This is a genomic window from Aquirufa lenticrescens, from assembly GCF_019916085.1.
In the GTDB taxonomy this organism is placed as follows: Bacteria; Bacteroidota; Bacteroidia; order Cytophagales; family Spirosomataceae; genus Aquirufa; species Aquirufa lenticrescens.
The window spans coordinates 1,790,857-1,848,527 of record NZ_CP049834.1; the positions used below are offsets into that span (position 1 = coordinate 1,790,857).

The 57,671-nt window shown below is 42.3% G+C and carries 44 protein-coding genes (1 of these 44 running past the window's edge); 27 read left to right on the plus strand and 17 right to left on the minus strand.

Translation table 11 applies throughout. From position 1 onward, the window contains the following. Positions 1–339 carry the end of a patatin-like phospholipase family protein gene (locus G9X62_RS08030; RefSeq protein WP_223130213.1) on the plus strand. It extends 522 nt beyond the left edge of the window, so 339 of the gene's 861 nt are visible here — the last part of the coding sequence; the start codon falls outside the window, past its left edge; the stop codon is at positions 337–339. A gap of 29 nt (positions 340–368) precedes the next feature. Here the strand turns inward: G9X62_RS08030 and frr are convergent, their stop codons facing one another. From frr to G9X62_RS08045, 3 genes are read right to left on the minus strand one after another with little or no spacing between them, the layout of a single operon-like run. Next, entirely contained in the window at positions 369–929 is a 561-nt protein-coding gene (frr, locus tag G9X62_RS08035; protein WP_223130214.1) for a ribosome recycling factor, read from the minus strand. An 8-nt stretch (positions 930–937) separates the two neighbouring features. After that, on the minus strand, positions 938–1,648 hold the full coding sequence (gene pyrH, locus G9X62_RS08040) for a UMP kinase (RefSeq protein ID WP_223130215.1): 711 nt from the start codon (positions 1,646–1,648) through the stop codon (positions 938–940). A 54-nt stretch (positions 1,649–1,702) separates the two neighbouring features. Further along, entirely contained in the window at positions 1,703–2,398 is a 696-nt protein-coding gene (locus G9X62_RS08045; RefSeq protein WP_223130216.1) for a fatty acid desaturase, read from the minus strand. A gap of 45 nt (positions 2,399–2,443) precedes the next feature. On the opposite strand from G9X62_RS08045, the gene G9X62_RS08050 reads away from it, so the two are divergent. Further along, positions 2,444–4,219 (plus strand): family 43 glycosylhydrolase, encoded by a 1,776-nt coding sequence (locus G9X62_RS08050; RefSeq protein WP_223130217.1) that lies wholly within the window; start codon positions 2,444–2,446, stop codon positions 4,217–4,219. Here G9X62_RS08050 and G9X62_RS08055 read toward each other — a convergent pair. Then, positions 4,208–5,083 (minus strand): DMT family transporter, encoded by an 876-nt coding sequence (locus G9X62_RS08055; protein ID WP_223130218.1) that lies wholly within the window; start codon positions 5,081–5,083, stop codon positions 4,208–4,210. The two genes, G9X62_RS08050 and G9X62_RS08055, sit on opposite strands and share 12 nt — an antisense overlap. Then, a complete protein-coding gene (gene dusB / locus G9X62_RS08060; protein ID WP_223130219.1) occupies positions 5,083–6,078 on the minus strand; it encodes a tRNA dihydrouridine synthase DusB in 996 nt (331 codons plus the stop codon). The genes G9X62_RS08055 and dusB overlap by 1 nt, the downstream gene beginning before the upstream one ends. Positions 6,079–6,111: 33 nt before the next feature. Between dusB and G9X62_RS08065 the strand changes: the two genes are divergently transcribed. Genes G9X62_RS08065 through G9X62_RS08075 form a run of 3 tightly spaced genes read left to right on the plus strand, consistent with a single transcriptional unit; the run spans position 6,112 to position 8,681 of the window. Next, complete coding sequence (locus tag G9X62_RS08065) at positions 6,112–7,062, plus strand: CPBP family intramembrane glutamic endopeptidase (RefSeq protein WP_223130220.1); 951 nt, start codon at positions 6,112–6,114, stop codon at positions 7,060–7,062. Next, on the plus strand, positions 7,063–7,905 hold the full coding sequence (locus G9X62_RS08070; RefSeq protein ID WP_261345506.1) for a phosphatidate cytidylyltransferase: 843 nt from the start codon (positions 7,063–7,065) through the stop codon (positions 7,903–7,905). A 53-nt stretch (positions 7,906–7,958) separates the two neighbouring features. After that, complete coding sequence (locus G9X62_RS08075) at positions 7,959–8,681, plus strand: carboxypeptidase-like regulatory domain-containing protein (protein ID WP_223130221.1); 723 nt, start codon at positions 7,959–7,961, stop codon at positions 8,679–8,681. On the opposite strand, the gene pgeF is transcribed toward G9X62_RS08075, so the two are convergent. From pgeF to G9X62_RS08090, 3 genes are read right to left on the minus strand one after another with little or no spacing between them, the layout of a single operon-like run. Next, positions 8,658–9,401: a peptidoglycan editing factor PgeF gene (pgeF, locus tag G9X62_RS08080; RefSeq protein WP_223130222.1), complete on the minus strand. Its 744-nt coding sequence runs from the start codon at positions 9,399–9,401 to the stop codon at positions 8,658–8,660. The genes G9X62_RS08075 and pgeF overlap by 24 nt on opposite strands. Further along, complete coding sequence (locus G9X62_RS08085; protein WP_223130223.1) at positions 9,391–10,014, minus strand: gluconate 2-dehydrogenase subunit 3 family protein; 624 nt, start codon at positions 10,012–10,014, stop codon at positions 9,391–9,393. Before G9X62_RS08085 ends, pgeF begins: the two co-directional genes overlap by 11 nt. Position 10,015: 1 nt before the next feature. After that, the gene (locus tag G9X62_RS08090; protein ID WP_223130224.1) at positions 10,016–11,773 is read right to left on the minus strand and encodes a GMC family oxidoreductase; all 1,758 of its coding nucleotides are present in this window, start codon (positions 11,771–11,773) and stop codon (positions 10,016–10,018) included. A 58-nt stretch (positions 11,774–11,831) separates the two neighbouring features. Between G9X62_RS08090 and mutS the strand changes: the two genes are divergently transcribed. Continuing rightward, entirely contained in the window at positions 11,832–14,477 is a 2,646-nt protein-coding gene (gene mutS / locus G9X62_RS08095; protein WP_261345570.1) for a DNA mismatch repair protein MutS, read from the plus strand. A gap of 133 nt (positions 14,478–14,610) precedes the next feature. Here mutS and G9X62_RS08100 read toward each other — a convergent pair whose 3' ends face one another. From G9X62_RS08100 to G9X62_RS08110, 3 genes are read right to left on the minus strand one after another with little or no spacing between them, the layout of a single operon-like run. Continuing rightward, positions 14,611–15,492 carry an NAD kinase gene (locus G9X62_RS08100; RefSeq protein ID WP_223130225.1) on the minus strand — a complete coding sequence of 294 codons (882 nt, stop codon included), beginning with the start codon at positions 15,490–15,492 and terminating at the stop codon, positions 14,611–14,613. Next, positions 15,492–16,130, minus strand: coding sequence for a CBS domain-containing protein (locus G9X62_RS08105; RefSeq protein WP_223130226.1), 639 nt, complete (start codon positions 16,128–16,130; stop codon positions 15,492–15,494). Before G9X62_RS08105 ends, G9X62_RS08100 begins: the two co-directional genes overlap by 1 nt. 7 nt (positions 16,131–16,137) lie before the next feature. Continuing rightward, positions 16,138–16,899: an alpha/beta fold hydrolase gene (locus tag G9X62_RS08110; protein WP_223130227.1), complete on the minus strand. Its 762-nt coding sequence runs from the start codon at positions 16,897–16,899 to the stop codon at positions 16,138–16,140. Between the two features lie 90 nt (positions 16,900–16,989). On the opposite strand from G9X62_RS08110, the gene G9X62_RS08115 reads away from it, so the two are divergent. From G9X62_RS08115 to G9X62_RS08175, 13 genes are all read left to right on the plus strand, one after another. Continuing rightward, positions 16,990–18,153: a protoporphyrinogen/coproporphyrinogen oxidase gene (locus G9X62_RS08115; protein ID WP_223130228.1), complete on the plus strand. Its 1,164-nt coding sequence runs from the start codon at positions 16,990–16,992 to the stop codon at positions 18,151–18,153. A 59-nt stretch (positions 18,154–18,212) separates the two neighbouring features. After that, on the plus strand, positions 18,213–19,526 hold the full coding sequence (locus tag G9X62_RS08120) for a vanadium-dependent haloperoxidase (protein ID WP_223130229.1): 1,314 nt from the start codon (positions 18,213–18,215) through the stop codon (positions 19,524–19,526). After that, positions 19,526–19,915 (plus strand): group III truncated hemoglobin, encoded by a 390-nt coding sequence (locus G9X62_RS08125; protein WP_223130230.1) that lies wholly within the window; start codon positions 19,526–19,528, stop codon positions 19,913–19,915. Before G9X62_RS08120 ends, G9X62_RS08125 begins: the two co-directional genes overlap by 1 nt. Position 19,916: 1 nt before the next feature. Further along, the gene (locus G9X62_RS08130) at positions 19,917–20,972 is read left to right on the plus strand and encodes a GHMP family kinase ATP-binding protein (protein ID WP_223130231.1); all 1,056 of its coding nucleotides are present in this window, start codon (positions 19,917–19,919) and stop codon (positions 20,970–20,972) included. After that, entirely contained in the window at positions 20,969–21,838 is an 870-nt protein-coding gene (locus G9X62_RS08135; protein ID WP_223130232.1) for a sugar phosphate nucleotidyltransferase, read from the plus strand. The genes G9X62_RS08130 and G9X62_RS08135 overlap by 4 nt, the downstream gene beginning before the upstream one ends. 39 nt (positions 21,839–21,877) lie before the next feature. Next, positions 21,878–23,179: a gluconate:H+ symporter gene (locus G9X62_RS08140; RefSeq protein ID WP_223130233.1), complete on the plus strand. Its 1,302-nt coding sequence runs from the start codon at positions 21,878–21,880 to the stop codon at positions 23,177–23,179. A 236-nt stretch (positions 23,180–23,415) separates the two neighbouring features. Continuing rightward, positions 23,416–26,595, plus strand: a complete 3,180-nt coding sequence (locus tag G9X62_RS08145) for a SusC/RagA family TonB-linked outer membrane protein (RefSeq protein ID WP_223130234.1) — start codon at positions 23,416–23,418, stop codon at positions 26,593–26,595. Positions 26,596–26,635: 40 nt separating this feature from the next. After that, positions 26,636–28,267: a RagB/SusD family nutrient uptake outer membrane protein gene (locus G9X62_RS08150; protein WP_223130235.1), complete on the plus strand. Its 1,632-nt coding sequence runs from the start codon at positions 26,636–26,638 to the stop codon at positions 28,265–28,267. Positions 28,268–28,406: 139 nt separating this feature from the next. After that, positions 28,407–31,613 carry a SusC/RagA family TonB-linked outer membrane protein gene (locus tag G9X62_RS08155; protein WP_223130236.1) on the plus strand — a complete coding sequence of 1,069 codons (3,207 nt, stop codon included), beginning with the start codon at positions 28,407–28,409 and terminating at the stop codon, positions 31,611–31,613. Positions 31,614–31,634: 21 nt separating this feature from the next. Beyond that, a complete protein-coding gene (locus G9X62_RS08160; RefSeq protein ID WP_223130237.1) occupies positions 31,635–33,065 on the plus strand; it encodes a SusD/RagB family nutrient-binding outer membrane lipoprotein in 1,431 nt (476 codons plus the stop codon). A gap of 237 nt (positions 33,066–33,302) precedes the next feature. After that, entirely contained in the window at positions 33,303–36,455 is a 3,153-nt protein-coding gene (locus tag G9X62_RS08165) for a SusC/RagA family TonB-linked outer membrane protein (RefSeq protein ID WP_223130238.1), read from the plus strand. A gap of 9 nt (positions 36,456–36,464) precedes the next feature. Next, positions 36,465–37,946 (plus strand): RagB/SusD family nutrient uptake outer membrane protein, encoded by a 1,482-nt coding sequence (locus G9X62_RS08170; protein WP_223130239.1) that lies wholly within the window; start codon positions 36,465–36,467, stop codon positions 37,944–37,946. A 62-nt stretch (positions 37,947–38,008) separates the two neighbouring features. After that, a complete protein-coding gene (locus G9X62_RS08175) occupies positions 38,009–40,411 on the plus strand; it encodes a S9 family peptidase (protein WP_223130240.1) in 2,403 nt (800 codons plus the stop codon). Positions 40,412–40,568: 157 nt separating this feature from the next. Here the strand turns inward: G9X62_RS08175 and G9X62_RS08180 are convergent, their stop codons facing one another. Then, positions 40,569–42,599 (minus strand): M13 family metallopeptidase, encoded by a 2,031-nt coding sequence (locus G9X62_RS08180; protein WP_261345507.1) that lies wholly within the window; start codon positions 42,597–42,599, stop codon positions 40,569–40,571. 57 nt (positions 42,600–42,656) lie between these two features. On the opposite strand from G9X62_RS08180, the gene G9X62_RS08185 reads away from it, so the two are divergent. Beyond that, positions 42,657–44,690 (plus strand): S9 family peptidase, encoded by a 2,034-nt coding sequence (locus G9X62_RS08185; RefSeq protein ID WP_223130241.1) that lies wholly within the window; start codon positions 42,657–42,659, stop codon positions 44,688–44,690. A gap of 89 nt (positions 44,691–44,779) precedes the next feature. Here the strand turns inward: G9X62_RS08185 and G9X62_RS08190 are convergent, their stop codons facing one another. Further along, positions 44,780–45,850, minus strand: coding sequence for a Gfo/Idh/MocA family protein (locus G9X62_RS08190; protein WP_223130242.1), 1,071 nt, complete (start codon positions 45,848–45,850; stop codon positions 44,780–44,782). 32 nt (positions 45,851–45,882) lie between these two features. On the opposite strand from G9X62_RS08190, the gene G9X62_RS08195 reads away from it, so the two are divergent. Then, a complete protein-coding gene (locus tag G9X62_RS08195) occupies positions 45,883–47,796 on the plus strand; it encodes an alpha/beta hydrolase fold domain-containing protein (RefSeq protein ID WP_223130243.1) in 1,914 nt (637 codons plus the stop codon). A 57-nt stretch (positions 47,797–47,853) separates the two neighbouring features. Continuing rightward, positions 47,854–48,744, plus strand: a complete 891-nt coding sequence (locus G9X62_RS08200; protein WP_223130244.1) for a sugar phosphate isomerase/epimerase family protein — start codon at positions 47,854–47,856, stop codon at positions 48,742–48,744. Between the two features lie 76 nt (positions 48,745–48,820). Here the strand turns inward: G9X62_RS08200 and G9X62_RS08205 are convergent, their stop codons facing one another. The 4 genes from G9X62_RS08205 to G9X62_RS08220 all read right to left on the minus strand — a co-directional run bounded on the left by G9X62_RS08205 (position 48,821) and on the right by G9X62_RS08220 (position 53,783). Then, positions 48,821–50,737, minus strand: coding sequence for an alpha-amylase family glycosyl hydrolase (locus G9X62_RS08205; protein WP_223130245.1), 1,917 nt, complete (start codon positions 50,735–50,737; stop codon positions 48,821–48,823). A gap of 6 nt (positions 50,738–50,743) precedes the next feature. Next, the gene (locus tag G9X62_RS08210) at positions 50,744–51,685 is read right to left on the minus strand and encodes a carbohydrate kinase family protein (RefSeq protein ID WP_223130246.1); all 942 of its coding nucleotides are present in this window, start codon (positions 51,683–51,685) and stop codon (positions 50,744–50,746) included. Continuing rightward, positions 51,682–52,992 (minus strand): MFS transporter, encoded by a 1,311-nt coding sequence (locus G9X62_RS08215; protein ID WP_223130247.1) that lies wholly within the window; start codon positions 52,990–52,992, stop codon positions 51,682–51,684. Before G9X62_RS08215 ends, G9X62_RS08210 begins: the two co-directional genes overlap by 4 nt. Before the next feature lie 74 nt (positions 52,993–53,066). Beyond that, positions 53,067–53,783, minus strand: a complete 717-nt coding sequence (locus G9X62_RS08220) for an SDR family oxidoreductase (RefSeq protein ID WP_223130248.1) — start codon at positions 53,781–53,783, stop codon at positions 53,067–53,069. A 40-nt stretch (positions 53,784–53,823) separates the two neighbouring features. On the opposite strand from G9X62_RS08220, the gene G9X62_RS08225 reads away from it, so the two are divergent. The 5 genes from G9X62_RS08225 (at position 53,824) to G9X62_RS08245 (ending at position 57,610) form a co-directional block, all read left to right on the plus strand. Then, complete coding sequence (locus G9X62_RS08225) at positions 53,824–54,663, plus strand: diacylglycerol/lipid kinase family protein (protein WP_223130249.1); 840 nt, start codon at positions 53,824–53,826, stop codon at positions 54,661–54,663. Continuing rightward, positions 54,660–56,078, plus strand: coding sequence for an amidohydrolase (locus tag G9X62_RS08230; RefSeq protein WP_223130250.1), 1,419 nt, complete (start codon positions 54,660–54,662; stop codon positions 56,076–56,078). Before G9X62_RS08225 ends, G9X62_RS08230 begins: the two co-directional genes overlap by 4 nt. A gap of 69 nt (positions 56,079–56,147) precedes the next feature. Next, positions 56,148–56,483, plus strand: coding sequence for an ArsR/SmtB family transcription factor (locus G9X62_RS08235; protein ID WP_130923603.1), 336 nt, complete (start codon positions 56,148–56,150; stop codon positions 56,481–56,483). Between the two features lies 1 nt (position 56,484). Then, complete coding sequence (locus G9X62_RS08240; protein ID WP_223130251.1) at positions 56,485–57,003, plus strand: ArsI/CadI family heavy metal resistance metalloenzyme; 519 nt, start codon at positions 56,485–56,487, stop codon at positions 57,001–57,003. Between the two features lies 1 nt (position 57,004). Then, positions 57,005–57,610, plus strand: a complete 606-nt coding sequence (locus G9X62_RS08245; protein WP_223130252.1) for a low molecular weight phosphatase family protein — start codon at positions 57,005–57,007, stop codon at positions 57,608–57,610. Positions 57,611–57,671: the final 61 nt, after the last annotated feature.

The following is a 57,671-nucleotide window of genomic DNA, read 5'->3' on the forward strand; positions in this document are numbered from 1 at the left end:
GAAAAGCGCAAATCCTACCTAGACGGAGGTTTACGTGACGTGGCGCCATTGCAAAAGGCTATCAATGATGGTGCCAAAGAAGTAGTAGTGATCGCCTGTCATACGGAAATGATCGAAGGCGGGGATTTTGACTCAGGGGATCTGTTAGCCTTAGTCGATCGGGTGATGGATATTGCAGTCAATGAGATTTTGAATGCGGATTTAAAAATGTCTCGCCCCGAAGTAAAGTTGACAATTATCAGACCTAAGCAACCTCTCAGTATCGATATTCAGCGTTTTACGAAAATGGATATTCGTCGGATGCTGGAAACGGGTTATGCCCGTGGAATGAGTGAATAAAAAAAGCCTCGAATTTCGAGGCTTTCAAATTATACCGACATGATGTCTTTTTCCTTTTCGACGAAGACCTGGTCGATCTTGGCGATGTAGGCATCTGTTTTCTTTTGGATTTTGTCTTCAGCATCTTTGATGGCATCTTCAGACACACCATCTCCTTTTAGTTTCTTGATGCTATTATTTCCGTCTTGACGTGCATTGCGGATATTAATCTTAGCCACTTCGATTTCTTGTTTCACACGCTTGACTAAATCACGGCGACGCTCTTCTGTCAATGGAGGAATCGATAAGCGAATAATTTCACCATCATTCATTGGATTCAAACCTAGACTTGAATTACGAATAGACTTCTCGATTTCTGCGAAAATTCCTTTCTCAAATGGTTTAATCGCAATCGTGCGCGCATCGGGCGTGGTCACAGAAGCAGCCCCCGAGATAGGCGTTTGCATACCATAATAATCGATGGTTAAGCCATCTAACATCGAAGTATGTGCTTTCCCTGCTCTAATTTTAGACAATTCAATGTTTAAGTGCTTGATCGCACCGTCCATGGTTTCGACAGCTGCGTCAATATAGAATTCGATTTCTTCCATTTTATCAATTAACTAATTAATGTTCCAACATCCTCACCCGATACTAAGGCGGCTAAATTCCCTTCTTTATTCATGTCGAATACGATGATGGGAACGTTATTTTCTTGGCATAAAGTGAATGCCGTGGTATCCATAATTTTCAAGCCTTTCGAAATCGCTTCAGTGAAACTCAAGTTTGTATAGCGAGTTGCTGAGGCATCTTTTTCTGGGTCAGCGGTATAAACACCATCTACACGGGTTCCTTTTAAAACGACATCTGCTTCGATTTCAATCGCACGTAAAGAGGCTGTCGAATCAGTGGTGAAATACGGGTTACCAGTTCCTGCTCCAAAGATAACAATACGCCCTTTTTCTAAGTGACGCATCGCACGACGGCGAATGAATGGTTCGCAAACCGCTTCTACTTTAATGGCTGTCATCATCCGCGTGTACAAACCTTGTTTTTCCAAAGAAGCTTGTACCGCCATCCCGTTAATTACGGTCGCTAACATGCCCATATAATCGCCTTGAACGCGGTCAATGCCAGCTTTTGCTGCACTTGCACCACGGAAGATGTTTCCTCCACCAATAACGATCGCTACTTCAACGCCTAAATCATGCACTTTTTTAATTTCAGCGGCATATTGACCAAGAATGGTTGGGTCAATGACCTCTCCATCTGTCGAAAGAGATTCGCCTGAAAGTTTTAATAAAATGCGTTTGTATTTAGGTTCTTTCATGAGGAGCTCGTTTATGTCGATTTTGTGCGATGCAAATTTAGGAAAAATATAGGTCTAGGCAAGGCTTTCGTCCTTGGCTTTGGGTAATTTATACCAAGGCAAATAGGGATGCGCATGGTGTTCATAATGATAGCCAAAAAAGTAGCAAGAAATAAACGCCCAAATATGGTTTTTTCCCTGACTTCTCGACTGTTGCTTATTATCCGCTGCGTGTTCACCCCGATGCGGCAGGTAGGTCCCGAAAATAAATAATTGCAGGGTACTCAAAATGGCAGGTACTTCCCAAAATAAAATCAAGTTCCACATCGGAAACCAGATTTTCAGAATATTATACGTGATCGCCATCGCCAATACTTGTTTCCAGGTGACATATTGCCAAATGAATTGGAACCACCAAAACAAGAAAGGCCCTTGGTGTACGTCTGGATCGGAATCCGTATTAACGTGGGCATGATGCAAATGGTGTTTGGCACGTAAAGTGCTGTAATCGTTAAAGGCAAAAAGGATGGTACAGAAACGTCCGATGGCGTGATTTATACGAGGGTTCTCCGTATAAACAACACCGTGAATGGCATCGTGTGAGGTGATGAATAAACCCGTGTAAAGGTGGGTCTGGATTAATACCGCGACATAGATCCAAGGATTTGACCAGCTGAAATCAGCGTCTATCCAATAGGCTAAATTCGCGCACCACAGCGTTATCAATACCGCAGCCCAAATAATTCCCTGAAATTTACTTACTTTGTTCATCGAAAATCAGCCAGATATGTCTGGTACCTATATGACCTCAAAACTATGAAAATTGTTCCAGCATTGTTGCTTTTTATTTTGTCTTTTGCTTTTTCAGCCGGCGCGCAAACCGCTTTATCATCAGCACAATCCACCTATTGCAATCCGATGAACTTGGATTATGGATTTACACCCATTCCTAATTTTTCGGAACAAGGACGTCACAGGGCTACTGCTGATCCGGTGATTTCGTATTTCAAAGACAAGTATTATTTGTTTTCAACGAACCAATGGGGCTATTGGTGGAGTAAGGATATGTTGAAATGGAACTTTGTATCCCGCCGATTTCTGCAACCTTACCACAAAGTGTATGATGAATTGTGTGCACCTGCGACGCTTACTTTAGGCGACAGTTTGTTAGTGATTGGTTCCACGTATGCAAAGGATTTTACGCTTTGGTATTCCCAAAAACCGGAAACCGATACCTGGAAAGAGGCAGTTCATGCCTTTACAGCTGGTGCCTGGGATCCCGCTTTCTTTTTAGATGACGATAACCGGCTGTATTTATACCACGGTTCAAGTAATTTTTATCCGATGTACGGGCAGGAATTGGATCGCAAGACCTTGCAGCCCATCGGGGAGCGTAAAGATTTGATCAAGCTGAATGATGAGCTACATGGCTGGGAGCGTTTTGGGGAATACCAGGATAATACCTTCTTGAAGCCTTTTATGGAGGGAGCTTGGATGAATAAATACAAGGGAAAATACTATTTACAATATGGGGCGCCTGGAACGGAATTTTCGGCTTATGGCGATGGTGTTTACACGTCGGATCATCCGATGGGACCGTTTACCTACCAAGCGCACAATCCGTTTTCGTTTAAGCCCGGTGGATTTACGCGCGGTGCGGGTCATGGGGCTACTTTTGAGGGCCAATATGGCAATTGGTGGCATGTTTCTACGATTACCATTGCGGTGAAGAATAGTTTTGAGCGTCGTCTGGGACTTTGGCCTACGTATTTTGATCAAGATGGAATTATGTTTACTAATACGGCTTATGGAGATTATCCGCATTATATGCCCATGAAAAAAGTAGACAAGCCGTCAGAATTATTTACGGGTTGGATGCTGTTGAATTACAATAAACCGGTGAGAGTCTCTTCGAGTTTGCCGGGTTATTCTGCGAATTTTGCGGTAGACGAGCAAATGAAAACCTATTGGTCTGCGGCCTCTTCGAAAAAAGGGGAGTGGATTGAGACCGATTTAGGGGAGGTTTCTACGTTAAAAGCCTTGCAATTGAATTATGCGGATCAAGATGTGGATTCGAGTTTCCTGGGGAAGATGAATGGTATCTACCACCAGTACCAAGTGTTAGGTAGCAAGGATGGTCAGAAATGGGAGTTGATTATTGATAAGTCTACAAACAAAACAGACATTCCGCACGATTATGTCGAATTAAAGAAGCCAGTGGAAGTGCGTTACCTTAAACTGGTAAATCACCACATGGCGGCGGGAAAATTTGCAATTTCGGGTATTCGCGCTTTCGGTTTTGGTCATGGCCAAAAGCCAGGTGTCATCAAGGATCTATTGGTTTTGCGCGGCGAACATGATTCGCGCAGTGCCTGGTTAAAATGGGGGCATAAGCCTAATGCGACGGGTTATGTCATTTATTCAGGTATTGCGCCAGATAAAATGTATACCTCGGTGCAGGTTTTTGGGGCGAACGAATATTATTTCAAATCCATGGACCGTGGCAAGACCTATTATTTCCAAATCGAAGCCTTCAACGAGAATGGTATTGGAGAACGCGGGCCTATTATCGAGTCAAAATCAAGCCTTTGATCGGTTGATTTCGTATACCCCGATTAACAAGACGATCATCGCAATCACTTGCGAAAGGTATACTTGTTCTCCATCGAATACGCCCCAACCTACGGCTACAATTGGAATGATGTAGGTCACAGAACTGGCCACAATCGCGTTCGTCCATTTGATGAGTTGGTTGAATAACACCATGGCGATCGCAGAGCCGAAAACACCTAAAGAACAAGCGGCTAAAAATGGCCACCATTCAATTGCTTGCGAAAAGAATCCAGTGGAGGCTAATAGAATTAACGAAAGCGGACCGATCGCCATAAAGATGCCCGCAGTTGACGTGAAGGGATTTAAACCGGATAATTTGGTCTTCACGATATGCAGATTAAAACCGTACAAGAAAGTGGCTAACACCACCCAAAGTGCATGATAATTAAAATCAATATTGAATCCTTCTCCACCTACAATCAATCCAAAACAACCGGCAATTCCAAGAACGATACCGAGCATTTGACGCCATTGAAAACCTTGTTTAAATAAAAGAATTCCCACGATCAAGGTAAACAGTGGAGTGAAGGCGTTTAACATACCAGATAAGGCCGATGTCAAATGCTTTCCGGCAATAGAAAACAGAATAGCAGGGATTAAATTTCCGGTTAAACCGGCTAAAAAAAAGCTTTTCCAGTGCTCTTTTTTCACCTCATGTCTTTGTTTCAAAAAGACTGGGATAAAAAAAATGAAGGCCGCAAAAATACGCAATGCACCCACTTGTGGAGAACTGTAATAGACTAAGCTTTTCTTGACTAAAATAAATGAGCTTCCCCAGATCAAAGAAAGGGCTGTAAAGGCCAAAATAACGAGTAATACGGGGGATTTTTGCTTGTTTTCCATTAGGCGTGTAAAGGTTCTCCAGCGTAATGCGCTGAGATTTCGTTTAGAATTTCTTTGATTTCTTCAAAATCATAGGTGGTCACTAAACGGGTTCTGAAAGGTTTGAAATGATCCATTCCGCGGAAATAATTCGCGTAATGACGGCGCATTTCGACGATTCCCCCATGATTTCCTTTCCAGCGGATCGAGAAGTCGAGGTGATCGAGGCAAACTTGTAAGCGTTGTTGTAGGGTAGGAGGGGCTAAATGCTCTCCTGTCGCTAAATAATGTTTGATCTCATTGAAAATCCAAGGATAGCCGATGGATGCGCGTCCGATCATAATTCCATCCACTTCGTATCGATCACGGTATTCTTTGGCTTTCTCAGGCGAATCGATATCGCCATTGCCGAAAATAGGTATTTTTATCCTTGGGTTATTCTTCACTTTCGAGATCAATTCCCAATCTGCCGCGCCTTTATACATCTGTACACGCGTTCTTCCGTGAATAGTTAAGGCTTGAATCCCGATATCCTGAAGTCTTTCGGCTACATCTTCGATGTTTTTCGTGGAGTCATCCCAGCCTAAGCGGGTTTTAACCGTCACCGGTAAGTGAGTGGCATCGACTACGGCTTTGGTCATCGCTACCATTTTAGGAATATCTTGTAATAAAGCGGCCCCAGCACCTTTACAGGCCACTTGTTTCACTGGGCAACCGTAATTAATGTCAATTAAATCTGGACCGGCTTTCGTGGCGATTTCAGCACAAGAAGCCATTGTTTCGATGGAACTACCAAAAAGTTGAATTCCAATCGGACGCTCGTATTCAAAAATATCGAGTTTTTGAACGCTTTTTGCGGCATCGCGAATCAGTCCTTCAGAGGAAATAAATTCCGTATACATCAAATCAGCGCCATTCGCCTTGCAGACCGCGCGGAAAGGCGGATCTGAGACGTCCTCCATAGGGGCTAAAAGCAATGGGAATGAGCCGAGCTCGATGTTACCTATCTTTACCATTCTGATTAAAAATTGCGTAAATTTACGAGCATTATGGTAGATAACAATTTTCAAGGGCCCGAACGTTACATCGGATTACTATCCAAAACCCTAATTTTATTTGGATTTTTCCTTTTAGGGGGCTTCATAGGTCAATTTATTGGTTTATTATCGGTTGTTTTAATTGTCGGATTTCCCACACAGGATGTAAATCAATTCCAAAAATCGGTTTTGGATTTTATGGCTCATCCCCAAAACTATGAAGGAGCCTTCCGTGCGATGATGGCTTTGCAGTGGTTTTCCGCTTTATTTACTTTCGTAGCTAGTTCTTGGGCCTATTTGCGTTGGTCAGAGAAGCGTGATTTAAATTCCCTTTCTAGCAATTCTAGCCCTGATTATCGAGTCTTTTTATGGTCAATCATCACTATTTTAGTGGGAATGCCACTTTTAGAATACATCATCCAGTGGAATGAATCTTTAGTATTGCCTGCAGGATTTGAAGAGACAGAGAAATGGATGCGTGCCTCAGAAACGCAATTAGCCGAATTGACGAAGTTTTTAATCGATTTTCATAGTCCGATGGACTTTGCTATTGGTTTAGCGGTCATCGCTGGATTAGCTGCTCTAGGGGAGGAATTGTTCTTTAGAGGTGTTTTGCAATCGCTTTTTGAGCGGTATACGGGTAATCACCATGTGGCGATTTGGGTTTCTGCGGGGATTTTTAGTTTTATTCACTTTCAGTTTTTTGGCTTTTTTCCGCGCTTATTTTTAGGGGCCTTTTTTGGATATTTATATGTCTGGAACCGCAATATTTGGATTCCGATTGTGGCCCATCTATTCAATAACGGTTGGACACTGACGATGCAGTATATGTACCAGCAGAAACAAATTGCAGTAAATCCGGAGAAATTAGGAGAAATTACGCCTTGGTGGTCAGTGGTTATTTCTTTGGCCTTAGTAGTGTTTTATATACGTCGGCTTTATACATACCGATTAGAAAAATAAATGATGGGATTAAGAGAGATGTCTAATTTGCAACAGCGTGTGATCGCAGCTATTATTGCGGTGCCGTTTTTGCTTTTCTGTGTGTTGTTTAGCGATTACACTTTTTTAGGTTTGTTCCTATTAATCGGTGTCGCGGCGCAGTTAGAATTTTATAAATTAGTAGGTAGTATCAGCGATAATTTACCCTTAACCTTTTACGGTACCTTTTGTGGCGTGGTGCTCCATCTGTTGACTTTTTTCATTGAAAAGGGGGAGATTGCCTATTCGAATTATTACATATTGTCGCCACTTTTGGCGTTGATTTTCTTCATTAAGTTATACAATGCCAAAGACGAAAAGCCCTTCAAAAACATCGCCTACACCTTCCTAGGTATTATTTATGTGGCTTTGCCTTTTGCCTTATTAACGGTATTGGCCTTTCTTAAAAACGAAACCTACGATCCTCAAATCATTCTGGGTTGCCTTTTCTTATTATGGGCGAGTGATTCTGGAGCGTATTTTGCAGGCACGAAATTTGGTAAAACGAAGCTCTTCGAACGCGTATCCCCTAAAAAATCCTGGGAGGGAAGCATTGGTGGTTTAATAGCCGCTATGATTGTCGCCTATGTTTTATCCATTTATTACACGAATTACGAGTCATGGCAATGGTTTGGAATCGGAATTATCATCGTGGTGGCTGGTACATACGGGGACCTAGTTGAATCCTTGTTCAAGCGAAGCATCAATATCAAAGACTCTGCGGATACGATTCCTGGTCACGGCGGATTCTTAGATCGTTTTGATGGTCTTTTATTGTCGATACCGTTTATTATCACCTTCTTGAAATTATTTCCAAAACTCTAAGCATTAACAGGCTTTAACAGCAACGAATTCATTTTTTGCTTAATTTCGGCTTTATGAAAAAACGAGTAGCTGTTCGTGTTTTGGGTATACTGGCTTTGTGTCTAGTATCGCTTGTTTCCTTTTCACAAGGACAAGACAAAACGGTCTTATTTCAGGGCCGAGTGGTGGCTTCATCGAATGCTGAATTCCTTCCCTTAGCGTATGTATTTAATCCTCAAGCGGGACGAGGTGCGTTAAGTGATAATTTTGGCCAGGTAGATATGTATGTTTTTCCCGGCGATAGTTTGGTGATTTCTTACATTGGGTATAAGAAGAAATACTACATTGTGCCACGCGATACGGAATTAGTGCATCAAGTGATTATTCCGATGGAAGAGATGACGACGATGTTACGTGAAGTGAAAGTATTCCCGCATTCCAGCGAAGAAGAGTTTAAAAAGGCATTTTTAGCGATGCAATTGCGGGACGCGCAACAGCGTGATAATGCCAGAAATAACCTAGAACAATCCAAATTAAACGTTTTTGCCTTGCAAGCTGGGATGGGAGCATCTTCAAATTTTAGAAATTTCTCTGACATGATGATTTCGTCTCAGGCCAATAAAAATTTCTTCAGTGATCCTACTCTTGCTTTAACCAATCCATTTGCCTGGATTAATTTTATCAAATCGATAAAGAATGGGGATCTAAAACGCAAGGATTATAAAAAGGCCTATGAGTTCTTGCCCAAGGAGAATTTGAATCGCCAAATGTTCTTACGTAGCTTGAAATCCAATTAAGGCTAACATTCTCCCCGTCATTCCCTTTTCTGTTCTGTGAGAGAAGAAGTCTACATTATTTTCCACCGTACAAGCTGGATCCACTTCAATTTGTTGAATGCCTAGGGATTGTAGTTGTGTCTTATTCGCCGCTTTTAAGTCCACATGCCATTTAGCACCTTTGCGCGATTTAAAGGCCTCATCAAACTGAGCGGCTACTTCATCTCCCACCTCGAAATGTGCAAAACTAATGCAAGGGCCTATGTAAGCTAGGATATCCTTTGGGTTAGACCCTCGGTTCTCAATCATGCGTTTGGCTGTTTTATGGACAATTTGCGCCACCGTGCCTTTCCAGCCGGCATGAATCGCAGCACAAACGTGCGTAACGGGGTCAGCTAGTAAAATGGGCGTGCAATCCGCAATCCCCACACCGGCAAAAACACCAGGCTGAATAGAAATCATTGCATCGAATCCGGATTGATATCCGGCTCTACCAGTCACCCAAATTTTATCGCCGTGCACCTGATAGGAGCGGGCTAAATCAGCAGGGGACACGCCTAGATCTGCACAAAAAAGCGAAAGATTTTGTTCGATGACTGCTGTTTCATCATCGGTATGGACACCTAAATTCAAAGAGGTATAAGGCGCTTTACTTAAGCCGCCGTGGCGGGTGCTAACACCCGCCACGAGGCCTGGAATAGATTGAAAAATAGTGGGTCTAACGAAACGACTAGGCGTCATAACTTAACCCATATTGTTTTAATACTTCATCCGGAACACCATTCCATTGGTTAGGTGTATTTCCTTTGTACTCTAGGTCTTCAATACCCATTTTAGACGTGTAAAAGCCAGTTGCCGTTAAATTTCGCATCAACGTGAAGAAAGATTCTCCTTGTGTTAGGTGCTTAGGCGTTTTACCAGGGTAAGCGATATCATCCACGATGTTAATGCGCTGTTTGGGCGTAATATCGATGAAGTTTTTCGAGAAGCGCTTATTTGATTCTACATCTAACCAACGCAATCCACCGCGCATAGGCGTTTTGAATTCCGTTTTGTCTTTCACGATGAACTCGATAAAGGCAGTTACGCCTGATTGTGAGGCGCTACCAGATTTCTTATCTGCTGGAATGATAATGTCAGATAACACCGTGATCGTCGCTAACTCGTGCGCGTTCAAGAATACTTCGGCTTTTAGCGCGGCCTCTTGTTCTGCCTCATCTTGCGTGCGACCATTCGGTCTTTTGACTGGAACTTTACCCAAATTTAAATTCTCAATCGCTTTTTCATCTGGATTGAAAACGGCTAAGCCCAGTGAACTTAAGCCCATATTTTTTAAATAGTCTCTTCTTTTCATCTTACAGGTTGCCTTTTTTGCGTTGATCGATAATGTATTCAGATGTACGTAAGGATAGGGCCAAAATCGTCCAAGTCGCATTTTTATCGCCTTGTGATACGAATGGAGCGGCATCTGCCACGAACAAGTTCTTCACGTCATGCGCTTGGCAGTTCGAATTAAGTACGGATGTATTCTTGTCATTTCCCATACGAGCCGTTCCTACTTCGTGAATGATACGACCAGGGTCCGCTAAACCGTAATTGTTTTCTGCGCCAGGTTTCTTACCTAAAGCCTCGCCACCCATGGAGTGAATAATTTCTTCGAAGGTGTCTTGCATGTGTTTGGCCTGCTTCACTTCGTAATCGCTCCATTTATAATGGAAACGAAGTACTGGAATACCGAATTTGTCTACAACGTTTGGATCAATTTCGCAGTAGTTGTCTTCGCGTGGAACCGGTTCTCCGCGACCCGCAAAACCGACATAAGCGCCATAGAAACGGCGGTAATCCTCTTTCAAGGTCGCCCCGTATCCACCGGCCGCTTTCTTAATACCATCGCGGTTGAAATTCTCCCGCCCATTTAGGCCTTCAATTCCCCAGCCGAAACCGTAGTTTGGCATTCCCATACCGCCACCATATTCGATGTGGTATCCGCGTGGGAAGTCTAATTTTGCGTTATCTAACCACCAAGGGGTATACACGTGCATACCACCAACACCATCTTCGTTATAGCGTTTCCGGTCAAATAAGGACGGAATAATCGCGGAACGAGAGGCTCCAGTGGAGTCATTGATATATTTTCCTACGACACCGCTCGAATTTGCGATACCATTGGGGAAGCGCGCGCTTTTCGAATTCAATAATAAACGAGCCGTTTCACCTGCAGAAGCCGCTAAAACGACAATTTTTCCTTTAACAGAATATTCCATCATCGTTCCCGTGTGTACATAGGAAACACCCGTAGCTAAACCAGTAACTGGATCCGTCATTACTTCTCTCGCCATAGCGAAGGGAAGTAAAGTCGTATTTCCGGTTTGGACAGCTGGTTTGACTAATACCGATGACGAAGAGAAATCTGCGTAGGCAGAGCAACCGCGGTTACATTGGCCGCAATAGAAACAAGATCCACGTTCAGAATTGATCGGTTTCGTTAACATCGACATTCGCGACGGATAAGTCGGGATGCCTAAGGCTTTGTTCGCCTTTTTAATCATTAATTCGTGTAGACGAGGTTTAGGAGGAGGCAAGAAATAACCATCTGGATCATTTCTTAGGCCTTCATTTGTCCCAAAAACCCCAATCATTTTGTCCACCTTATCGTAATAGGGCTTCATATCATCATATCCGATAGGCCAGTCATCGCCTAGCCCATCGATACTTTTTCGTTTAAAATCATCTGGACCAAAACGCAAGGAAATGCGTCCCCAGTGGTTCGTACGGCCACCTACCATTCGTGATCGGAACCAGTCGAACTTCGTTCCATCTTTTCGGGTATAAGGTTCACCTTCGATATCCCAGCCGCCATAAGCCGCATCGAAATCGCCAAAATTACGTAGCGAAGAACTCGCTCCACGGCGAAGCGATTCGTACGGCCATTTCATTTGGGTCATGTCTTTCGGATCTGCAGGGTCAAAAGGCTGTCCAGCCTCTAGTATGCACACTTTTGCTCCAGCTTTTGCCAGCGTGTGTGCAGCCATACCGCCACCCGCACCGGAACCTACGATCACTACATCAAAAACCTCTTGTTGAGATTTAATGTAAATAGAAGAGTTAATCATTTTGTTAATCTGGTTTAGAGAAATCAAAAATAGAAAAATTGGTTTATTTTTGTCATTAATAGAAAAGAAATATTTGGCAAGGAAAGCAGACAACGGAGAGGAGCCATTGAAAAAAGGGGAAACCCCACTTTCAAGGCAGTTTAATCAAATCAAGGCGAAATACCCGGGGGCTATTTTATTGTTCCGTGTGGGGGACTTTTACGAGACCTTTGGCCAAGATGCGGTGAAAGCCTCGAAAATTTTAGGAATTGTTTTGACGCGCCGTAATAATGGAAATGCCGATGCGGAATTAGCGGGTTTTCCACACCATTCGTTGGACACCTATTTGCCTAAATTAGTGCGTGCAGGCGAACGAGTAGCCATTTGTGATCAATTAGAAGACCCGGCGACTGTTAAGGGAATTGTGAAGCGTGGGGTAACGGAATTAGTGACGCCGGGTGTTTCGTTTAATGATCAAGTCCTAGATAATAAGCGCAATAATTACGTGGCGGCTATTTCTCTAGAGGAAAAAACGGCCACCTACGGAATTGCCTTACTTGATATTTCAACGGGAGAATTTATGTGCTCTCAGGGGCCTTTGGCCTATATTCAGAAGTTAGTCCAAAGTTTTCTGCCGGCCGAGATCTTGTATCCCAAAAAACATCGCAATGCCTTCATCGATGCGTTTGGAGAACAATTTCACAGCTTTACGATGGAGGAGTGGATTTTTACTCACGAATTCACGTACCCGCTATTAACACAACATTTTAAGACCAAAAATCTGAAAGGATTTGGGATCGAAAATAGTCCACTCGGCATCGTTTCTGCTGGGGTTATTTTACATTATTTAGCTGAAACAGAGCACCGCGCGATCGGTCATATATCTTCAATTCAACGCATTGAAGAAGATAAATACGTTTGGTTAGATCGCTTTACCATTCGCAACTTAGAATTAATTCATCCGACTCAAGAAGGTGGAGTTCCCTTAATTGCGCTCATCGACCAAACGTTGACGGCGATGGGTGGTCGTTTACTTCGAAAATGGTTGGTATTGCCTTTGAAAGAATTAAAAACGATCGAACAACGCCAAGAGGGTGTGGCAGGTTTACTTGCCTCAGATACCTTATTGGATCAAGTTTCCGACTTATTAAAACCGATTGGTGATGTGGAGCGGATGATTTCCAAAGTCGCCGCAGGCCGCATTAATCCGCGTGAATTAAATGCCTTGAAGAAGGCCTTGCAACAGATTCCAGAGATTAAAACTTTGTTATCAGCGTCTACATCACCGAGCCTTTCGGGTCTTGCGAACAGCCTTGATACTTGCGCAGAATTAGTGGAAAAAATTGACACGATTTTACGCGAAGATCCACCCGTGTTAGTGCACCAAGGGGGAATGATTAATAGTGGCTATTTAGCGGAATTAGATGAATTACACGGGCTTTCAAGCTCTGGAAAGAACTTCTTAGCCGATATCCAAAAGCGCGAAATTGAGCGAACGGGAATTACTTCTTTGAAGGTTTCCTATAACAAGGTTTTTGGGTATTATTTAGAAGTGACAAACGCTCACAAAGACCGTGTGCCTCCCGAGTGGATTCGCAAACAGACTTTAGTGAATGCGGAACGTTATATTACCGAAGAATTAAAGATTTACGAAGAGAAAATTCTGAGTGCAGAGGATAAAATATCCGTTATTGAATTCCGCCTATTTCAAGAATTAGTGGAGACTGCATTAGGTTATATAACTCAGATTCAGCAGAATGCACTCGGAATTGCCACACTCGATGTATTAGCCTCCTTTGCTACCGTTGCGAAGAAGAATAACTATGTTCGTCCGGCATTAAATGAAACAGAGATCATCGATATCAAAGGTGGTCGCCACCCGGTGATCGAAAAACAGTTGCCAGCCGGCGAAAATTATGTCCCGAATGACATCTATTTAGACGACAAAACGCAGCAAATAATGATGATTACCGGTCCCAATATGGCTGGTAAATCAGCTTTATTGCGTCAAACCGCCTTGATCGTATTGTTAGCTCAGATGGGATCGTATGTTCCAGCTGAATCCGCGATGTTGGGTTTAGTGGACAAGGTATTCACCCGCGTGGGTGCCTCTGATAATTTGTCCAAAGGCGAATCCACTTTCATGGTCGAGATGACGGAAACAGCGGCGATTTTGAATAATTTATCGTCTCGTTCTCTGGTGTTGTTGGACGAAATCGGTCGTGGAACATCCACGTATGATGGGGTTTCGATGGCTTGGGCAATAGCAGAACACTTGCATAATCACCCTACTTACAAGGCCAAAACCTTATTTGCCACCCACTACCACGAATTAAACGAATTAACGCAGGACTTCCCGCGCATCCAAAACTTCCACGTTTCGGTGAAAGAGGTCGGCAATAAAATCATCTTCTTGCGCAAATTATTGCCAGGTGGGAGTGCCCATAGTTTTGGTATTCATGTGGCTCAATTAGCTGGGATGCCTACGTCACTCGTTTTACGTGCACATGAGATTCTTCAAAACCTCGAGAAAGATCACGTCTTAGAAGATAACATCGATAAGCTGAAAGAGATGCCGAAGGCTAACTACCAGATGAGTCTTTTTGGCGCAGAAATTCCGGAAGGCCTTCAAAAAATCGAGGATCAATTAAAGGAATTGGATGTGAATTCGTTGTCGCCGATTGAGGCGTTGCTGAAGTTGAATGAATTAAAGCGATTGCTTTAGTTTTCTAATTCTAAAATTGTGCTGCGTAATAATTTTGTGAATTAGAAAACTCAATCAACTCTAAATCGCAATAAGAGAAATTGATTTAATTCATTCGAAAAACATTGCGCAGCACGTTTTTGAATGAATTAAATTAATTTCTGACATCTAGTCCCCAATTCAACTTACTTCTCAACGTCTGCAAGAAATCATCCCCTGGAATTTTGATTAATTTCGCCGAAAATGGGGCTTTTTTGACTTCGATTTTGAAATGGCTATCGATTACTTTGGAACGGGAATCCAACGAGATAAGGAAGTTTTTACTTCTTGAACTCACCTCAAAAGTTAAAACTGCTGAACTTGAAACGAGGAGCGGACGCACATTTAAATTGTGCGGGCTCATAGGTGCAATGATAAATATATCGGAACTCGGGATCACTAATGGACCTCCCACGGCTAATGAATAACCAGTGGATCCAGTGGCTGTAGACACGATAAGTCCGTCAGCCCAATACGAGTTTAAATAATTGCCGTCTACGAATGCTTTAATGGTAATCATCGAAGACGTGTCAGTCTTCATAATACCCACTTCATTTAGGCCAAAACCTTTACCATCAAAAAAGTCAACCTCGGATTCAACGGAAACCAAGCTTCTATTTTCGATGCGGTAATTTCCTTGTAAAACGGTGTCTAGTGCAGCGCTAATTTCTGGGGGTGAAAGGGTGGCTAAAAAGCCCAATCGGCCGGTATTAATACCTAGGATGGGAATTTCTTTGGCACCAATTTGAGTCAATGTTTCTAACAGTGTTCCATCGCCACCGATACTCCAAGCCATATCCGCAGACTCTAGCCCTTTTTCAATAGAATAACTGGGCACCTCCGCCACCGAGAAACCGTGTTCCAGGAGGTGATTTTTGAAGAAGTCGGAGAGGATGGGTTGGCAGTTTTTAGCACAAATATCCGCCCACATTTTCTCCATTAATGGCTTGGTTTCAGCCGAAAAGGTTTTTCCATGAATGGCTAATTGTACACTCATTATAGGTCAATAAAACGCATTAAATGATCAAAACGGTCTTGATCTACTTCTAATTGCTCCCCAAAAACAAAGGCTTTTTCTATGAAAATTCCGTGTCTTTCTAGGTTGGAAATAATCTTGCCAAAGGTCTCGGTTTGAACCTGAAGAACCACATTCGGTTCTTGGAAAAAACTGCGTACGACAAATCCATTTTCTTCCTCAATGATACGAATAATCGTACTCAAGCTATCTCGTGATGCTTGAAATGGGATGCGGATAATTCCGCCATTTTTATTTTCTAGACCTGAATTCAACAGTAGGCTTCCTACTTCATTTTTGGTCAAATAACCTCTAAATGATCCTTCCCCATTAGTAATGGCAATAACATCTAAGGTTGGTTCATCAAACCAAGGTAAGCTAGCTAATACATCCTCCTCCTCTTCCATGCGAAAGGTGGAAAAATGAGTTCTCAGATCTGCAAGGGATTGTTCAGACGATAAAGCCTGACTTAAAATTTCCGAGGAAACAAGTCCAATGAAATTCTTATTTTCGACCACCGCTAATGTATTTACACCTTGGGTGCGGAGCGTCTTCAGCGCTTTCGCGACTGAATCTGTCAAGCGCAACACCGGTAAATCATAATTTAGGTGTGAAAGCATTAACATGTTAGACGGGGTTCTGATTTAACCATTCGGTTAAAATTTCGTTGAATTCTGTAGGCCTTTCCATCATAGGTGCGTGACAGCATTTATCAATGAATCGCAGGGTAGAGCCCTGAATTAATTGATTGAATTCGTGTCCGACTTCTGGTGGAGTAATGGTATCATTTAAACCCCAGATCAGTAGGGTAGGAGCCTTGATATGTACAATATCTTTGGCCATATTGTTTCGCTGTGCAGACTTTGCAATGGCAATAATGCGCATCACTTTAGGAATACTATTCGTAATTTCGAATACTTCATCTACTAATTCTTTGCTCGCCGTTTTAGGGTCGTAAAAAGTATATTCAACACGCTCTTTGATAAACTCGTAATTTCCGCGCTTCGGATAAGAACCGCCCATCGAGTTTTCGAATAGTCCGGATGAACCGGTCAAAATCAATCGTTGGATCTTTTCAGGGTGACTTAGAGTATATATCAATGCGACATGGCCACCTAATGAATTACCTATTACGCTAAAGGTGTCCAAACCTTTAAAGTCTACAAACCCTTCAATAAATACGGTTAATCCTTCGCAACCAGCCTCTTTAATAGGCATATCGTGAATAGGCATCAGTGGAATGATGACTCTGTAATTTGACTTGAAGTGATTAATCACTTCAGCCCAATTGCTCAATGCGCCAAACAATCCGTGAAGTAATAAAAGGGTTTCACCTTGTCCTTCATCGATGTAACGGTACTCTCCTTCTTCCTTAATTAGGTACTCCATTGAGGATTTTTGTATTTATAAACTGCAATTTAATAAAAAGAATGTTAAACAATTTTAATTTTGCAGTGTTTTAAAAAATATAATTTATCTATGAAACCTATCTTGATTGTTGGTGGTGGAATTGCAGGTTTGCAAGCAGCCAATATTTTACATCAAAACAACACAGACTTCATTTTGTTTGAAAAGCAAGCAAGTTTAGGTGGGCGAGTTTCATCGATTAAAAAAGATGGATTTATTTTAGACCGCGGTTTTCAAGTACTGCAAACTTCTTATCCGGAAGTGCAGCGCTCTTTAGATCTTTCAAAACTGCAGTTACATTTTTTTGAATCGGGTGCAAAGATCAAAGATCAAACGTTTTTCAACCCGCTTCGCCGCCCTTTTGATTTGTTTTCGTCTGATATCCTTACTTTCAAGGATGCCTATTCGTTAGCAAAAATCTGGTTCAGATTACAAGGTGATGTGCCTGCTATAGATGGGAATAAGCAAACAACGCAAGAGTTAATCGAATCCTATACATTTTCTGATCGTTTTAAGAACGAATTCTTGATTCCATTTTTTCAAGGAGTTTTATTACAAGAGACACTATCTCAACCGGCTTCTTTATTTTTCTATTATTTGCAACAGTTTTTGTATGGAAATGCGGCGATTCCTTCGGGTGGAATGCAGGCTATTCCAGATCAAATGGCCTCCTATTTGCCTACAGATAAACTTAAATTAAATCAAGAAATTGTCGCTATTTCGCCCACCAGTGTTACCCTAAAATCGGGTGAAATCATAGAAGGGGATGCTGTTATTTTAGCGGTGGATTTGCCGGTGGCTGCGAAGCTTTTTGGGTTACAAACGCCTCAAACCTTAGCCTCTAGAACGTTTTATTTTTCAGCAAAAAAGGCTGCAACAGAACCCGCCTTATTGCGCTTAGTAGGAGAGCAACATTTACTTCATTATACGTGTTTGACGGATGTGAACCCGGAATTAGCACCTAAGGGAAAAGCTTTATATTCTGCTACGAGTCTTTATAATAGTTCAGAAAAAGAGGTGAAAGAGGTGCTTGAAAAGCAATTGCTGGGGCAAAAATTGACCTTTATTGAAAGTTTTGATATTCCTCATTCTTTACAAAAAGTGGACGCCTATGAGACTGTAAAAAATGCGGCCAATGGCATCGCATTAGCAGGAGATTATTTGGAATTTCCATCCTTGCAAGGAGCGCTACAATCAGGGAGGAAAGCGGCGGAAGAAATTTTGGACAGATCCTGATTTTCGTCAGTCAAATTATGGTTGATTTTCGTACCTTTGTTTGGTTAATCAAACCCTACATGAGAAAAATTATCTTCCTTTTCGCTGTATTGTTCGTAGCAGCTTGTTCTAGCTCGAACAAAGACTACCAAAAAGCGGCTTCCAATCCTGAGTTTTTAATTCGTGCGGAAGTGATGTTAACCGAAAGTATCATTCACGACATTTTCGCTCCCCCTGTTTCATCCCGTATTTACATGTACGCTAGTATCGCCGGATATGAGGCGGCTATTCATGGGGAGAAAGGGTACAAATCTTTAGTAGGTCAAATCAATGGTTTTGAAAAGGTCGCTCAACCCGAAAAAGGCAAGGAATATTGTTATCCATTAGCCTCTAATCGTGCTTTTTTAACGATGGGTAAGAAATTGACATTTGCACAAGAATTATACGAAGAATTCGATAAGAAATTAGAGGAGGATTATAGAGCAACGGGTATTCCGGATGACGTATATGAGCGTTCGATTGCTTTAGGTGATTCGATTGCTGAATCTGTGTTTAAATATGCGGCGAAAGATAATTACAAACAAACGCGCGGTTTTCGTTTCACTGTGACGAATGATCCAGGAACTTGGACACCCACTCCACCGGCCTATATGGATGCGGTAGAGCCATTCTGGACTAAAATTCGTCCCGTAGGACTTGATTCGTCAGCTCAATTTCAGGCTCCAGTGCCATCTAAGTTTGATTTGACACCCGGAACACCTTATTACAAAGAAGTGATGGAATCGTATAATACGGTCAAAAATCTAACGGAAGAACAGCGTAACATTGCTAATTTCTGGGATTGCAATCCATTTAAAATGAATATTACAGGTCATGCTATGTTTGCAACCAAAAAGATGTCACCAGGTGGACACTGGATGGGAATTGTGGGACAAGTTTCACGTCAATTAAAGAAAACACACGTTCAGGTGGCGGAAGCATTTGTGATGACTTCGATGTCTATTTTTGATGGATTTATTTCTTGCTGGGATGAGAAATACCGTTCAATACGAATTCGTCCAGAGACGGTGATTAATAATAGCATTGACAAGAAATGGATACCGATTTTACAGACTCCTCCTTTCCCAGAATACACGTCTGGACATAGTACTATTTCAAGTGCGGCGGCTACGGTTTTGACAAAATTATATGGTGATAATGTGGCCTTTAATGATTCTACGGAGATTCCTTATGGGTTGCCACCACGTAAATTTACCTCGTTTAAACAAGCAGCGGATGAAGCTTCTATTTCTCGATTGTATGGCGGAATTCACTTCCGTCCTGCCTTAGATCAAGGTGTGATTCAAGGGGCAAAAGTGGCAAATCAATTGCTGGCAAAAGTGAAAATAAAGTAATGAAAAGCGACATCACTTCGAAAGCCGACATTCAAACATTTGTGGATGCATTTTATGCTAAAATGCCCTCAGATGATTTAGTGGGAAAGGTTTTCATGGAAGTGATGCACGTGGATTTTTCGACGCATCTCCCTAAAATGTATGATTTTTGGGAGATGTTGTTGTTTCAGGGGACTTCCTATCAAGGAGCTCCTATGCGACCTCATTTGCAGATTAATCAGATTCATCCGATTACGCCCGCTCACTTTGAGCGATGGTTAGGAATGTTCCGCGAAACACTTCGCGATTTATTTGAAGGGCCTAAGACGGAAGAGGCAATTACGAAGGCAGAAAATATTGCTGCCACGTGGGCTTATAAATTGGATTATTTAACGAAACACCCTGCTTAAGATGATCGTATCAACCCCGGGTCGTATTTGTCTTTTTGGCGAACACCAAGATTATTTAGGATTGCCTGTGATTGCAGCTGCGATATCGAAACGTATTCAAATCGACGGTGATTTCAGGGAGGATACTATCGTGCATTTTTCGTTGCCGGATGTAGGAGCGGAAGAATCTTTCGAGCTAATTTATCCCTTAGCCTACACAAAAGAGCGAGATTATTTCAAGAGTGTGCTGAACGTGTTGTACCGTAAAGGGCATCGCTTAGACAAAGGTTTGGAATTAACAGTAAGCGGTAATATCCCAATCAATTCCGGAACGTCTAGTTCTTCAGCTTTGCTGGTTTCCTGGGTAAATTTTTTGAACGAAATCTATGATTTAGGCTATACCCAAAAGCAAGTAGGTGAGATTACCTACGAAGCGGAGGTACTTGAGTTTTCAGAGCCTGGTGGGATGATGGACCAGTATTCAACGGCGGTGGGTAATGTGATTTATTTAGCCTCTGTCCCGGAAATTAACATCCAGACGTATGCCAGAGAGTTAGGTACCTTTGTTTTAGGGGATTCGATGGAGCCTAAAGATACCTTGGGAATATTGAGTCACGTGAAGTTTGGGATGTTAGGTGGGATGAAAAAAATTCTAGTAAAATACCCAGATTTTGATTTATCGACAGAAATAGATCCTGCAAAATACCGCGACTTGTTAACTGAGGATGAATGGGTGCTTTTGCAATCGAATATTAGTGACCGCGATTTGCTGCTAGAGGCAAAAGCGATGTTTGAAGGAAAAATCGAATGGTCAGATGAAAAATTAGGTTCGTTATTAAATGAACATCAAGTAAATTTGCGGGAACACAAACGCATTTCTACTCCCAAGATTAATCGAATGATTCAGGCTGCGTTAGAGGCAGGAGCTTTGGGAGGAAAAATAAACGGTTCAGGTGGTGGCGGATGTATGTTTGCTTATGCCCCTGAGAATCCAGAAAAAGTGGTCGAGGCGATAGAGAAAGTGGGTGGGAAGGCCTATATTATTACAGTAGATAAAGGAACAACGAAAATAAAATGAAAAAGAGATTATTGATTTTAGCGGGTGGCATGGCCTCTCGCATGAAAAAAGCTTTAGCGGAAGAGAACAGTGATTTAGACCCGAAATTAGTGGCACAGGCGAACGCGGTGACCAAAGGGATGATTCAGGTGGGAAAGAACGGCAAGACGTTGATTGATTACCAATTATACAATGCGCATTTAGCGGGAATCGAAGAGGTGATGTTATTGTTACATCCGACGGATAGCGTTTCGCAGGAGTATTGTGAGTCTTTAATGGCCAAAGATGCTACTTGGGGAATGAAAATCGTCTTCGCTCGCCAGCAAATTGCGGCGGATCGCGAAAAGCCAGCGGGTACGGCAGATGCAGTATATCAGGCTTTATCTCAGCACACAGACTGGCAAACAGGTCGCGTGATTGTGTGTAATTCGGATAACTTGTATTCAGTGAATGCGTTGAAGACACTTTGGGCATCTGAAGTTCCGCAAGCCTTGATTTCATATCACCGCGATAGTTTATTGTATCCGGAGGAGCGTATTTCGGCTTTTGCCTTGATTCGCACGGATGCTGAGGGGTATTTATTGGAGATTATCGAGAAGCCTACAAAAGAGCAGGCGGAAGAATTAATGGCGAAGCAAGGTCGTTTAGGCGTAAGTATGAACGTGTTTGTGTTTGAGGCGAGTACTTTCTTGCCGTATTTAGCTAAGACTCCTTTCCACGCCGTACGTAATGAAAAAGAATTGCCTACCTCTGTTGTGATGTTTGGCGAAGGGGAGGGAAAAGGATTTTTTGCGATTCCATTAGCGGAAAATGTGCCTGATTTAACCTCTAAGGAGGATATTTTAGTGATGCAGAAATATTTAGAAGAAACATATGGCGATTTTTAAAGCATAGTAGTAAATTGTGAGTGATAACCTATTCACTCTATGACTTTATTCATCGTAATTGCAAGCCTTGGCCTTTTAGTACTTTTAATCACGTACTGGAAGGTCAATTCTTTTATAGCCTTCTTATTAGTTAGTCTTTTCGCCGGCGTTTGCCTGGGTTTACCTTTGCCCGATATTGCTAAATCGATCCAAAAAGGGCTAGGGGATACCCTCGGTTCTTTGGTGGTTATTTTAGTGCTAGGGGCGATGCTGGGTAAATTAGTAGCTAGTTCTGGTGCAGCTAAACAGATTTCAGGGACTTTAATTGATTTGTTTGGATTGAAAAACATCACCTGGGGCTTGATGCTGACAGGTTTCGTCATCGGTATTCCTTTATTTTACAATGTGGGTTTTGTTTTAATGATCCCATTGATTTTCTCTTTGGTACAGCAATACAAGATTCCACCGCTGATGGCTGGGGTACCTATGATGGCCTCCTTGTCTGTGGCGCATGGTTTTTTGCCGCCGCATCCGTCTCCCGCGGCTTTAGTGGCGCAGTTTCACGCGAACATGGGGGAAACGTTGATGTTGGGAATTATGGTCGCTATTCCGGCGATTGTTTTGGCGGGCCCTATTTTTGCCAAAACCTTAGCCCATCTTCCCGTCAAACCCTTAAAATCATTCGCAGCATCCGAAGTGGATGAAACGAATCTGCCAAGTAAAACGGCTAGCTTCATTGCCGCCCTTTTTCCGGTATTTCTGTTAGTGGGTACCACAATCGCCGAAGTGCAATTACCTGATTCTCCGGTGGTGAAATTCATCGCTGATCCAGCGATGGTCATGTTAGTGGCTATTTTAGTCGCTACTTATATCTTAGGGATTCGCCGTGGTAAGAAAATCGAGGAAGTGATGAATGTCTATGGAGAGGCAGTGAAAGACGTGGCCATGATTCTATTGATTATTGCCGGTGCAGGAACCTTGAAAGAGATTCTATTGGTTTCTGGAGTCAGCAAAGAAATTGCGTCCTACTTAGGTGGCTTACCTATTCACCCCCTTGTTTTAGGCTGGATGATGGCAGCCATTATTCGCGTTTGCTTGGGTTCGGCCACGATTGCAGGCTTGACTGCAGCGGGTATGATTTATCCATTAGTGGCTTCAGGCGGAGTAAATGCAAACTTAATGGTTTTAAGCATCGGCGCAGGTAGTTTGATGTTCTCTCATGTCAATGATACAGGTTTTTGGTTATTTAAAGAATACTTCAATTTAACGGTGAAAGAGACATTGCGTTCGTGGTCCCTCATGGAGACTATTGTGTCGATTACTGGTTTAGCTGGAGTGATGATCTTGAATCAATTCTTGTAATTGTTCTATTGTATCAGAAAAATACAAAATTTATCACTTTGCCGATAATTTGTATTTATCCAAATATTATACGCTTAATCAGCTGTTTTTCAGTATAAAAGACTGATTATTCTCATTTTGCTGCTTGATTATTCGTCATTTTTGATCTTTTTTTTGTTTGTTTATTAACATTTTGTTAATTTTCGAGCGATTGATTTATTTATCAACAACTTTTTTCAACCCTAACTTAAATGTTCATGAAAAAAAATTTACTCATGACTTTTCTGGTTACGATTCTATCTGTAGCGAGTCTTTTCGCACAGGATAGAAAAGTTTCAGGAAAGGTGACCTCGGCCGAGGACGGTTCTGGTCTTCCAGGTGTTACTGTAGCTATTAAAGGTACAGGCAAAGGAACTCAATCAGATGTGAATGGTAACTATTCATTATCTGTGCCAAGTTCAGCTACATTAGTTTTCTCTTTTGTAGGATTAAACCCCAAAACAATTGCAGTAGGTAACCAATCGGTTATCGATGTTAAATTGGCGACAGATACGCGTCAATTATCAGAGGTTGTCGTAACGGGTACAGGTTCTGCAATCGATAAGCGTTCAACCGCTATCGATGTACAAGCGATCACCGCTAAAAATTTACCATCAGTTCCTACTGCTTCAGTAGATCAGGCTTTAGTAGGTAAAATTGCGGGTGCCCAGATTTCTTCTGGAAACGGTATGCCGGGTCAACCAGTTAGTATCGTTTTACGTGGTATTAACACGATTAACCGTGGTACTTCTCCAATGATCTTATTAGATGGAGTTGAGGTAGGTTCAACTGACCTTAACTCAATCGATTTAAACATCATCGAGAAAGTGGAAGTTATCCAAGGTGCAGCTGCTGCTACTATCTATGGTGCACAAGGTGCGAACGGGGTAATTCAATTATTCTCGAAAAAAGGTAAAGCAGGTAAAGTGAATATTGATTTCGCTTCATCTGTTATCAACTCTACACCTTTAAACGTAGGTGGTTTGCGTAAAGCAGATAAGCACGGTTTCAAAACCAATGCAAACAATGAAGTTATCGGTGGTTCTGGCCAACCTTTGGCATTAGATCCTATCTATGGTTCATATGGAGAAAACGTAATCTTTGCTTCGACTGACCCTACGGTTCAGATCAACAAGCCTTACGATAAGAACTTGAAGTATTATGATCACTTCGGTATGTTCTTTACTCCTACAACGAACTACAACAACTCATTATCTATTTCTGGTGGTTCTGAGAAAAGTGATTTCAACTTCTCTTTATCAAACTCTGATAATGCAGGTCCATTCAAAAATGTGGGTGGTTTGAATCGTACGAACATGACGGCTAACTTAGGTTTCGAATTAGCAAAAGGTTTGAAATTGCGTTCTATCACTCAATTAGTGTATACAAAGAACACGATTAATGATGGTACTGGTCGTTCGATCATCTATTCTGTATTCAACTCTCGTCCATTCGTGGATTATGATTGGAAAGATGCTGACGGAAACTACCCAGGTTATATGGGAGATGCAGTAGGTGTGAATGGTTACAACCCGAACGCGGTTAACTACTACACGAAGACAAATTCAGATCGTATCGATATCGTTCAAAGCTTGAACTTAAACTACGAGATCAACAAGTTTGTGTCTTTAGACGCGAAATATGGTGTTAACTACCAAACAGACAAGACGATTTACACGTACTTGAACCAAACAGGTAACAAAAACATCATGGATCAACAATACTGGTATTATAACTTTAATGGTAATGATGCAACAGGTGAGTTGAACCGTTATGAGTATGCTAGTTCATTGCAAAACTTCTTAGGTTCTGCGATTTTCAAAACAGATTTCCAAAAAGATTTCAACATCAACATCCCATTACGTACTACTACGCAAGTGGCATTTGACTACAGAAATCGTTTGAACACTTCTTATGTTTCTTATGGTATCGGTATGCCGAACTACACGCCAGTGAATACTTCACAAGCAGCTGAAACAAAAGTATACCGTGATTACAAAGAGCCATTTATTACGTATGGTTACTTAGCAACACAACGTTTTGACTATGGTACGATTGGTGGTATCTCAGGTGGTTTCCGTACGGACTTCTCGTCAGCTTTCGGTGCTGCGTCTACTCCGCAAACGTTCCCTCGTGGTGATGCGTACTTACGTGTATCTGAATTAGGAATTTTCAAGAACTCTGCGATCAGCACGACGGTTGAAGATTTCAAATTACGTGCAGCGTATGGTGAGGCAGGTATTCAGCCAAGAGCTTTTGACCGTTACATCACGTTGAATACAGGTGTTATTGGTGGTGGAAATGCATTCTTCTTTCCATTAACGCAATCTAATCCTAACTTGAACGTAGAGATTTCTAAAGAATTAGAAATTGGTACAGATATCGGTTTGAACTTAGGTAAAAATTCAGCTTGGTTAAACAATGTGAATTTATCAGCTTCTTACTGGAAGCGTTCGACAGACAATGCGATCTTTGAAGTAGATGCTGCGCCTTCTACAGGTATCGGTACGGTAAAAGATAACGCGTTCTCTTTAGGATCAAATGGTATCCAAGCTAGCTTAAACGCTCAGATCTACAGAGATGCAGATTGGACTTGGAATTTCACTACGAACTTTGGAAAGCAAACTTCAGAAATCACAGCGGTTCGTGGTGGTGCTGAGGTAGTTGTTCTTTCAGGTGCTGGTTCTACTGGTTATGTATTACGTGCTGGCGAGAAAATCGGTCAGTTATACGGTTTCATGGGTATACATAGCTTAGATGCTGTTTTACCAGATGGTACGGTAGCTATTCCTGAGGCATCTCGTTCTCAATACGAAGTGGCTAGCAATGGTTGGGTAGTTAAGAAATCAACGAAAGCTCCTTATTTCTCTTCAGGACAATATAGCTTCGGTGATCCTAATCCTGATTTCAATGCTTCATTCATTACAGATTTAACATGGAAAGGTATCGTTTCATTCAACTTACAAGTTGATTTGATCCAAGGTGCACACGTATACAACCAAACAAAAGAATGGATGTACCGTGATGGTATCCACTCTGATTACCAACAACCAATCACCATCAATGGTGAAACAGGTGCTTGGTCTGCATTCTACCGTGGTGTATATGCTGAGGTTTCTCGTAACGGTACGAAGAACTACTTCTATGAAGATGCTTCATTCGCTCGTTTACGTAACCTTTCTGTAGGTGTTGATTTAGTGAAAGCGTTCGGCTTGAAATCTTTCCGTAAGTTACAATTAGTAGCTTCAGGACGTAACTTGTATACGTTAACAAACTATACTGGTTTAGATCCAGAGATCTCTTCAGGTGGAGTTAACTCTGCTTGGGATCGTGGAACAGATCACAATACGATGCCAAACTTACGTTCATACCAAGTACAGTTGAACATTGGTTTCTAATTCAGAATTGAGAAAAAGGTATCATTTAAATTTGAAAAAAATGAAAAACATAAAAATAACCGCGCTTTCCTTTCTGCTTTTAGCTGGATCGGTTATGTCGTGCAAGGATCAATTGGATATCCAAAATCCAAATCAGCCTACTCCTGCGACGGCTGCGTCTGAGGCTGGTATCGTTGCTTTAGCACAAGGATCTGTTTACAAAAACGGATTTACTTCTGCTGGTAATAAGTATTATGATGGTGTTGTAGGAGCTTTCTACAATGGTGTAGTAGGTATTCATGAATTAATGGGTGATGTTGTTTCAGCTGAAGCAGCGAACACTTACATGAATAACTTGTCTTCTCCAGATATGGTTACATTAGATAATGGAACGCAAGTAGCTAATCCAAATAGCCCTGCATTGCAGAAATCATTATTGCGTGCAATCAATACAAACTCACAACAAGGTGGTAACCCAGGTTGGCATGAGTGGGCGATGATGTACCAATTAAACAATGCTTGCAACACTATTTTAGATGCAGTGGATAAGACTACATTTACAGGTGATGCAACAGCAAAGAAAAATGCAATCAAGGCATGGGCTTATACTTGGAAAGGTTTAGCTTATGCTCGTCTTGGTTCATTATACTATGCGGGTTTAATTGTGAACACTCCATCGGTTACAAACAATACGTATGTAACGAAAGAGGCGATGATTGCTGAATCAAATGCTAATTTTGACAAAGCAGCAACAGCTGTAAATGCTTCAGGTGCATCAGGAGATTTTGAGGAGATCGTTACGGCTTTAATTCCGGATTTCTTCCAAACGGAAAAAGGTGCGGTTCCTACTGCTGGTCAGTGGATCAAAAACTTGAACACCATGAAGGCGCGTAATATCTTAGTAAATACTCCTGCAGCTACGATGACTGCTGCTCAGTGGGATGCTATTCTTACGTTGACTAATGCAGGTGTAGGTGCTTCTGATCCAGTATTTGCTGGTAACACGAATGCGAATGGAGATATCTTTGGTTCTTCTAACTATTCTGTGGCTGCGCGTGCAGTAGGTTCTAACGCATCAGGTGGAACGTATAAAATCTCTGAGCGTTTAATTCAGGATTTCAATACGGGTGACCAGCGTTTAGCTCAAAACTTCAAAGTTTATACCGTATGGGTAGGTAACTCTGACCGTGGTAATGCATTTAACACACGTTATGCAATCAAGGATGGTGGTAATGGTTTAGCAGGTGTTTATACATATGTTAACCGTACAGCTGGAAATGCAGAAATCTTCTTATTAGGTTCTTACGAGGAAAATGAGTTGATGAAAGCAGAAGCTAAATTGTGGAAAGGTGATGTAGCAGGTGCTGCTGCAAGCATTAATGCGGTTCGTGAGTACCAAGGTGCTGGAATTGCTGCGATCACTTCTACAAATGCTGCTGTTGTAAAAGAAGAATTACGTAAAGAACGCCGTGTGGCTTTAGCTTTCCGTGGTTTATCATTCTACGATGCTCGTCGTTGGGGCGTATTAGATGGCGGTCGCACAGGTGCGGTGGTTATCTCTAAAGATGGTTCATCTATCTCTACGAACGCAACGATTAAATATGGTTATTTAGATTATTGGGATGTTCCTAACAATGAGTTAGCGAATAATCCAGCTGGCGCGGGTTCTGCACCTACGACAAATCCTAAATAAGAATTTTTAATTTTTATTGAAAGAGGCACTATCCTGAGATGGTGCCTCTTTTTTTGTGCCAAATGTTTGGCGGTATATCGGAAAATTCCTAATTTGCCAGACGTTTTATATTATTTTTTCATTAATTAAACTCAACAACATGAAAAAACTATTACTCCTTGGGGTATTGGTGTTGGCTGTATTCAGCACATCAATGGCTCAAACAAGGCAAGTAACCGGTAAGGTTACAGCTTCAGAGGATGGTGCGGCTCTTCCGGGAGTTAGTGTCAGCCTAAAAGGTTCATCTCGTGGTACAACCACAGCAGCGGATGGTACTTACAAAATTACAGTAGGTGATGGTGCTGCAATCACTTTCAGCTTTGTGGGTTACAAGCCACAAACGGTTTCAGTAGGAAGCCAAAGTTCAATCAACGTAGTTTTAGCGACAGATGCTTCTGAGTTAAATGAGGTGGTTGTAACGGCTTTGGGTCTTACTCGTACAAAGAACTCATTACCTTATGCTGCTCAGCAAGTGAAAGGAGAAGAGCTAACACGTGTTCGTACTGGTAACGCTATTCAAGCATTATCTGGTAAAGTTGCGGGTTTACAAATCATCCAAGGTAATGCAATCGGTGGTTCTACTAACGTGGTAGTTCGTGGTAACAAATCATTGACTGGTAACAACCAAGCGCTATTTGTAGTAGACGGTGTGCCAATCGATAACACGAACAAAAACTCAGGTAACCAACAAACAGGTCGTGGTGGTTATGATTACGGTAACGCTGCATCTGATATTAACCCAGATGATATCGAAAACATGACGGTATTGAAAGGTGCTGCGGCAACTGCTCTTTACGGTTCTCGTGCTTCGAATGGTGTGATCATGATCACAACTAAGAAAGCTAAGCGTGGTTTAGGTTTAACAATCAACGCTGGCTTGACAGTAGGAACAATTGATAAGTCAACTTTCCCTACTTACCAAAACCAATACGGTGCAGGTTACTCTGATCCATACCAAAAAGATGGTTTCTTGTATTTTGATGCAAATGGTGACGGAACGAATGATTTAGTTGTTCCTACAGCTGAAGATGCTTCTTACGGTGTGAAATTCAACCCTAGCTTAATGGTTTACCACTGGGATGCTTTTGATCCTGCAGGTCCTAACTACAAGAAAATGAAGCCATGGGTTGCTGCTGCAAACACACCAGTAACTTTCTATGAGACTGCTATCTCTAACAACACTAACATTATGTTAGATGGTGCAAACGATAAGGGTACTTATAAATTAGGCTTTACGCGTAACGAAGAGCGTGGTACATTACCTAACTCTAATGTAACGAAGAACATCGTTAACTTAGGTGGTTCTTACAATGTGAATGAGAAATTAACAGCTTCTGCTGTAGCTAACTTCTCTATCGTAGATGGTAAAGGTCGTTACGGTTCAGGTTATTCTGGACAAAACGTTAATCAAAACTTCCGTCAATGGTACCAAACTAACGTTGACTTAGTTGAGCAAAAAGAAGCTTATTTCCGCAACAATCAAAACGTTACTTGGAACTGGGGTGATCCTTCATCTGCAGCTGGTTTAAAACCAATCTACACAGATAACTATTATTGGACTCGTTACCAAAACTATGAGACAGATACACGTACTCGTATCTTCGGTAATGCTCAATTAGATTACAAAGCAACTTCATACTTAGCGTTCTTAGGACGTATCACAGTAGATACATACAATGAATTGCAAGAAGAACGTACTGCGGTAGGTTCTCAAGCTACTCCTGGATATTCTCGTTTAGATCGTACGTTCAACGAAACGAACTATGACTTGATGGCTAACTTTGATAAAGATGTAATTAAAGATGTAAACGTGAAAGCCTTAGCTGGTTTGAACTTACGTAAGTCTTATACACGTGCGATCTCTGCTGGGACTAACGGTGGTTTGATCGTTCCTGGTTTATACTCGGTAGCTAACTCAAAAGGTACAGTGGCTGCAGCGTCAGAAGGATATTCTCCACGTGAGGTATTCGGTATGTTTGGTGGTTTAACAGTAACATACAAAGGTTTCTTAACATTAGACGGTACAGTTCGTCGTGATAAGTCTTCTACGTTACCAGTTGAAAACAACCAATACAACTACTACTCTGGTTCAGCTTCTTGGTTGTTCTCTCACCACATCCAAGATCTTCCTTGGTTGACTTCTGGTAAGTTACGTGCTAACTGGGCGACTGTAGGTAATGATGCTCCTTGGGGTGCGATCAAAAACGTTTACGATCAACCAGCTCCATTTGGTTCAACGATCTTGTTCTCTGTACCTAGTACACAAAACAACCCGATCTTAAAGCCAGAGCAAACTCAATCTCGTGAGATCGGTTTAGAAATGGCTTTCTTACAAAACCGTTTAGGTTTTGATGCAACGTATTACCAATCAAATACATTAGATCAAATCTTACCTGCTGCAGTTTCATCTGCTACTGGTTTCTCTTCATCTTATGTGAATGCTGGTAACATCGAGAACAAAGGTTTTGAATTAAGCCTTTATGCTACGCCTATCAAGACAGCTGACTTCTCTTGGAATGTGAATGCTAACTGGACTAAGAATCAATCATTAGTATTGAGCTTATATGGTAACTCACAAAACTTACAATTAGGTTCTTTCCAAGGTGGTGTTTCTTTGAACGCAACAGTTGGACAACCTTATGGTGTGTTACAAGGAAAGACTTGGAACTTGAAAGATGGTCAAAAATTAGTTGGATCTAGCGGTCGTTACTCTATCTCTACTACAACAACTAACAACATCGGTAACATGAATCCAGATTGGATCGGTGGTTTGAATAATACATTCAAATACAAGAACGTTTCATTCTCTTTCTTGATCGATGTGAAAAAAGGTGGTAACGTATTCTCTCTAGATCAGTACTATGGTGCTGCAACAGGGGTATATGCTGAATCAGCTGCATTGAACGATAAAGGTAACCCATCTCGTAACACAATCGCTGAAGGTGGTGGTGTAATTATGCCAGGTGTGAAAGCTGACGGTACTCCGAATGATATTCGTGTAGAAAATGATTATGGTACATACGGTTATGCTTATAACCCAGCTGCTGCTTTCGTTTACGATGCTTCTTATATCAAATTACGTGAGGCTAACTTGACGTATTCTTTGCCAAAATCTATCGTTGCTAAATTAGGTGGCGTTAAAGGTGTGGATGTGTCTGTTTTCGGACGTAACCTTTGGATCATTAAAAAATATGTTCCTTACGCAGATCCTGAAGAAAACTTGTCTTCTGGTAATATCCAAGGATATCAATCAGGTGCATATCCAACAACAAGATCGATTGGATTTAACGTTAAATTGTTATTTTAATCATCCTAAATTTTCGTAAAGATGAAAAATATGTTAAAAGTTTTTGTACCGCTGTTGTTATTATTCTCGGCTTGTACAGAAGATATCTCTCAATTAAATATCGAGACTAAAAGGCCAGCAGCTGTTCCAGCTCCTACCTTGTTCTCGAATGCGACTAAGACCCTTGCTGGGACTTTAGCGTCTGCTAGTGTGAACACGAACGTGTTCCGTTTTACAGTTAGCCACTGGGCTATGGCTGTATACCAAGATGAAGCTCAATATGATTTCTCTACTCGTAACATCCCTCAAGGATGGTGGACAACAATGTACCGTGATGTGTTAGCTGATTATAATGAATCAGCTAAGTTAATCAACGCGGATGCTACGTTAACTGCTGGCGAGAAAGCGAATAAATTAGCGATTATCGACATCATGCAAGTGTATACGTATTCTATCTTAGTGAATACTTTCGGAAATGTTCCTTACACGGAAGCATTACAACCGACTAACTTATTCCCTAAGTATGATGATGCTAAGACAATCCACACGGATTTATTAGCACGTTTGAACTCAGACATCACTAAATTGAACACTTCAGCTGCTGGTTTTGCTTCAGGCGAAGATTTAGTTTACAAAGGTTCTGTTTCAAACTGGTTAAAGTTTGCTAACACATTACGAATGAAGTTAGGTATGATTGTTGCTGACGAGAATGCTGCTGCTGCTAAGTCTGCGGTAGAAGCGTCTGATGCTGGTGCAATTGCTGCTTCTGCAAACAACGGTTTATTTGCATACCAATCTGCATCTCCTAACCAAAATCCATTATATGTTGATATCGTAACAGGTGGTCGTCAAGATTATATCGCTGCGAAAGACTTAATGGATAAATTGTTAGGATGGAATGACCCACGTACTGGTTTGTATTTCTCTAAAAATAACGCTGGTGCTTATGCTGGTGGTATCGTAGGTAAATCAAATACATTCGTTGATTTCTCTCGTGCAGGTGCTAAAGTGATCGCTGCGGCTGATCCTTATGTATTTGCTGACGTAGTAGAAACAGAATTCTTACGTGCTGAGGCGGCTGAGCGTGGTTATGCTGTAGCTGGTTCTGCTGAATCTCACTATAACAAAGCAATCACTGCTTCTATCTTATATTGGGGTGGAACACAAGCAGAGGCTGATGCTTATTTAGCTCAACCTGATGTAGCTTATACTACAGCTGCAGGTAATTGGAAGCAAAAAATCGGAACTCAAAAATGGATCGCTCTTTACAACCGTCCTTACGAAGGTTGGACTGAATTGCGTCGTTTAGACTTCCCGGTGATTACTGCTCCAGTAAAAGCTAAGTCTGGCTTCCCAACTCGTTTATCTTATCCAGCTAACGAGCAAACTTTAAATGGTGCTAACTACACAGCGGCTGCTTCTGCAGTTGGTGGTGACGTTGTAACTACGAAGTTGTTCTGGGATAAAAACTAATTCTTAGTTTTTAGAACGAATTAAAAAGGGCGACCCGCAAGGGTCACCCTTTTTTTGTTAGGGTAACTAATAAACTTTATTAATGAATAATTAGGCCAATATATGTCATTTAGCGTGTTTTTTGTTTTGCATAAATATTTTTTATGATAAACATATAATTGTTTAATTATTATGCCCAAAACTTAAACAATATATTTGAGGTTCATAACATTATCCTTCATTTTAAAAATGTTCATTATGAAAAAAACGCTACTATTAAGTATGGTCTTGTGGCTGACGGCAATGGTTCCATTGTTTGCCCAGGACAGATCAATCACAGGAAAGGTGACCGGAGATGACGGTTCTTCTTTGCCAGGGGTTAACATCGCAGTAAAAGGGACTAATAAAGGTACTAACACAGATGTGGATGGTGCTTTTAAGTTAACTGTGCCTTCGAATGCCGTGTTAATTGTTAGTTCAGTGGGTTATGCTCCACAAGAAGTTAAAGTAGGTAATAGAACGGTGATTAATGTTTCTCTTGCTTCTGCTACTTCAACTTTAGACGAAGTGGTTATCACTACGTTTGGTACTGCAAAGAAAGCATCCTTTACAGGTTCATCTGCGAAAGTCAGTGCAGAGAAGTTAGGGGTTAGACCAATTACCAATATTGGTCAAGCTTTAGAAGGTATTGCACCAGGTATCACTACTACGTCGACTTCTGGTCAGCCAGGTTCTGCTCCAGCGGTGCGTATTCGTGGTTTTGGTTCGATTTCCTCTTCGAATGACCCATTATATGTAGTGGATGGTGTGCCCTACTCAGCTAGTATCGCGAATTTAAATAATGATGATATTGAGTCGATTACGGTATTGAAAGATGCGGCTTCTACTGCACTTTATGGTGCGCGTGCTGCTAACGGTGTTGTGATGGTAACCACTAAAAAGGGTACAAAAGGTAAAAATACGATCAACATTAAGTACACTAAAGGTTTTAACACGCGTGCGCTACCTGAATATGATCGCGTAGGTGCGGCGGATTATTACCCATTAATGTGGGAGTCGAATCGCAATAACTTAGCTTACCGTGCAACGAACCCTGTAGCCATTGCGACAGCAAATGCGACGGCTTCTGCTGGTTTAGGTGCTATCGTAGGTACTGGTTATAACGTATACAATGTGCCATTCGCTCAATTAGTAGGAACAGATGGTAAATTAAATGCGTCAGCTCAATTAATTTATAATCCAGATGATTTAAACTGGGAAAAAGCAGTTATGCGTCAGGGTATACGTGATGAGGTAAATGCAAACTTCTCTGGATCGAATGGTAAGTCAGATTACTTCTTGTCTGTTTCTTATTTAAATGATAAGGGATATCAGATTAAATCTGATTATGATCGTTTTACGGCTCGTTTAAATGTGAATTCCCAAATGAACAATTGGTTCAAAGTAGGTGCAAACATGAATACAACCGTAACGACTTCAAATCAGTCTACGGCCGATGGAGGAACTTCTTTTGTGAACCCATTCTTCTTTACACGTGGTATGGCGCCTATTTATCCAGTTTATGCCTATGATCCGGCTAGTCCTGGTTCTTTCTTGACTTTGGAAAATGGAAGACGTCGTTACGACTACGGTAACTTAAGTGCTTTAGGTTTATCAAACCGTCCTCAATATGGTGGTCGTCACGTAGTGGCTGAAACTGAATTGAATGAGAACTTCTTCCGTAGAAATTTATTAGGCGGTCGTGCATACGGAGAAATCTCTTTCTTGAAAGATTTTAAATTTACGAATAGTGTAGGTGTGGATATCACGAATGCGAATTCGATCGTTTTTGGTAACCCAGAAATTGGTGATGGAGCTCCAGCAGGTCGTGCTTCGAACACATTTGAGAATATTACGAATTACAACTTATCTCAGTTGTTAACATATAACCACTCTTTTGGAAAGCATAATGTAGATGCCCTAGTAGGACATGAAAACTACAATTTGGTATCTAATAGCTTAGATGGTTCTCGTTCTCAGCAAATCTTAGATGGTAACTATGAGTTGATTAACTTCACTACGACGACGAACTTAACCTCTCAGTATGATATTCGTCGTGTAGAGGGTTTCTTCTCTCGTTTGAACTACGATTATGATTCAAAGTACTTTGTTTCATTCTCTGCTCGTCGTGATGGTTCTTCGAAATTCTATCAAGATAAGCGTTGGGGTACATTCTACTCAGCTTCAGCAGCTTGGCGTTTAGATCAGGAGGACTTTATTAAGGAATTGACTTTTATCGATAACTTGAAATTGAGAAGTTCATGGGGCCAAACAGGTAACGATGGTGGTATCAGCAACTATGCTTGGCAGCCATTGTATGCTTTAGGTTGGAACAATGCGACAGAGCCAGGTATTTTACAATCCTCTTTAGGAAGTAAATCATTAGAGTGGGAGACTAATACAGCATTCGATGTGGCCTTAGAATTCGGTTTATTCAAAAACAGAATCTCTGGTACGGTTGAATATTTCGATCGCCAGTCTACTAACTTGATTTTTGCAGTACCTCTTCCCTTATCAGTAGGTATTGGTACAGAGACACGTAATATCGGTTCGATGTATAACCGTGGTATCGAGTTACAGTTAGCAGGGGATTTAGTTCGTACGAAAGACTTCGTTTGGAATATTGATTTGAATGCGACAAAATTAGAGAATAAGATCACGAAGATGCCTGCGGAAAGCAAGGAAATCATCGACGGAACTAAGAAGTTAAAAGAGGGTAGCTCTTTATATGACTATTGGTTGCGTGAGTACAAAGGCGTTAACCCAGAGACGGGTGTAGCAGAATACCGTGCGATCTCTTATGTAGCTTCTAACTCTAGAATTACAGCCAATGGAGATACATTAACTAATAACATTGCGAATGCGCGTTATTGGTATAACGGTACTTCGATTCCAGATTTAACGGGATCAGTTAATACCTCACTTCGTTACAAAGGCTTCTCTTTATCTGCTTTAATGGTGTATCAATTAGGTGGTAAAGTTTATGACGCTGCTTATGCAGGTTTAATGGGAGCAGGTTACCACAATGCGAAGCATGTGGATATCTTGAAGCGTTGGGTTAATCCAGGTGATATCACAGATGTGCCACGTATGGATAATGGCCGTACTGCTGACTTTGATGCGGCATCTGACCGTTGGTTAATAGATGGAAGCTTTATGAACATTCGTACGGTAACATTATCTTACCGTTTACCTAAGTCGGTGATGAATCGTTTGAAAATTGACAACGCACAGGTGTATGTGAGTGGGGAAAACTTCTTAATGTTATCACGTAGAAGTGGGATGAACGTTCAGCAGAACTTTGGTGGAACAACAAGTAATGTTTATAGCCCAGCGAAGTCATTAGTATTAGGTCTATCATTCTCTTTATAATATAGAATCATGAAAAAGAAATATTTAGGTTACTTTTCGCTTGTATTCGCATTATTACTTTCATCATGCGAGGAAGCTTATTTAGATACTACCCCTACGGCTAGTATTGATGCAGGGTCAGCTTATGCTACTACAAAGAATGCGGCATCTGCTATTAACGGTATTTACCGTTCATTTATCGTACGTTACTTAAGTTCGCAAGGGCACTCGGGTCACCCGGCCATGATGATTATTTTAGATCACATGGGAGAGGATATGATCATTGGAACTACAGCTGCTTCTTGGCACCAAAACGAGACTCGTTGGGTAGCTCACCGTTCTGATGTGAATACAATGGTGCAATTCCCGTATGAAATGTATTACCGTATCATTGGTAATGCGAATATCGGTATCGCAAATATTGACAAGGCAGTAGGTCCTGCGGCTGAAAGAAACGCTCTGAAAGGAGAAGCTTTAGCACTACGTGCTTTTGGTTATTTCAACTTAGTGCAATTGTACGGTAAGCGTTACGATGCAACAGCTAAGCCTAATGCACAATTAGGTGTTCCTTTAGTTTTAGAACCTACTACAGAAGGAAAACCACGTAATACGGTAGAAGAAGTATATGCTCAGATCAATAAGGATTTAGCAGATGCTTCGGCTTTATTAACAACGTCTCGTTTAAACAAATCACACATTAATTTAAGTGTGGTGAAAGGTTTACAAGCACGAGTAGCTTTAGTGCAACAAGATTGGGCTAATGCAGCTAAGTTTGCAGCAGAAGCACGTGCGGGATATGTTCCGATGACGGCTACTATGTACCAAGATGGATTCCAAGATATTACGAATTCAGAGTGGATGTGGGGCTTTGATCACTTAGAAGATCAAACGGAATATTTCGGTGGATATCACTCATACATTTCTTGTAACTACAACTCTACTGTAATTAGAACGTACCCTAAGGTTATTAATAGCTTATTGTACAAGCAAATTCCAGCTACAGACGTAAGAGCTAAAATGTGGGTTGAAACTCCTACTGCAGCTAATTCTATCGTGCCTCCAGGAGGTGTTCGTCCTAAATTCTTGAATCAAAAATTCAGATTGCCAGGTACGCCATCTACTTCAGCTATGGGAGATGTTCCTTATATGCGTGCAGCTGAGATGTATTTAATTGAAGCAGAAGCAAAAGCTCGTTTAAACGATGCTGCAGGTGCTTCGCAAGTATTGTTTGACTTAGTAAAAACACGTGACGCTAGTTATGTGAAGTCAACTAAAACTGGTGTTGCTTTAATTGATGAAATTTTAGTTCAACGTCGTGTAGAGCTTTGGGGTGAAGGACACCGTTTCTTAGACTTGAAGCGTACAAATGCGGCATTGAACAGAAATGGAACGAATGCCATAGCTTCGGTTGCCTTATTATTTGATGTGGCTCCTGGTGATGTACGTTGGGAATTCTTAATTCCTCGTCGTGAGATTAATGCAAATCCAGCGATCGTACAAAATCCATTATAATTTATTTTGTAATTTAAAGGTGGCTAATTTATTAGCCACCTTTTTTTGTTTAAATCTATCCTATGAAAAAAACATGGCTTATTGCGGCGCTTAGCGTCCTATCTTTATCTCCTTCGTTCGCGCAGGACGATTCCTATCAATTGCCTCCTAAAGCGATTGCGGACTTATTGCTGGCGAAACCCACGCCCTTAGTGCGAATTGATTCCAAGGCAGAATATTTGTTATTATTAGGTCGTAATTCCTATCCTACGGTAGAGGAACTAGGCCAACCAGAAATGAAAATTGCGGGTCTTCGCTTGAATCCCTTGAATTTTTCTCCGTCTCGCCAAAGTCCCATCAGCAGCATTACCTTGCAAACGATTCGTACTGGAGCGAAAGTAGAAATCACCGGTTTACCTAAAAACCTAGCTGCCGGATCAATCGCTTGGAATCCGTCGGAAACGAAAATCGCGTTTGCTCAAACCGAGGTGAATGGAGTGGATTTGTATGTTATTGATTTGGCATCGAAAAAAGCGACGCGTATCAATAGCGCTCCTTTAAATCAAGTGTTGGGAAATGCCTTTACTTGGGTGGACGACCAAACAATTCTTTACAAGGTCACGACGCATGATGCGGCCGGAGCTCCTAAACGTCCGATTACGCCTAAAGGACCGACCATTCAACAGAATGTAGGAAAAGCGGCACCAAGACCGACGTTCCAGGATTTGATTAAATCTCCTTATGATGAGAGTTTATTCTCGTATTATGCAGAAGCCCAATTAGTGGTGTATAAAAATGGTGCAAATAAGAAAATAGGGGAGCCTGCTTTATTCAATTCCTTTCAATTATCACCGGACAGAAAGTATATCTTAACGCGTTCTGTAGCAAAGCCTTTCTCGTATGCCGTAACGGCATATGGTTTCCCTACGACGGTGAAAGTCTTAGATTTGGACGGAAAAACAATCAAAGAAATTGCGAAACTACCGTCAGCGGAGAGTGCTCCGGCTGGAAATGATAATGTGCAAAATGTGCCGCGTGGCTTTGATTGGCGTGATGATGAGCCTGCTTCTTTAGTGTATGCCATGCCTTTAGATAGTGGTTTTATTAAAAAGCAGGTCGATTTTCATGATGCCGTTTACTCCTTGTCTGCTCCCTTTACGCAGGAGGCAAAAGAATTATTCAAGACCAAGACTCGTTTTGCTGGGGTGATTTGGGGAAATGCTAAAGTGGCTTTAGTGACTGAGGTGTTGCGTGGTAGACAAACGTCGAAAGTAAGTCGTTATTCTCCAGCAGATGGAACGATGGAGGTATTATACGAACGGAATTTGACGGATGCCTACAAAAATCCAGGAAGTCCGGTGTTGACGAAAAATGCCTTAGGTCGCGAGGTGATTCAATTCACAGATAACGGGACTAAAATTTTGATGAACAATCCGGTGGGTTCTTCGGATCAAGGGGATCTTCCATTTATCTCGAAATTTGATTTAGCGACGAAGAAGAATGAGATTATTTGGCGCGCAAAACCAGGCTACTTTGAACAAGTAGAGGAAGTAATTGATGCAGACAAACTAATCGTTTTAAGTAGAAAGGAATCACAAACGGAGGTGCCTAACTATTTTATCAAGAACTTGTTAAATCCTGCTCAGGATAAGGCTTTGACCCAATTTGAAAATCCTTATCCAAATTTAGTGGGTATCACCAAGGAAAAAATCAAATACAAGCGTGCGGATGGTGTAGACCTAACGGGCGATTTATATCTGCCTAAAGGGTATAATAAAGAGAAGGATGGTCCATTGCCGGTATTGATTTGGGCTTATCCACGTGAATTTAATTCAGCGGCAGATGCAGCGCAGATTCGCGGTAGCAAGGATCGTTTCACGACACTTAGCTGGGCATCGCCTATTTATTATGCGACTCAGGGATACGCGATTTTAGACAATGCGGAGATGCCGATTGTGTCGACGGATGCTTCTAAAAAGCCGAATGACAACTTCGTTGATCAATTACGTTTAAATGCTTCAGCGGCCATTGACCATTTAGTACAGTTAGGAGTGGGCGATCGCAAGCGTATGGCCGTGGGTGGTCACAGTTACGGTGCCTTTATGACTGCGAATTTATTAGCGCATACCGATTTATTTAAAGCGGGTATCGCACGTAGTGGGGCTTATAATCGTACATTGACTCCTTTTGGGTTCCAAAACGAAGACCGCACCTACTGGCAAGCTCCGCAATTGTACTATGAAATGAGTCCATTCAGCTACGCAGATAAAATCAAAGAACCGATTTTATTAGTGCACGGTGAGCAAGACGATAACACGGGTACATTCCCTATCAACTCAGAGCGTTTGTACGCTGCCTTGAAAGGAAACGGAGGAACGACTCGTTTTGTCTACTTACCTTACGAAGCGCATAGCTACAGAGGAAAGGAAAACGTTTTACACTTGCTTTGGGAGCAATTTCAATGGTTAGAAAAATACGTTAAGTAAGGCGAAAAAAAGGAAGCAAAAGAGGGCGCCCCGCAGGGGCGCCCTCTTTTGTTATGTATACGCAGCATTTTTATGCTTTATGCTTTAAAAAGAGAGGCGGCCCGCAGGGCCGCCTCTCTTTTTTTATCTCTACTCTATAATCTCTTATCTAGAAAGATTACCAAATCTTAATCCGATCTTCTGGCTTCTTATACAGCTTATCGCCTGGTTTCACATCAAATGCTTTGTACCAAGCATCCATATTCACTGGAGCACCGATTGTACGGTATTGACCAGGTGAGTGTGGATCTGTTAATACTTGTTGCGCCTCTGTCTCAGGAAGAGAGGAACCTCTCCAAACTTGTGCCCAAGCTAAGAAGAAACGTTGGTCTGGTGAGAATCCATCAATTTTCTTCGTTGACTTACCTTGCTTCGTCATTTTGAAAGCTTCGTAAGCCATATTCAAACCACCTAAGTCACCGATGTTTTCGCCCATTGTTAATTTACCATTGACGTGGATCGTGTCTTGAACCGTGTAAGCATCAAATTGCTTGCCTAAAAGTTCTGTTCTCGCTTTGAACTTCGCTAAGTCGTCTTTCGTCCACCAGTTACGTAAAGTACCGTCTTTATCGTATTGGCTACCAGAATCATCGAATCCGTGTGACATTTCGTGTCCGATTACGGCACCAATTCCACCATAGTTGATCGCGTCATCTGCGTCAGCTGCGAAGAATGGGAATTGTAAGATACCTGCTGGGAATACGATTTCGTTCATCACTGGGCTATAGTAGGCGTTTACTGTTGGTGGCGTCATGCCCCATTTGCTTCTGTCTACTGGTTTGCCTAATTGCGCTAAGTTCTCTTGGAAGCCCCAAGCACCTGCACGACGGATGTTACCGTAGTATTCGTTAGCAGAAATCTCTAAACCATCATAGTTTTTCCATTTGTCAGGATATCCGATTTTAGGAGTAAATGCGTTTAATTTTGCCAAAGCCTTTTCTTTCGTCTCTGCGCTCATCCAATCTAATCTGTTGATGCGTACAGCGAAAGCTTTACGTAGGTTAGCCACTAATTCAACCATTCTGGATTTCGCTTCTGGCTTGAAGTATTTAGCTACATACAATTGACCTAATAATTCACCTAACGTTCCGTCCGTCATCGCTGACATGCGTTGCCATCTTGGGGCTTGTACTTTTTGGCCAGATAATACTTGAGAGTAAGCAAAGCTCGCTTTCACAAATGGAGAGCTTAAATAGCCTGCGCTATTACGCAATACATTCCACGCTAAATAGGTCTTCCACGTGTCTACTGGCGTTTCGATCAATAATTTGTTCGCTGCCTCGAAGAATTTAGGGGCACCTACTAGAATAGAATCTGGAGCAGATGTGCCAAAGTCTTGGAAAGTTAATGCCCAGTTAAAGGCAGGTGTCTTTTGATTGAAATCAGCAAAGGCAAATTTATTGTAAGTCTTGTACGGATCACGCATTTCGACACGAGCCATTTGCGCTTCCGCTAATTTCTTCTCTAATTGGAAAACCGTTTCAGCATTCGCTTTCGCTTGAGCCTCAGGAGTTCCAGTCAAAGTGAATAGCGTCGCTACATATTTTTTGAATGCCTCTTGAATCTTTAGGCTACGCGCATCATTCTTTAAGTAGTAATCGCGATCAGGAAGTGATGTTCCTCCTTGGCCTAATTGCGGTACCATTTTCTCTACATTCTTGCGGTCTTGACCGATGTAGAAACCAAATAAAGGAGAAGCAATACCTGAAGAGCGTAAACGCGCGATTTCAGTCACTACTTGTGACTTGAATTGCAAACCTGCGATGTGTTGTAAATCCGCTTGAATAGGGGTGAAGCCTAATTTTTCAATAGCTATACTGTCCATAGCCGCCGCATAGAAATCAGCGACTCTTCTTTCGACTGAACCAGCAGGGGCTTTCGTGCCTTTGGTTTCATCTAAAATGGTTTTAATCGCATTGATGTTGAAATCACGCAATTGATTGAAAGCGCCCCAACGTGTTTCTTTCGCTGGGATAGGGTTTTTTCTAACCCAAGGACCATTAGAATATTCTACGAAGTCATCACCCGCTTTTACGCTTAGGTTCATATTGTCGCGGTCAATAAATTTTCCCGGTTTTTCTTGGGCAAATAGGCTGCCGCTGACTAAAAGCGAACCAGCCATAAGTAATTGGTAGTATTTATTTTTCATTTGAAAAAGGTTGATGTGACATTAAATTAATTAATTTACTGTATCTAAACTACCGATATGAAAAAATTGTTACTAATCCTGTCCTGCTTTTTAGCATTTAGCCTCTCTATCCACGCTCAAAAGTCCATGTCACATGAGATCATGATCAAGCTGAAGAAAGTAGGTGCCCCTAAAATTTCCCCAGATGGCCGCCATGTCATCTATTCCCGCATCGAAACATCTTATAATCTAGATGAGCAAACTGCTGATCTTTGGATAGCTTCTACGGATGGATCTTCAGAGCCTAGAAAATTAACTAATTCAAAGGGAGGCGAGGACAATTACCAATGGTCCGCTGCTTCAGATAAGATTTATTTCATTGCTAAACGAGACGGCGACGAAGCCCCTCAACTTTACGTTTTACCGCTTTCGGGGGGAGAGGCCCAACGTTTAACCACACTTTCTACCGGGGTAAGTGACGTTAAATTCTCATCAGACGGCTCACGCATTATTTTCTCCAGCCGCGTTTTCCCTACCGCTTTCACGGACTCTGCTAGTAAGAAATTAGCGGAGGAAAAGAAGAAAATTAAAACCAAAGCACGTGTCTATCAATCTTTCCCGGTTCGGTTTTGGGACTCTTGGTTAGATGAGAAACAAGGGCACATCTTCACGATGGACCTAAAGTCAGGTTCAAAGCCTCTGAATTTAATGGCGAACATATCACTTGTAAATTCTCCAGGTTTCCGTTTAGGTTCTTATAACTTCAGTGCTGATGGTAAATCAGTGGTGTTTACAGCGACTACGGAATACAACACAACTGCGTATCAATCAGCAAAATCAAATATCTATTCGGTGAGTTTATCTGGCGGCAAAGAAGTCGTACTCGTGAACGATGAGACGGATTACTCCACCGCTGAATTTACGGAGGATGGGAAATACCTGATTGCATCGGGTTCTGCCATCGGAAATAAATTGTATTACCTGAATCGAATTTACCGCTTTGATGCGTCTTCTTTGTCAGCCAAAAAAGAGCTAGCCGCCACTCTCGATCGTCCCATCAATGATATGGAAATAGCTGGTTCCTCCATCTTCGCTAGTATCGAAGACCAAGGGGTGGATCGAATCGTTGAGATTTCAGTGACCGATGGTTCAGTTAAACCTGTTTTAGGAGCAGAAACGGGTTCTTATGCAGGTCTAAGTTTGTCTACTAATACGCGTGTTTTTGCGTATCAATACCAAAACGTGGCGACTCCGCCAGAGGTTTGGGTCTCGGCAAATGGTTCATTGAAAGCCATTTCAAAAGCAAATGAGGCTGTTTTAGCAGGATTGGATTTGCATAAACCGGAGGTGATTTGGACTAAATCGTCCAGAGGTAAAATGATTCGTTCGGTGGTGTTAAAGCCGACTGGTTTCGATGCTTCAAAGAAATATCCACTCTTTGTTTTAATGCACGGTGGTCCAGCTAGTTCGTTCAAAGATGTGTTTGGATACCGTTGGAATCCCTATATTTTAGGATCAGCGGGCTATGTAATCGTGATGACAGATTATACAGGATCGGTAGGGTATGGCGAGAAATTCGCGCAAGATATTCAGTTTGACCCATTCAAAGGTCCAGGACAAGAAATCCAAGAAGCAGCGGCCGATGCCATTAAACGCTTCTCATATATCGATGGCACTAAACAAGCCGCTGGCGGAGCATCCTATGGAGGTCACTTGGCCAATTGGATGCAAGCGACTACTTCACATTACAAATGTTTGATCTCACACGCTGGTTTAGTGAACTCGGAGGCGCAATGGGGAACTTCGGATGTGATTTGGGGTAGAGAATTGATGAATGGAGGAGCACCTTGGGTACCTACTAAAACCTGGAAGGAACAAAATCCGATGCGCTTCGCAGCGAACTTCAAAACTCCGATGTTACTAACGGTAGGCGAAAACGATTACCGTGTCCCTATTAATAATACGTTGGAAAACTGGAGCATTCATCAACGTCTTCAAATTCCAAGCAAGTTAATTGTCTTCCCTGGCGAAAACCACTGGATCCTAAATCCAGATAACTCGAAGTTCCACTATTCGGAAATTCAAGGTTGGTTAGCGAAGTATTTAAAGTAGCCAGTATGCGGAAATAAGTATCCAGTATCCAGTATACAGTAATCAGTATCCAGTAAATTATCCACTGATTACTGACTACTGTCTACTGATTACAGCCTCATCATCTCCCCAGTCCTCACCGACTCATCACAAGCAAAAGCGATGCGTAAGCTGTTTACGGCATCCTCCACGTGATCCGTCAGGTCGATGTTTTCGTTGATAGCCTGCAGGAAATAGGCTTGCTCGCGATCGCAAAGACCTTGGTGGTCTGGTTCATCTGTTAGGTTAACCCATTCGTCTTCCTTTGTAAATTCGTTTTTTGAATCAATTTCTGCATGGTGTACACGAAGGGATTCTGTTTTCGTGTGTGATTCTACATCATCGGATTTGCCCTCACCGCCTGCATTTTTTGCGACGATGGAAACGGAACCTTTGGGCCCAAACACATCTTTCACAAAATACGCATTCTGAGAGATCATCGGACCCCAGCCTGCCTCGTACCAACCCACGGATCCATCTTCAAAGTGAATTTGTAATTGACCGTAGTTATAATTGCCTGCCGGAATATCTTCTGTCATTCGCGCGCCTATGGCCGAAACACGCATAGGTTTCGATCGCGTCATTTGGCACATCACATCTATATAGTGCACCCCACAATCAACGATAGGGCTTAGCGATTTCATCAAATTACGGTGCACATCCCACATGTAGCCGTGGGATTGTTGATTTAAGTTCATGCGCATGACCAACGGTTTTCCCATTGTCTTCGCAATCTCGATAAACTTAATCCAAGACGGATGATGGCGTAAAATATAGCCCACTACGAGTTTTTTGCCACTTTTCTTTACAGCTTCCGCTACCCGAATAGCACCCGCTAACGAATCCGCTATCGGTTTCTCTAAGAAAACGTGGCAACCTGCTTCTAATGCGGCGATGGCATAGGCTTCGTGGGTATCTGGGTAAGTGGAGATGCAAACTGCATCTGGCTTAGAGTCCGCAAGGGCGGTGTAATAGTCGCTGTAAAGCTTTTGGCCCCCACCTAATGCTTTATTTAATGCTTCTTTGCTATTTCCCGGGGAAACAAGTCCACAGATTTCGAATCCGGCTACATTCTGGTAGGCTTTCGCATGAGAGGCTCCCATGTTTCCGCAACCCACCACGAGCACGCGTATATTTTTCATGTTAATCGATTTAGACTCGTAAATTAGGAAGAATGATTAGAATAATCGAATCTTCGCCTTTACAAATTATGCGCTACATCCTTATTTTCTTGCTATTAGGTTCCTTGAGACTTTCTGCTCAAAACAAATCAGGTATCACAGGTAAACCTGATACGTCCTTTACGAATTATTCAGCTTTGAGGATGGTTTCCAAACAGGATCCTTCCATTCGCCTAGCGGATTATCAAAGTGCAAAGGTCAAAGTGCAAAGTTCAGTGTACAAAGTGATAGGATCAAGGAAACTAGTGGTGGATGAATATGCGGTCTCTTCCACTCGCAAGCTGCCTAGTCTCGTATTTTTCCATGGTGGAGGCTGGAGAACGGGTCATCGTTCTCAGCATATTCCTTTAGCAAAAGCCTTAGCAGATTGTGGATACCGGGTCTTTTTAGTAGAATACCGTTTATCCACGGAGGCTTTATATCCTGCGGCGATGCTAGACGCACAAACAGCCTTGCAATGGGTTTCGAAACGTAAAAATGTAGGCGAAATCTATGTGGGTGGTTATTCAGCTGGGGGCCAAATGGCTGCGCTCCTTGGTTCCGTTCAAGATGAAAATACCTATGGAAAAGGAGTCAAATTAGCCGGGGCCATTGATATCGATGGGATATTGGCCTTTATTCACCCGGAGTCAGGAGAGGGAGATGATAGCAAACGTATCTCAGCGGCGACTCATTATTTTGGGTATAATAAGGTAGAGGGCGAGGCAATCTGGAAGGGGGCTTCCGCTTTGAGTCATGTGACGAAAGGCGATCCGCCGGTATTATTCTTAAATTCTAGTGATGAGCGGATGCACGCAGGGCGTGACGATTTTAGGCAGAAAATGGCCGGTTTGGGAATACATACGGAGTTTCACACATTTGAAAATTCTCATCATACGTTCGTATTAATGAATCACTGGTTCAATCAGGTGGTGGACCGAATGGATCGTTTTATGCGCAAACGTTTAGTGGTGGGAACTGATTTCAAGACGATACAATCCGCAGTAGATGTGGCTCGTCCTGGTCAGGAGATTTTTATTAAAAATGGCAATTACCAAGAAAAGGTATTCATCGATTCATTGAAACACAATTTGTCTTTTGTAGGTGAAAGCAGGGATGGCGTCGTATTGCGGGAGACGATTGCGCGGGATATTTGGCGTTGTTCAAATCCTGATGATTATGGTGCGGGGGTTTTAAATATCAAAGGGCACGATTTGTCATTCCGGAATATGACCATTGTGAATGAATATGGATTCACGGCGACGAAGGATGTGACGATTCCCTGTTTGAACGAGGCGGGAAAGGAGACGACCACGACAGTTCAAAAATATGCTTTGCCAAGAGAAAAGGGAGAGAAAGAGGGAGAGAAGATTGTCCGTGTGGATGGACATCAATTTGCGGTTCGTACGATGCCTGGTGCCACCCGTTTGTCTTTCGAACAATGTACCATCCGATCAGGTGGCGGTGATACGGTAAGTCCTTGGGACGTGAATGCGGGAATGTATTATTTGAATGACTGTTTGATTGAAGGGGGAGTAGATTTGTATTGTCCGCGCGGCTATGCCTTGGCTGAGAATTGCACCTTTGTGTGCCATAATACGAGTGCGGCGATTTGGCACGATGGTTCAGGAGAAGTAGGGGCGAAGACCGTTTTGAAAAATTGTCGTTTTATTGGGGATCCGGGGTATAAATTAGGCCGATACCACCGCGAAGCACAATTTTATCTTTTGAACTGTTCTTTTGATAGAAATATAGCGGATGCACCTATCTACCAGTCAGGTGACCGAGTGCTCAACTGGGGCCATCGCGTGTATTATATGGATTGCCATAAGGATGGAGGCGACTTTGCTTGGCATAAAAATAATAGTCCAGTAAAGGCCAGCGAATTGACATTCAAGACGATTTTTGGAGAAAAATGGAAAAAATAATTTATTGTATCATTAAAATACATTAACTTTGTTCTGTTACCTCTAAACTTATCAACTATGAACTCGAGAAGAAGATTTCTTCAGCAGTCTAGCGCTTTTCTGGCGGCTAGCGTTTTAGCACCTCGTTTCTTGTCTGCACAATCGTTTACCAATCGTCCGGTGGGTATTCAGTTGTTTACCTTTTTTGGGAAATTTGACCAAGATGTAAAAGGGAATTTGCAGAAGATTGCGGAACTAGGCTACACGGAGATTGAATCAGCTTTCTCGATGTTACCCGGTTTTTATGGGATGAAAGGCAAAGAGTTTATGGCCTTGAACAAGGATTTAGGCTTGAATTGGGTTTCACACCACGTGGTGGGAGCGCCCTTGAAACCTCGTCCAGGAATGGATATGTCGCGTTTCCCTAAGATGATTAATTTGCGCGATGATGCGCAGCAAGCGGTGGATAATGTAGCGGAGGCAGGTGTAAAATACTTAGTGTGTGCGAATACGCCAATAGACACGAAGGATGAATTGGCTGCCTCGGTAGCGACTTTACAGAAAACAGCAGAATTAGCGAAGAAAGCAGGACTTACGTTCTGTTATCATAACCACGATGCAGAATTTAAAGTCGTAGATGGCCAAAAAGCATTCGACGTATTTGCCTCTCAAATCTCAGCTGACTTATTGAAATTTGAATTGGATTTAGGATGGGCATCGAAAGCTGGGGTAGATCCAGTGGAGTTGTTCAAACAACATCCTGGCCGTTTCCCTTTATGTCATATCAAAGATTTCGACTCAGAATTTAAAAATATTCTCCCAGTGGGAGAGGGTGTAGTGAACTACAAGCGCATTTTTGATGCAGCTAAATCAGGAGGCCTAGAGCACTTCTTTGTAGAACACGATTTCCCGAAAGACGCTTTCGAAAGCCTTCGCATCAGTAAGAAGGCTTTGGACGCAATTTTATAATCCGCCTAACGGTTTTTTAGTGTTTAATGATTGAATTTTGATTCTGGAAAAACATCCCTTTTTAGGGGATGTTTTTTTATTTTAAGACATAAAATTGGTACGGTGCGAAAGCTAAATGATCATGATCCATCCCGATCTGAACCGTTTTGCCTGTCCACAGGTCTTTCAGAACTGTCGCCCTTTCTCCATAGGCACCTAACATATAATAGGTTACCTCTTGTGGCTGCGCACTAAAGTTGAATAAGAAATAGACTTTCTCTCCATTGAGGTAGCGCTCAAAACCGATGATCGAATTATTGTGCACCTCTAACCAGTGAATATTTTTCAAATCAGCTACCACTTTAAGTGATTTACGCAGCTTGATCAATTTTTGTAGATTCGAGAATACCTTATTTTCGATGGAATCCGCTTTATCTACCGCCGCATTCTTCTTCCAATCAATGATCGGGCGGTGCATCCAACGGTTATCATATGATTTGCCTGGATCTTGTAAATAGGTATAATCATTCGTATAAGCGGCTTCATCTCCATAAAATAACATCGGCACGCCGCCCACAAATAGACTTTGAGCTTGCATTATCGTGATTTTATCGATAGAAGTCTGGATTGAAGCAGGATTTTTAGAGACGATTGCTTTCTCTAAACCACATAAGGAGGCTAACGAACCTGAAAGACGCGCATCCTGTGTTTTCGGGTTTACTGCAAATAAGGCTCCAATGGCTGGGGATTCGATGCCACCGCTATAATAGTTTTTAATGTAGGAACGGTGATCGTAGGGATTAAAACCAGCGTGTTGGATCATCCAATCATCATAACCTAATCCGATATCATCGTGGCAGCGGGTGTAGGTTAACCAAGTGGCCCCTTTCGGTTTACGCAGTAATTCATTCTGTGCAGTGCGCATCACTCGGATATCGCCGGTAGCTAGCGCATCCCATTGGACGGCCATTTGAGTGGCATTGTATGCGAAATCACATTCGTGTGTCGCGAAACGTCCCGTGCCAAAATATTCCATAATCTGAGCTGGAGCCACAATCGCCTCACCTAAAATAGCCATTCCTGGTGTAGCGACTTCCACACACATTTTGATTAATTGCAATAATTGATGAGCCTCCGGCAGGTTTTGGCACGAAGTTCCCATTTGTTTCCAAATGAAAGCCGGCGCATCGATGCGGACAACATCTACTCCAAGGTTCGCGTAGTACAAAACATTAGCAAGCATTTCCACGAAGACTTTGGGATTCGTATAATTCAAATCCCATTGGTAATGGTGGAAAACCGTCATCACCCATTTGTCCATTTTTTCGTCGTATGTAAAACTTCCGGGAGAGCTTTCTGGGAAAATTTCCGGCATGGTTTCCTCCATGGCATCTGGGATGCGACGGTCGTTGTACATGTAGAAATAGTCTTGGTATTCTTTGATGCCAGCTTTGGCTAGTTTAGCCCACTCATGGTGATGCGACGTGTGGTTTAACACGATGTCGATCATCAAGTACATGTCTTTTTGTTGCAGGGCCTTTTGGAACTCGCGCAAATCTTCAATCGTCCCTAATTTCTCCTCCACCACACGGAAATCCTCCACCGCATAACCGCCATCACTCTCGCCCTCGGGGCTTTTGAACAAGGGCATTAAGTGAAGAAAATTCACGCCTAATTTCTCTAAATAGGGAAGCTTAGCGGGTAAATCGGTGATCTTTCCGGCGAAGCGATCCACATATAAACTCATTCCCACTAGATCTTGGCTCAAAAACCAATTCTCCTCTTTCTTCGCTTTCGCCTCATCCCGCTTTTTCAGTTCCGGACTGCGATCCGTATAGGCTTGAAAAATAGTTTGGATCAAATCCGAGAATAATGGACTGTCTCCATAAATCGCTCTAAAGTGGTTATGGATATCATCTAGATTAGCCGTCAAACGTTCTTGAAAGCCAGCGTCCTTAATTTTATGTGATTTCACAAGCGCATTCGCCTGTTTTTGAAGAGCGGAATTGTACACAGTCTATTAATTAAAAATACTATTATTTAAGTTCTTGAAGGCTTCCATGGCCCCTAGGTATTCACAGGTTCTCGCACCGGCCTTATTCGCGTTTTCTACAATCTTTTTCCATGCAGCAAAATCAAGGTCTTGGATGTTTAATCCATCTAATTGATAAAGCACCGCACCTACAAAGGCGTCTCCAGCACCGGTTGTATCAACTGGCTTCACCGGAATACTAGGTATGATGTAGGTTTTACCTGCAAATCCCAATAAAGTCCCCTCTTTCCCTAAGGTAATCGCGAATACACCTGGACAGATATCTAATAAGGCTTCAGTCGCCTCTTCTAAGGATTCCGTTTCCGTGATTAACATCGCTTCTTCATCCGAAAGTTTGGTGAAATCAGCTTCTTTCAAGAAAATCATACTTTGCTTAATGAAGGACGGTATTTTATCGCCAAACAATAAATGGCGGTAATTCGGGTCAAAACTGATGATTTTGCCGTCTTTTTTCGACCGGTCTTTCAAGGAATAATAGGCCGCATTTAAAGGTCCTGATAAGAAAGCAGTTGCCGAGCCGAAGTGAACGATGTTAACTCCAGTTAAATCAATTGCTTCTACTTCTGCTTCCGTTAGTTCTGCATCTGCGCCACGGTTAAAAACGAAATCACGTTCTCCATCTAACATCAAGGAGACGAAGGCAAAAGTCGTGAACGTTTTCGAGTCCAAGTGAACGTGTGTTGTGTTCACGTTGAAATCTTGCATCACGGAGATCATTTGGCGTCCAAAAGGATCATTGCCCACTTTCGCACTCAAGCTCACCTCGCCGCCCAAGGCGCCGATGGCTGCTGCTACGTTTGTGGGAGCTCCTCCAGGTTTCTTTAAGAAATTTTGACCGTCTGACAGGCTAGAACCTTTGTCAGTACAAATCATATCAATCAAGGCTTCGCCTATACAAATGACACTCATGCGGATTGTTTAGATGGGGATGGTTTAATAAAGGCAGTCGCTAGGGCTGCAATGGCTAATAATGCTCCTGCAAAGGTAATCGCATTTCTGGGATCGTTGTCTAAATAATGCTTTAAAATAAAGCCAAATGATAGATTTTGTAGAATCATCGGGATTACAATCATCATATTGATGATGCCCATATAGACACCGTAACGTTCCTTAGGAATATCGCTAACCACCAGTAGATAAGGGATTCCCATCATACTTGCCCAACCAATTCCAAAGCCGGAAATCGCGAAGAATAAAAGGTTTTTATTCTCGATGTGAGGGAAAGCGAGGAAACCCGCAGCGGCTAAAATGAGGCAGATCATATGCACGGATTTGGCACCATATTTTTTTGCAAAACCAGCTAAAGCTAAAGCCGATAAGAAAGTAACGATATTATACCAACCATTCACTAAGCCGGTCCAGGAAACAGCTTCTTCGTACAATTCCGGATTGTCCTTCGGTGTCGCATTCCAAACAGAAAGCGCGATACTTTTAGAGGAATTTTGCCAATAACAAAACAAGGCGTACCACTGGAATAAGTACACTAACGCTAATTGCCACATCACTTTAGGCATTTCACCTATCGCGTGGAAGATTTCGAATATGGATTCTAATATGTTCGTTTTGCGCGATCGAATTTCTGCTAATTCCTCCGCTGTCGGTTCAATTTCCGTCGTTGTGTGCATACTCCACCAGATGGATCCGATCGAACAAACTGCCCCCAAGAAGAAAGAAGCATATACCCAGGTTGGTAAAGATCCGGTCTTGCCTATGAAGATCATGGGGAAGATGAAGAGGGATAGGTTGGCTAAGGTTTGGCCAAAACCAGTAAAAAAACTCTGCATCTGAAAGCCTGTCGGCTGTTGATCGTCATTTAATTTATCAGCGACAAAAGCACGGTAAGGCTCCATCGCCGTATTATTTCCCGCATCCAAGATCCACAATAAACTGGCAGCCATCCACAAAGAGGACGAGAATGGATAGAGTAAAAGGCAAATGCTGCATAGAAGTGCACCTATAAAGAAATAGGGCTTGCGACGTCCCCACTTTGGATGCCAGGTGCTATCACTCATCGCACCGATGAAAGGTTGTATCAATAAACCCGTTACTGGGCCAGCCAGGTTTAATAAGGGTATTTCGTCAGGACTCGCACCTAGGAAATCGTAGATAGGATTCACTGCACTTTGCTGCAATCCGAAACTATATTGAATACCAAAAAAGCCAACGTTCATGTTGACGATCTGGCTAAAACTTAAAGAGGGTTTCCGTAAGGACATGTCTGATAGGTTTATTAGTAGATTAAATTTAATTATTCTACTCAAGACCTGCAAACTGTCCTACACTGTTGACCTTAATATTCTTGATTTAGGGGGTGAATCATCAATTCATCGATCACCACGTGCGCCGGTTGATTCATCACATAATAGATGCTATTCGCCATATCTTCTGGGCTCAACCAGCCATCATGCGATGGATCCCCGGCAGGATCCGCATGAAAATGAGAATCTACTAATCCAGAATAGATCGTGCTTACTTTGATGCCGTCTCGTCTCACCTCTTTTCTAAGGGCTTCTGTGAACGCGTGCTGTGCATATTTAGAAGCACAATAAAGCGATCCACCATCGAAAACGCGTTTTGCTACATCAGAGGCAATCGTGATGAGGTGGCCTTTTTTAGCGGATTTTAGGTGTGGTAGGGCTTTTTGGCAAAATAAAAAAGTCCCTTTTACATTCGTATCAAACACCTGATCCCACTGTGTCGCAGAATAGGATTCGGTAGGGCCAAAAGCCCCAATCCCCGCATTATTAATCACAAAATCAATATGTCCAAAGGTGTGTACCGTTTTTTCCACCGCATCCGAGACAAAAGCCTCATCGGATACATCTCCATCGAAATAAAGTGGACGATGTCCTATCTCGGTAATTTCTGCCGCCAGGTCTTTCAATTCCCCTTTATTGCGTGCCACCAAACTTAATTGGAAGTTGTTTTTTGCTAGTAATAGGGCAAGGGCTCTGCCTATTCCTCGAGAGGCTCCGGTAATGATGGCAGTGGGAAGTGAATTTGACATATTGATTTATTTTATGTTAAATTTAAACAATTCTATGATTATGAGTCAAAAAATAGCGTTTCTTATCAATCCCCTAAAAAAAACTGTTGCCATTGCAAACTATTTTTCTTGGGTAATCGAGACCGTAAAGGTAGAGAAATCGGATTGGGAAATTCAGCTTTTTGCCAAAGAATGGCCTTCTGAGCTAAGTGATTTTGATCAAGTTTGGGTGATGGGTGGCGATGGAACGTTTAATTATTTTGTGAATAAATACCGTTCTATTACGATACCAATCGCCTTATTCAAAGGAGGTACAGGAAATGATTTTTATTGGAAATTATATGGAGATCGTTCGAAGCGTGCACATTTGGATGTGGTGTTAGCTGGTCACGTAGAAACATTTGATGCTGGGGACTGCAATGGGCAACTATTTTTGAATGGCGTGGGTATTGGAATCGAGGGAGAAGTACTGAAATCGATGGATTCCATTCGCTACTTTAAAGGTGGCCTGGGTTATTATTTAGCCGCTATTCCTAATTTATTAAAGTTCAAGACTTATCAAATTCTAGGCGGCCGCGAGGTATTCCTCTGTATGGTTTTCAATTCTTCTAGGGCAGGTGGAGGTTTTTATTTCTTCCCCAAAGCTTCCGTTCAAGATGGCCTACTTGATGTTTTATACTGTGACCCAATACCCGTTTGGAAGCGGCTGTATTATATGCCCATTATTCAGTCAGGAAAGCACGTTAACCTTCCAATTGTAGAATTCTCCCAAACAAAGAAGATCAGCATTAAAACAAGTCGAGTCCTCAGTGCCCAAGTGGATGGAGAAGTTCAAACCTCAGACCAATTTGATTTCCAAGTTCTTCCTGCTAAATTTAAGTTCATTGTACCTCAATTATGAAAAAAATACTCATATTCGCTTTAGTTAGTCTACAAGCGTTCGCACAAGACGCAGACAAAAAGAAAGTCTTAGCTAGAATTCAACAACAAGAATCGCATTATAGTGCGATCGCACAGAAAATCTGGAACTTCGCCGAAGTCGGATATAAAGAAAAACAATCCTCTGCGCTCTTGCAGGAAACCCTGAAACAAGCTGGTTTTACGATTGAAACAGGTGTAGCAGGAATTCCTACCGCCTTTGTCGCAACGTATGGACAAGGAAAACCGGTGATCGGCATTATGGCGGAATACGATGCTTTACCAGGTTTATCACAAGATTCCATTCCCACTAAACGCTCTTTAGGAGGTGCTTCTGGGCATGCCTGTGGCCACCATTTATTTGGGACAGGTTCCTCTGCGGCAGCTATTGCCGTAAAAGAATGGTTAAAGGAAACCGGCGGAAAAGGAACGATTAAATTATACGGATGTCCGGCGGAAGAAGGTGGATCTGGAAAAGTATACATGGTTCGGGAGGGTTTATTTAATGACGCCGATGTCATGTTGCACTGGCACCCGAGCGATGCGAATTCGGTTTCGACGGGTTCTTCTTTGGCAAACAAAACAGGAAAATTCCGCTTTTACGGTCTTTCGTCGCATGCGGCGGCTTCACCAGAAAGAGGGCGTTCTGCCTTAGATGCGGTGGAGGCAATGGACTTTATGGCCAATATGATGCGCGAACACGTGCCCTCTTCTACGCGTATTCACTACGTAATTACAAATGGGGGTAAAGCCCCTAATATCGTCCCAGATTATGCAGAGGTGTATTATTATGTGCGTTCTCCACAGCGCGATATTGTGATGGACGTTTGGAATCGCTTGGAAAAAGCGGCAGAAGGTGCGGCTTTAGGAACTGGAACCCGTTATGAATTAGAGGTAATCGGTGGGGTATATGAGATTTTGCCAAACGAAAAGTTAGCAGCCCTTATGAATGCAAACTTGCAAACGGTGGGAGGATATACCTTGAATCCAACCGAGTTGGCTTTCGCCAAACAAATTCAGCAAACTCCAGGGATGTTGCAGACGGATTTAGCGTCCACTTCTTCGGTCGTTCCGGGTCGTCCAGATCCAAGCGGGGGAGGCTCTACGGATGTGGGAGATGTGAGCTGGGTAGTTCCTACGATTGGTTTAGGAACTGCGACATGGGTTCCGGGAACCACGGCACACAGCTGGCAAGCGGTGGCTGCCGGAGGTACAAGCATCGGTAAAAAAGGAATGATGGTGGCTGCGAAGACTATCGCTGGTACGGCCATGGATTTATTTAAAAACCCAGCCTTAATTGAAGCCGCTAAAGCAGAATGGTCAAAACGTAAAGGTGCTGAATTCAAATACAAGGCTCTTTTAGGTGATCGCAAGCCGGCTTTAAATTACCGTGATTAAAATAAAATAGGCTTCGGCCTTTTTTATTTACTTCATTCATCGTAATATTGCAATGTAATAATTAAGCAAATGGGAATTACCAAAACAGACCTCTTTACAGAAGAACAAAATGCGATTGCGCAGATGGCCAAAGTACTCGGACATCCTGCACGCGTCGCCATTTTGCAGTATTTGGTGAAATCCAATACCTGCATCAACGGAGATTTAGTCCAAGAACTAGGTCTAGCCCAAGCCACCGTTTCTCAACATTTGAGAGAATTGAAAGAGGTGGGCTTTATTCAAGGAACGATTGAAGGAGTCTCCGTTTGTTATTGCATTAACCCAGAAAAGTGGGCAGAATTTAGCCAGCTTTTTGGGGAGTTTTTCGAACATTATTTTGTCGCACAAAAATCTAACTGTTGTTAATATGTCAACTTTTCCAAGAATGCACGTCTCCCTGTATGTCAGCAATTTAGCGGCATCGGTGAATTTTTACTCAACTTTTTTCGGTCAGCCAGCTACGAAAGTGAAACCAGGCTATGCGAAATATGTGTTAGATAGTCCCTCCTTGATTATCTCGTTTATCGAAAATCCAGAACGCGTTCAGGCAAACTTTGGCCACCTAGGTTTCCAAGTAGAAACTTCGGAAGAGATGAATGCCCGTTTAGAAGTGGCAAGAAAACAAGGGATTGTTTCCAAAGAGGAAATAGGGACATCCTGCTGCTTCGCCGTTCAAGACAAATTCTGGGCAACGGATCCCGACGGTGTTCAATGGGAAGTGTATTATTTCCACGAAGATGCAGAATTCAATGACCCGCACTACGCTGCGCAGGATGCATCTGCTTGTTGCATGCCGCCGTTAGCAGTGGCTGAAGAAAAACCAAAATTAAAAATCGCCGAAGTGCAAGCCGCAAACGCTTGTGCCCCAGGCTCAGGATGTTGCTAAGATGAAGGATACGTTAAACCAAAATTTGGACCAAATTCTCTCCCTCGACATCCCAGCCGAGCGCCGAGAAATTCTACAAGTCTTAATCGATTACATCAAAGACAAACGCAAAAAAGAGCAGCCGATTCGCCTGAATTTCATCTGTACGCACAATTCGCGCCGCTCTCAATTCTCACAAGTATGGGCCCAAACCGCCGCTGACTTTTTCCAAATCCCTGCCCAATGTTATTCCGGTGGGGTAGAGGTAACGGCTTGTAATGAACGCACCGTGGCTTCGCTAGAGCGAATGGGTTTCATTGTCTCTAAACACGGGCATTCTAATCCCATCTATTTCGCCTTGCACACGCAGGATTCGCGTCCCATCATTCTTTTTTCGAAACTGTATGATGACGTCATTAATCCGCACGGCAATTTTGCGACGGTCATGACCTGTTCACACGCAGACGAAAATTGCCCTTTCATTCCTGGCGCTGAAGCACGCATTCCGGTCCGTTATGAGGATCCCAAAACCTTTGATGACACCGCTGAGGAGGCTGCGCAATACGATGCAAGATCGAGGCAGATAGCGGGAGAGATGTTTTATGTGTTTTCGAGAGTATCAATCTAGATTTCTTTTGCAGTTAATTTACAGGTATTTCTGAAAATGTCCTTCGAAATATTTTCGCGAA

What these genes read in the sequence shown, in the direction of transcription:
- G9X62_RS08175 (WP_223130240.1), top strand. Translation starts at nt 38,009, where the DNA reads ATGAAAAAAACATGGCTTATTGCGGCGCTTAGCGTCCTATCTTTATCT.
- G9X62_RS08225 (WP_223130249.1), top strand. Translation starts at nt 53,824, where the DNA reads ATGAGTCAAAAAATAGCGTTTCTTATCAATCCCCTAAAAAAAACTGTT.
- G9X62_RS08170 (WP_223130239.1), top strand. Translation starts at nt 36,465, where the DNA reads ATGAAAAAGAAATATTTAGGTTACTTTTCGCTTGTATTCGCATTATTA.
- G9X62_RS08105 (WP_223130226.1), bottom strand. Translation starts at nt 16,130, where the DNA reads ATGCTTTCACACCTAAATTATGATTTACCGGTGTTGCGCTTGACAGAT.
- G9X62_RS08100 (WP_223130225.1), bottom strand. Translation starts at nt 15,492, where the DNA reads ATGAGTGTACAATTAGCCATTCATGGAAAAACCTTTTCGGCTGAAACC.
- G9X62_RS08185 (WP_223130241.1), top strand. Translation starts at nt 42,657, where the DNA reads ATGAAAAAATTGTTACTAATCCTGTCCTGCTTTTTAGCATTTAGCCTC.
- G9X62_RS08215 (WP_223130247.1), bottom strand. Translation starts at nt 52,992, where the DNA reads ATGTCCTTACGGAAACCCTCTTTAAGTTTTAGCCAGATCGTCAACATG.
- frr (WP_223130214.1), bottom strand. Translation starts at nt 929, where the DNA reads ATGGAAGAAATCGAATTCTATATTGACGCAGCTGTCGAAACCATGGAC.
- G9X62_RS08220 (WP_223130248.1), bottom strand. Translation starts at nt 53,783, where the DNA reads ATGTCAAATTCACTTCCCACTGCCATCATTACCGGAGCCTCTCGAGGA.
- G9X62_RS08125 (WP_223130230.1), top strand. Translation starts at nt 19,526, where the DNA reads ATGAAAAGCGACATCACTTCGAAAGCCGACATTCAAACATTTGTGGAT.
- G9X62_RS08110 (WP_223130227.1), bottom strand. Translation starts at nt 16,899, where the DNA reads ATGGAGTACCTAATTAAGGAAGAAGGAGAGTACCGTTACATCGATGAA.
- G9X62_RS08245 (WP_223130252.1), top strand. Translation starts at nt 57,005, where the DNA reads ATGAAGGATACGTTAAACCAAAATTTGGACCAAATTCTCTCCCTCGAC.
- G9X62_RS08085 (WP_223130223.1), bottom strand. Translation starts at nt 10,014, where the DNA reads ATGAAAAGAAGAGACTATTTAAAAAATATGGGCTTAAGTTCACTGGGC.
- G9X62_RS08120 (WP_223130229.1), top strand. Translation starts at nt 18,213, where the DNA reads ATGAGAAAAATTATCTTCCTTTTCGCTGTATTGTTCGTAGCAGCTTGT.
- G9X62_RS08180 (WP_261345507.1), bottom strand. Translation starts at nt 42,599, where the DNA reads ATGAAAAATAAATACTACCAATTACTTATGGCTGGTTCGCTTTTAGTC.
- G9X62_RS08150 (WP_223130235.1), top strand. Translation starts at nt 26,636, where the DNA reads ATGAAAAACATAAAAATAACCGCGCTTTCCTTTCTGCTTTTAGCTGGA.
- G9X62_RS08210 (WP_223130246.1), bottom strand. Translation starts at nt 51,685, where the DNA reads ATGAGTGTCATTTGTATAGGCGAAGCCTTGATTGATATGATTTGTACT.
- G9X62_RS08090 (WP_223130224.1), bottom strand. Translation starts at nt 11,773, where the DNA reads ATGATTAACTCTTCTATTTACATTAAATCTCAACAAGAGGTTTTTGAT.
- G9X62_RS08135 (WP_223130232.1), top strand. Translation starts at nt 20,969, where the DNA reads ATGAAAAAGAGATTATTGATTTTAGCGGGTGGCATGGCCTCTCGCATG.
- G9X62_RS08045 (WP_223130216.1), bottom strand. Translation starts at nt 2,398, where the DNA reads ATGAACAAAGTAAGTAAATTTCAGGGAATTATTTGGGCTGCGGTATTG.
- G9X62_RS08050 (WP_223130217.1), top strand. Translation starts at nt 2,444, where the DNA reads ATGAAAATTGTTCCAGCATTGTTGCTTTTTATTTTGTCTTTTGCTTTT.
- G9X62_RS08200 (WP_223130244.1), top strand. Translation starts at nt 47,854, where the DNA reads ATGAACTCGAGAAGAAGATTTCTTCAGCAGTCTAGCGCTTTTCTGGCG.
- G9X62_RS08115 (WP_223130228.1), top strand. Translation starts at nt 16,990, where the DNA reads ATGAAACCTATCTTGATTGTTGGTGGTGGAATTGCAGGTTTGCAAGCA.
- G9X62_RS08190 (WP_223130242.1), bottom strand. Translation starts at nt 45,850, where the DNA reads ATGAAAAATATACGCGTGCTCGTGGTGGGTTGCGGAAACATGGGAGCC.
- G9X62_RS08140 (WP_223130233.1), top strand. Translation starts at nt 21,878, where the DNA reads ATGACTTTATTCATCGTAATTGCAAGCCTTGGCCTTTTAGTACTTTTA.
- dusB (WP_223130219.1), bottom strand. Translation starts at nt 6,078, where the DNA reads ATGGTAAAGATAGGTAACATCGAGCTCGGCTCATTCCCATTGCTTTTA.
- G9X62_RS08240 (WP_223130251.1), top strand. Translation starts at nt 56,485, where the DNA reads ATGTCAACTTTTCCAAGAATGCACGTCTCCCTGTATGTCAGCAATTTA.
- G9X62_RS08070 (WP_261345506.1), top strand. Translation starts at nt 7,063, where the DNA reads ATGATGGGATTAAGAGAGATGTCTAATTTGCAACAGCGTGTGATCGCA.
- G9X62_RS08160 (WP_223130237.1), top strand. Translation starts at nt 31,635, where the DNA reads ATGAAAAATATGTTAAAAGTTTTTGTACCGCTGTTGTTATTATTCTCG.
- G9X62_RS08235 (WP_130923603.1), top strand. Translation starts at nt 56,148, where the DNA reads ATGGGAATTACCAAAACAGACCTCTTTACAGAAGAACAAAATGCGATT.
- G9X62_RS08065 (WP_223130220.1), top strand. Translation starts at nt 6,112, where the DNA reads ATGGTAGATAACAATTTTCAAGGGCCCGAACGTTACATCGGATTACTA.
- G9X62_RS08230 (WP_223130250.1), top strand. Translation starts at nt 54,660, where the DNA reads ATGAAAAAAATACTCATATTCGCTTTAGTTAGTCTACAAGCGTTCGCA.
- pyrH (WP_223130215.1), bottom strand. Translation starts at nt 1,648, where the DNA reads ATGAAAGAACCTAAATACAAACGCATTTTATTAAAACTTTCAGGCGAA.
- G9X62_RS08055 (WP_223130218.1), bottom strand. Translation starts at nt 5,083, where the DNA reads ATGGAAAACAAGCAAAAATCCCCCGTATTACTCGTTATTTTGGCCTTT.
- G9X62_RS08195 (WP_223130243.1), top strand. Translation starts at nt 45,883, where the DNA reads ATGATTAGAATAATCGAATCTTCGCCTTTACAAATTATGCGCTACATC.
- G9X62_RS08130 (WP_223130231.1), top strand. Translation starts at nt 19,917, where the DNA reads ATGATCGTATCAACCCCGGGTCGTATTTGTCTTTTTGGCGAACACCAA.
- G9X62_RS08165 (WP_223130238.1), top strand. Translation starts at nt 33,303, where the DNA reads ATGAAAAAAACGCTACTATTAAGTATGGTCTTGTGGCTGACGGCAATG.
- G9X62_RS08075 (WP_223130221.1), top strand. Translation starts at nt 7,959, where the DNA reads ATGAAAAAACGAGTAGCTGTTCGTGTTTTGGGTATACTGGCTTTGTGT.
- G9X62_RS08145 (WP_223130234.1), top strand. Translation starts at nt 23,416, where the DNA reads ATGAAAAAAAATTTACTCATGACTTTTCTGGTTACGATTCTATCTGTA.
- G9X62_RS08155 (WP_223130236.1), top strand. Translation starts at nt 28,407, where the DNA reads ATGAAAAAACTATTACTCCTTGGGGTATTGGTGTTGGCTGTATTCAGC.
- pgeF (WP_223130222.1), bottom strand. Translation starts at nt 9,401, where the DNA reads ATGACGCCTAGTCGTTTCGTTAGACCCACTATTTTTCAATCTATTCCA.